Source organism: Nitrospira sp. NS4 (genome assembly GCF_049546785.1).
Classification (GTDB): Bacteria; Nitrospirota; Nitrospiria; order Nitrospirales; family Nitrospiraceae; genus Nitrospira_D.
The window spans coordinates 1-54522 of the sequence record NZ_JBMWAN010000006.1; the positions used below are offsets into that span (position 1 = coordinate 1).

Genomic DNA, 54522 nt, shown 5'->3' on the forward strand with positions numbered 1-54522 from the left:
GGTGGGGGTGGGCAGGTTGATTTTCGGCCAAATCTCTTCGTAGTCGGTGGCGATCTTGATGTCGGTCATAGACGGACGGGCAGGGTCGTGCGGATGGGAATGATAGACGACCTGCAGGTCGAGCCCCCTGGTTCGCATGTCCTTTTTAGCGCCGGAGAAGTCCTGCATGTCCATCACAAAGGCAATCTCCGCGCGCTCGGCTGGCGATAGCCGTTCCAGATGCGCGGCTTTGGAAGGGTCGAACGATGACAGTTTTTCGGCCCCTTCAAGGGCCACGATATTCTTGATTCGATATAGATGGGTGACTGTACCGCCCGTTCCGGCGAGGAGCCCGCAGCATTCGTAGGGGGCGAGTTCCTTCGCATGGGAGACCATGTCGTCGAGAATCGTTTGGGGAATGACGAGATCAGCCACGATAGCTAGATGGTGCAGCTGACTGCATAGTCAAGGTTCAAGTCCTTGATCTTCGGATTCGGGCCGCAGAGCGGGCAGGCCGGATCTTTGGGGCGGCTGACTTTGCGGAACTTCATGTCCAGCGCGTCATAGATCACGAGCTTATCTGCGACGGTCTCGCCGATGCCGAGAATTTCCTTGATCGCTTCGGACGCCTGGAGAATCCCCATGGTGCCGGCGAGGACGCCGAGCACGCCGGCTTCCTGGCAATTCGGGACGAGCCCGGCAGGCGGCGGTTCCGGATAGAGGCAGCGATAGCAGGGATAGCCGGCGTGGGGCTTGATGGTCGTGAGCTGCCCCTCGAACCGGAACATGCTGGCGGACACGAGCGTCTTCTTGGCGAAGAAGCAGGCGTCGTTGACCAGAAACCGGGTTGAGAAGTTGTCCGATCCGTCGAGCACGATGTCGTACTGGGAGATGAGCGGAAGAATATTCTCGGCATCCACCAGCTGGTGATAGGTGTTGATCGTGATCTCCGGATTGATGGCGGCCAAGGTCTTGCGGCCGGATTCCACCTTCGGCTGTCCGATGGTCGCGGTCGAATGCATGATCTGGCGCTGGAGGTTCGACAGATCCACGACATCGCCGTCCACGAGGCCGATCGTGCCGACTCCGGCGGCGGCCAGGTAGAGGGCCGCGGGCGAGCCGAGGCCGCCTGCGCCGATGAGCAGCACCTTGGCGCGCTTCAGTTTGAGCTGCCCTTTACCGCCGACGTCCTGGAGGATGATATGGCGGCTGTAGCGTTGGATTTCTTCTTCGGATAAGTTCATCGTTATTCGACCACGTTCAGTTCGATCGGATCGACGACGCAACCCTTCTTGCGAAGGCCTTCGAGCGCCCGCTCGATTTCCGCCGTCTCCCCCGAGAGTTCCACATCCACCCAGCCGGTGGTTTCGCGCACGTCGGCGCGGCGGACGTTGGTGACGACGTTGTACTCGCGGCCGATCTGGTAAATGATCGGTTCCTTGACCTTGTCTTCCGGAAAGCGGACATGAAAGCGTAAGTGTGATTGTGACATGGTTAGCCTCCCGCGATCGCCGGGACAATGGAGACTTCGTCGCCGGCTTTCAAGGCGGTGTCTTTGCCCTTGAGAAAGCGGATGTCCTCCTCGTTGACATAAATGTTCACGAACCGGCGCAACTCACCGCTGTCATCGCAGAGGCGCGCCTTGATGCCGGGATACGAGGTCTCCAGCGTGTTGACCATATCGGCGATGGAGCCGGCCGCGATATCCACTTCGCCCTGGTTCTTGGTCAGAGGTCTGAGAGGAGTCGGAATACGGACTTTAATCATGCGTCACCACCACCGTTCTTTCCGAGTTTAAAGGTTTTTTCAAATGCCACCAGGCTCGGTTGAATGCGGGTCGGCCGTCCGACGGCGTCGATGACCGCTTCCTGCGTCTTCAATCCGTTGCCCGTGATATAGGCGACTGTCACTTCGTTCTTCTTGATCACGCCCTGCTTGACCAGCTTTTTCAGCACGCCGATGGTCACTCCGCCGGCGGTTTCGGCGAAGATGCCTTCGGTCTGCGCGAGCAGCTTGATGCCGTCCACCACTTCCTCGTCGGTCACCATGTCCATTGAGCCCTTGCTCTCCGCGGTGGCTTTGAGCGCGTAATAGCCGTCCGCCGGGTTGCCGATGGCCAGGGATTTGGCGATGGTCTTCGGCTTCACGGGCTTGAAGAAGTCGCGTCCTGCCTTGAAGGCGGTAGAGATCGGCGAGCACCCTTCCGCCTGGGCGCCGTTGATCTTCGTGTGCACCTCGTCGATGAGCCCCACATATTTCATTTCGTGCAGGCCCTTCCAGATTTTGGTGAGGAGCGAGCCCGAGGCCATGGGAATGACGACCTGATCCGGCGTCTTCCAGCCCAGTTGTTCCACCGTTTCGAAGGCGAGGGTCTTGGAGCCTTCCGCGTAGTAGGGGCGGATGTTGATGTTCACGAAGGCCCACCCATGTTCGCCGGCGATTTCGCTACAGAGCCGGTTCACATCGTCGTAGTTGCCTTCGACTTCCACCACATGGGGCTTGTAGATAAGGTTGCCCAGCACCTTCGCGGCTTCCAAATCGCCGGGAATGAAGACATAGCAATGGAGATTGGCGGCAGCGGCGTGCGCGGACACCGAATTGGCCAAATTCCCGGTCGAGGCGCAGGCGACCGTCTCAAATCCCAGTTCGCGGGCCCGCGTCAGCGCGACGGCGACGACGCGATCCTTGAAGGAGAGCGTGGGATGATTGACCGTATCGTTCTTGATGTACAGCTCGTCAAGGCCGAGATAGGCGCCGAGATTCCTGGCGCGGACCAGCGGCGTCAGCCCGGCATGCGGCCCCACGAAATTGGTGCCTTCGACCGGCAATAGATCGACGTAGCGCCACATGCTGTGGGGGCCTTCCTCGATCTTCTTACGCGAAATCGCCTTCTTGATCTCCTCGTAGTTGTACTTCACTTCGAGGGGACCGAAGCACATTTCGCAGACGTGGATGGCTTTGGTGGGATATTCCTTCCCGCATTCCCGGCAGACCAGCGCTTTCATCTTTGACATAGCGATACCACCCTTACAAGTTAAACACTACGGACGCACGGCACAGCCTGCGTAGGGATCTCCGTCGTCGAACAGTTCGGTGATCGTCGGATGTTCGCCGCAGAGCGCGCAGTTCGGATTGCGCTTCACTTTGATTTCACGGAATTGCGTCTTCTTGGCATCGAAATCCAGCAGCCGGTCCGTCAAGGGGCGGCCGATGCCCAGGATGAGCTTGAGAGCTTCGGTCGCCTGGATCGTCCCGATGATTCCCGCCAAGACGCCGATGACGCCCGCCTCCTGGCAGGAGGCCACCAGGCCCGGCGGCGGCGGTGTCTTGAAGACGCAACGATAGCAGGCGGACTTCCCCGGCACAATGGTGGTCACGCGGCCGTCGAACCGCAGGATGCCGCCGTGAATAAGCGGTTTGTCGGCGAAGAAGCAGGCATCGTTGATCAGGAACTTGGCGGTGAAGTTATCGACGCCGTCGATGATGACATCGTACTCGCTGAAGATCTTGAGCGCGTTCCCGGCGGTCAGGCGCTCCTCATACATCTTCACGTCCACGTCGGGATTCAACGCCTGAATCTTTTCTTTGCCGGAGACCACTTTCGGCCGACCTACGTCGGACGTGTGGTGGAGGATCTGCCGCTGTAAGTTTGTCAGGTCCACGACGTCGCTGTCGATCAGGCCGATTGTGCCGACTCCGGCGGCGGCCAGATACAATGCGGCTGGCGAACCCAGGCCTCCGGCGCCGACCAGGAGAATCCTCGCCTTGGCGATCTTCTTCTGGCCCTTCCCGCCGACTTCGGGCAGGAGGATGTGCCGGCTGTAGCGGTTGATTTGTTCTTCAGTAAATTCCATATGAGACTGTGACGTGTGATCAGTGATGTGTGATGAGGGTATGCTTCAGTCGTTCATCTGACGGAGGTGACTCATCACCGATCACTCATCACCCTTCACCTCACTAAATATTAAAATACTTTTCAATGCTGATGTAGCGTTCGCCGGTGTCGCAGAGGATGGTGACCACGTTTTTCCCTGGCCCCAGTTCGTCGGCGACCTTTTGTGCGGCAAACACGTTGGCGCCGGCCGAGATGCCGACCAGCAATCCTTCCTTCTTCGAGAGCTGCTTCGCGGTCTGATAGGCCTCATCGTCCGTTACGGTGATCACGCGGTCCAGAATCTTGCGGTTCAGCACTTTCGGAACAAAGCCGGCTCCGATGCCTTGAATCTTGTGGGGACCTGGGTCGCCACCTGATAAAACCGGTGAGCCGGCCGGCTCCACCGCGATGACTTTCACATCCGGGTTCTTTTCCTTGAACAGTTCCCCGCATCCGGTAATCGTGCCGCCGGTGCCGACCGCGGCCACGAAGGCGTCGATCTTGCCGTCGAGCGCATCCAGAATTTCCGGCGCCGTCGTCATGCGATGCATCGCCGGATTGGCCGGATTCGAAAACTGATCCGGCATGAAATAGGTCGGGTTCTGGGCCAGGATGCTTTCGGCTTCCTTGATCGAACCCTTCATGCCTTCCCAGGCGGGCGTCAACACCAGTTGCGCGCCATAGGAGGAGAGCAGGCTGGCCCGCTCCATGCTCATGCTTTCCGGCATCACGAGGATCAGCTTGTACCCGCGCACCGCGGCGACCAGCGCCAGACCGATGCCGGTATTCCCGCTGGTGGGCTCAACGATCGTGCCCCCCGGCGTGAGCTTGCCCTGCCGTTCGGCCTCGTTGATCATGTTGAGGCAGATACGGTCCTTGACGCTACCGCCAGGGTTGAAAAACTCCACTTTGCCGTAGATCGTCGCGGAGCCGGGCTTCGACAGCCGGTTCAACCGGACGAGCGGGGTCTTCCCGATCAGTTCGGTGATCTCCTTGTGCATGATCATCGTCACCGGCCACCTCCCATATAGAAGAGGAATTCCACCTGATCGCCCTCATTGAGTTGGGTGGTGGCGAGGTGATCCCGGTCGATCATCTTGTCGTTGACTTCCACGGCAACCATCTGCGGTTCAATCTTTTTCAGTTTGAGCAAATCGAGGACATTTCCGCCCTGAATTTCCTCTGCTTTTCCATTGACCTTGACCTGCATGGATTCTCCCAAGTTGGCCCAGAGATTAATGAATTCAAGAAGTTAACAAAGAGCCTTCGTTATTGTCAAGGTGACGCCGGGCAGGGGAGTTGCTTGACTTTCTTTCCGGCCAGCCTACAGTATGCCGCCTTCTCGGAGGAGCGATCTCATGTGGAAGCAGAATTTCATGTTTCGGGCGCTCGAAGCCACCCCCTTGAAGGAGTCGGAGCAGGAACTGTTTCATGACACCGATCCGGCGATGGATAGCGCGGGACTCCAGTTGGAAAAGTTCTTGTCGGTGTGGATTCAGGGCGACGGCGACGAGGAGAAACCCTCGGCCTACACCAACTGCTATGTCCGCACCGCGACGCTGGACTTTCAAAAACGCGTGGGTTTTCTCCAGCCCTTGCAGGGGCGCTCGCACCAGATCAAGCAACAGCTGACGGCCGGACAAAAGGAATTTCTCCGCGGCTGGTTGAGCCGTCATGCGCCCCGGGCCTGGGAAGCGTCCGACGATCATTTTCGCGACCTGTTCGAAGCCGAATGACGAGGCCGTCGTTGCCGATGCGGCATCGTGGATGGAGCCGGCTCAGCGCGGCGTTGCTCGTCGTGGTGGGTGTTGTCGCCTGTGCGGGCGGCCCGACCGCCGCCGCCACGATCGACGTCTACTACGCGCCTGAAGATGAACCGCTGACCAGGCTGTCGAAACTCTACGATCGCGCAACGCGCTACATCTATGTGGCGGTGTACGGACTGACCTCTCCGATCGCGGTCAAAGGGCTGGTGGAGGCCAAGAAGCGGGGCATCGACGTGCGGGTCATCACGGACCGGGAGCGGCTCGAGGATCAGAAACAAAAGACCGCGGTCGAGACGCTGCATCTGGCCGGTATTCCGATCCTCGTCAATCAGCACGACGGCCTCATGCATTTGAAACAGGTGGTGATCGACGACGAAATCAACGCCTCCGGGTCGATGAACCACACCGGCAGCGGCAATCGGTACAACGACGAACGGTTGGATGTGATCCATGATCGCGCGATCTCGCTGAAGGCGCGCGACAAATTCCTGGCGATGTGGAAGGACGGGCAGCGCTATCGCCCGTGGAAAGAATAACTGATCGTACGATGGCCGGCACGATGATCGAAACCGACATTGCGGTCGTGGGAGCGGGCGGCGGCGGGGCCGTGCTGGCCCTCGCCCTGGCACAGAAGGGCATCAAGACCCTCATCATCGAGCAGGCCCCGGGGCCGCCGCAGGGGTTGCGCGGCGAAATCCTCCAGCCGAACGGCCAGCACGTATTGGATCGGCTCGGTCTGCTGAACAAGCTGCCGGGTGAGTCGACCAGGACGGTCAGAAAATTCCACTTCTGCCGCGTCGGCGGCGAACGGCTCTGCACGGTGGATTACGGAGATTTGCCCGCGCCCTACAATCGGGCCGTCGTGACCTTGCCGAACGTGGCCCACCATGCGATTCTCGACGCCATTCAAGCCGAGCCCTCCGTCGCGCTCTGGTATGGCGCCAGCTTTGTCCGCCTCGTGAAGGAGGGGACTCAGGTCACCGGTTTAGTGGCGAAGCGCGGCGACGATGAGGTGACGATCCGGGCGAAGGTCGTGGTGGGAGCGGACGGAGCATTTTCTAAAGTGCGGGCGGCGCTCGGCATTCCCGCCGATCTCCATCTCTATCCTCAAGGCTATCTCATCGCGATGCTGGACTCGCCGCTCCCGGTGACCGAAGCGAAGTACTTTGTCGGGAAGAAGACTATCCTCGGTCTCTTTCCCGCCGCCGGGGACAAGGTCTATTGTTTCTATATGATTCCCGCCGGATCGTATGATCAGGTGAAGGCTCAGGGGCTGCCTGCCTTGCAGCAGGCCTGGACGGCGATTGATCCCATGCTGAAGCCGCTCTTTCGGCGATTGACCGACTGGAATCAGACGGCCTTCATGCCGACCGGCCGGGTGCGCACGCCGACCTGGGTGGCGGACGGCGCGCTTCTGATCGGCGATGCGGCCCATGCCATGAATCCGCACGCGTCACAAGGGCGCATGCAGGCGATGGTCGATGCCATGACCGTGGCCGACTTGCTGCCGGAGTGTTTAGCGAAGCAGGACTTTTCCGCCGCGACCCTCAAGCACTATGAAGTTGCGCGACGGCCGCAGGTCACAATGTTGCAGCGGCTCGCGGACGAACAGGTGTTGTTCTGGAATACCGCGAATCCGGTCCTCGGGTTTCTGCGCGACCGGGTGTTTCGCACCCTCGATCGGAATCCGCGGCTACGGTATCGCGTCTTGACCACCACGGCGGGTATGAGACAGACGGCTCCCTTTTCATTGGTCGATCGAGTAATGGCGGCGGGGTTCCTGCCAGATCCCTTCGCCGGGAATCCCGAAACGGGAGCAGTTCGGTAAGAGAAGGGGTTTATCAATCGCATGAGGCCGCCGAGGGCCTGCCGGATCATCGTGCCTTCTCATGCGGCAGCAGGAAGATGAGGTAAGCACATGGCGCCGAGCGAGTGGGTAATCGAAGGATTGCCGGAGGAGTCTCAACAACAGCTGCGCGGGTACGTCAAAGACGTGCGCGCGACCTATGGGGATCAGCTCGACGGGATTCTCCTCTACGGCAGCGCCGTCCGCGGGGAATTTGTGACGGGCCGGTCGAACTTCAACATCGTGCTGGTGCTGAAATCCTACGCGGGCGAGTCGCTGAAGAAATACGGCGCGTTGCATCGCCGGTGGGCGAAGGAACAGGTCGTGGTCCCGTTGTTTCTGACGCGGGACGACCTGCAGGCGGCCTCGCTTGTGTTTCCGCTCGAATATCTGGAGATTCTGGAACATCATCGCGTGCTCTGGGGGCAGGATCCTTTCGTCGGGTTCAAGGTGGATCAACGGTATCTGGCGGGAGAAGTGTTGCAGAGTCTGCGCGGAAATCTGCTCCGTCTGCGACAGCGCTATGTCGAGGGCGGCGGCACCGAAGAGGCCATCACCATTCTTCTACCGCTGTCAGTGACGACGCTGTGTCCTCCATTGCGCGGCCTGCAACGGCTGCTGGGCCGTCCGGTGCTGTCACAGAGCGAGGCGCTGTTAAACGATATCGAAAGCCATCTTGCGGTCGATGGTTCCGGACTGCGCGATGCCCTGCTGCTGAAACGCGGACAGATCTCACCGGGGCAGAAAGAAATCCCGCGGTTGTTCGACCGCTATGTGGAAGGCCTGAGCCAGCTCGTCGCCAAAGTTGAATCTCACATCGGACAGAGAGCCTCATGATCCACTCCTGGCGAATCGTCCCTCTGGCGTTCCTGTTGGTGCTGTATCAGGGGCTGGTCTGCTTCGAGATCGGCCATGCGGCGCTCTACGACCGGCCCAAGGAACGGCCGAAGCTGCCGAGCCCGATGGGCTATGTCAGCGACCATGCGCAGGTGCTGGATGAGGATTGGAAAGCGCGCATCCGGTCTGTGTGTCAGGATCTCGAGCGGAAGACCGGCGTGGAGATGGTGGTCGTGACAGTGCCGACACTGAAGCCCTACGAAACCGCCATCGAATATGCGACTGTGCTGTATGAAAAGTGGGGCATCGGATCCGCCCAGCAGGAGCATGGGGTGTTGGTGCTCGTGGCGGTGCAGGAACGGCAGGCGGCGATCACGCTGGGCCGCCAGATGCTGCCGGTCATTACGCCTCCGGTCATGAGCGAAGTGGGCGGCGGCACGCTTCACCCGGCGATTCAGCTCGGGCACTTCGGCGAAGGTCTCTATCGCACCGTCGTGGCTCTGGCGACACCGGCGCAGGAAGTGCGGGTCGGCACGCTGGCCAAGCACCATTTCAAAGGTGTCGGTTTCTGGATCACCCTCTTCACCAGCATCGGGGCGCTCTCCTTTTTCTGGTGGATCAGCCGCCCGGACCTCCGCCATCCCTATCGCCGCATCCAGCAAGGCGAGTATTGGGGCACCGGCCAGGGAGGTTTCGGCGGCAACTGGGGCGGCTTCGGCGGCGGCACGAGCGGGGAGGGATATAAATAGGCTTGCGACTGGCGCGGAGTCAATGTCGAAGGGCTCTGGCGGGTATTCACATCCTACGGACTTCGTCTCGGCACCGGCCTTCCTTCTTCTAGATCTTGCAGGTCCGACCAAGCTGTCAGGTCGGTTCGCGAGGGATCGACGGCATCCCGGCACTTATTGAAATAGGCCTGCTTCTCCGGTGTGCTCGGGCCACGCCTCAACATCGTTTCGTTCCACTCATCCAGTTCAGCCTGCTGGTGAGGTTTCGCGGCACCGCGGAACCATTTGGCCACACCTTCGTCGGTGGGATTCGTCTCGACTGCCGCTGTGAACTGCTCATGCGTAATGCCCGCGAATTCCATGAGCCGGAAGTCCATCGGGCAGGGGTAGATGTATTCCCCTTCGGTGCCGGCCAGCACCGCGCGGCATTTGTCGATCATGCGCGCGAGATGGACGTAGCCTTCCAGCTTGAATCGCATGCTGCGGGGGAATGATGTCCGAAGATCCATGCTGGATGTTGAAAAAGCCTGCCAGCTTCGTTCTCGGCTCATCGAAATCCTCAACGTACCCCTGAGGGTACGCCTCCGGGTTCGATTCGCCTGCGGCCTCGCTGGACGGCCTTTTTGACCATCCAGCGGGCAGCGATCTCATGGCACGGGCTCTCGCCGCTCCTTTGTTACACCAGCTTATGATTGGTGAAGGTAAGGCTCTTCACGACGACTTCGCCGTTTTCGTAGGTGATGATGCGGCGGGTAGCCGGCAAATCGGACGATCCCACGCGGACGTGGGTGTCGGTGAAGCTTTCGACGTTGTTCAGCTTCCCGTCGGTCGGGGAGTAGTAATACACCGTGTAGCGGGTTGTCAGGTTTTTCTGATCCTGCGTGACGGCGCTTTCTTCGACATTGATTGTAAAGGCAAACGGGGTCATCCCCGGGTGCGCCATCTTCCGGTTGATCTGGGTGATCCGGTTGTCCTTGATGCGATAGAACGAGTTTGATCCGTGGATATCGAGTCTGGTGCCGAATGGGTGACCGTCCTCTGACATCGTGAGGGAATACTTTCCGTCTGATTCCTCAAAGCTCCGTGGTCCCCGGTGCACGGCGATCATGCCGAGCTGCTCCTGGGCCCACTTCTGCACCTCGGCATCGCCGAGTTGAACGGAGACTTCCCGCGGGCCCTTGACCATGACGGGGCCTTTGGTTTCCTTCCCGTTGATGTTCACGGTGAGGTCGGCGGTAAAGCCTTTGAAGTCCGCTTGCCAGCGGGCGGTCTTCTCAAACGCCTGGCGGAGGAGTTCGCGGGCCTTGGGATCGTCGACAACGGTCGATTGCGGGGCTGCATGCATGGACATGGTCGGTTCTCCAGTTGATAAGGTGCTGGGATTATACCTACCCGCTTCGATGGGGCTCAATGGGGACCGGTGATGATGGCGGGATTTCTGTCCGGTGAGCCTCTCTGCCGGTCGTTTTGAGGCGCCGTCCATGTTTCTTTTCAATATGTTTTAAAATTCCTGTGTTTTCTGATATAGTTCGGCAATTTTTTGCGCTGGACCAGGTGAGGACTAGCGCCCGACGTTGAGGCGTGCCAGAAAAGGATGGAGTGGAATGGAACGACGCGCGGCTTCCCACACTGAAGAAGAAGAGATGAATCAACGCCGCAAGCTGTTGAATGCGGCGAAGAGGGGCGATCAAAAAGCGGTTGCCAAGCTCTTTGAACTCTATCAGGTGCGGGTGATGAACCCCGATCAATTGACCAAGATCAACAAGGTCTATGCGGCGATGCCGTTGCCGGTGAAAGCCTCGAAGTCCGGCAAGTCGTCGGCGAAAGGCGCCAAACAGGCTCCGGCCAAGCCCGCGGCTCCGGCGAAGGCCGTGAAAACGGCCAAATCAGCGAAGCCGGAGAAAGCCGCCAAGCCCGCCCCCAAGAAAACGGCGAAGCAACCGGCGAAACGCAAGGCCAAGTAGTCGCTGGTTCTCACTGCTCGCGTGATGCTCTCTTACTGGACGGCGACATTGAGTCCTCCGCCGGCCAGGCCCGCCGCGATCTGCTCCGCCTTCTCCTCGTCCCCTTCGAAGACCATCGCTTCCCCCTCATGATCGATCCGATAGGCCAGCTCAAACGCATGCGATGACGACATGCCCGGTACGTACCGGCACAGCAGGGTAATGACCTGCTGGTAGGTGTGGCAGTCGCAATTGTAGACGATCACGCGGGCTTCAAGCCCATGACCGGACCAGGTTCCCGTTTCTTCGGTGACATCGGGTGTGGCAAATGGGATGGACTGTTTGGGCATGGAAAAATCTTAGCAGAGTCCGGTGTGGAGGTTAATACCCTGTCCTGATCACCAGATGATTGGAGAGGGTGAGGCCTTCCCGTGCGAGCGTTCTGGAGAGCAGGTGACAATGGGCGGACGAGTCTGTCGTGGCCGCGAGGTGATGCGTATTCGTCAAGGCGATTGTGTAGCGCAACGCGGCGGCCGTCTTGATGAGCGCCAGGCCGTACTCAAAACGATAGGCTGTCTCTCCCGCTAGCCTTTTCTCACTCAGTTCCCGGACCTCCTGGACGGTAAAGGGATGCTGTCGGAACTCCGGGCTCATCAGTCGCAGCAGGGCCGCGGGACCAGGCACAAGATCACGGCCGATGCTCATGGCGTGCGTCGGATCGAAGAGCCCCCGCTGAACCCGCCGGTCTTCCTTGAAAGCCTGATGGAAGAGGGTGCGCCAGTCTCGATCGGCAAGGTCCCGGTCGATGGCGTTGCGGGTTTCGTCCATCAGCGGTCCGCTGACGTTGTACCCTTGGATGATGCGGCCGCCGGTCACGAGTTCCGGAAAGAATCCACCCATGCGATCTTCGTAGGCGGTGGTTCCTGAAAAGGGGGTCAATCGGAGCGCCATGTAGTCGCGAAAGTGGACACGCTGAAAGCGGGACAGCAAACGCCGGAGTGTCTCCGCATGGCAGAGGTGAAACGGATAGAACAACGCGTCGGTGTGGAGGGCGGGTTTCATCGACAATCGCGCAATCTCATGTTAGGTTTCGCCCATGAAAAAGATTTTCACGTCCTGGCTCGATGTGCTGCTCGTGTGTATTCCGTTGGCACTTGCGCTGGAATGGCTTCAGGTCGATCCGCTGTATGTGTTTATGGCCTCCGCCCTGGCCATTGTTCCTCTCGCCGGCATGCTCGGGCGCGCCACCGAACATCTCACCTCCCATGTGGGGGCCGGTGTCGGCAGCCTGCTGAACGCCTCCCTCGGGAACGCCGCGGAGTTGATCATCGCGCTGGCCGCGTTGCGCGAAGGCCTCCATGATGTCGTGAAAGCCTCGCTGACCGGGTCCATTCTCGGCAACATTCTCCTGGTCCTCGGCGCTTCGATGGTGGCCGGCGGTCTCAAGTTTGAACGGCAGAAGTTCAACCAGACGGCGGCGGGCATGGGCTCCAGCCTGCTCCTGTTGGCGGCGGTCGGCTTGATCATTCCCGCGCTGTTCCATTTCACGGCCGCCGACCGCGGGGTGACGATCGAACGGGAACTGAGTCTGGAAATCGCGGTCGTGCTCTTCGTCATGTACGGCCTGAGCCTGCTGTTTTCACTGAGAACGCATCGCCACCTGTACGCAGGGGAATCGCATGACGCGGAGGATCTCGGGGAACAGCCCTGGAGCTACAGGATGTCGGTGGCCGTGTTGACCGTGGTCACAGCCTTGATTGCCGTCATGAGCGAACTGCTGGTCGGCGCCATCGAACCGACGGCGCACAAGCTGGGTCTGACGCAGGTGTTCGTCGGCGTGATTCTGGTGGCGTTGGTCGGTAACGCGGCTGAACATTCGACTGCGGTCCTGGTCGCCATGAAGAACAAGATGGACTTGGCCTATGGAATTGCCGTGGGGTCGAGTCTTCAAATTGCTCTCTTGGTCGCACCCGTCCTGGTCTTTGCGAGCTACCTCTTCGGGACTCCGCTGGACTTGATCTTTACGCCATTTGAAGTGGCGGCCGTCACGATTTCGGTGTTTGTTGTGGGCTTCGTCGCGATCGATGGGGAGTCGAACTGGATGGAGGGCGCCATGTTGGTGGGCGTCTATGCGATGCTGGCGATCGCCTTCTATTTCCTGCCCGCCTGATGTTGGGGCGATTACACCTTGTCCATATCGATCACTTCGGTCGCGTCCCACAGATTCTTCCATTCGGCATCCGCCAGATCCTTTTCCCGATCGATATGCGTTTCCTCCCCGAAGGCTGGGGGGCCGGTTTCGGCTGCCGTGGCGGGCTGGTGTTCGGACGAGCTTGCTTCGACCTGATCTTTTCGTCGCTTCTTGGCTGGGTCCATATTAACGGGCATGAGTCACCTCGATTGACTGTGAGATAGTCTCGCCTTCCCGGATGCTGCTTGTCAATGACCGGTTCGATGCTGATTGACCGGGGTGGGGGTGGCTGGTAGAGTTTCGGGCCTATGCTGGATGGACGTGTCTGGTGGCCGCTGTTTCCGCTGCTCTTGCTGCTCGTGGTCGTCTGTCTCACCTGGGCGCTCGTGGCGGCGGCGCGCGGAGGCTTGAAGGGCAAAGCGCTGTGGCTGCAGATCGGGGCGTTTTCCTGCTACATCCTTGCAGCCCTGTCTGCCATTGCGAGTGAACGGGGCGCTGTTTCCGTCCATCTCCATCGGCCCTTCTCTCTCTTAACGCAGGCCTGCCTCCTTTTCCTTGTGCTGAACCATTGGAGGGGAGGGAAGCGGATCCTGCTGTGGGTCAATGTGCTGGCCTGGGCCGGCATCCTCTGTGACGCCGCGCTGCATTACCTTGTCGTTCGCCGGTAGCGGAATCGTTTCAAATCCATTTCAGAAGAGTTCTTCCGCCACGCTGTCGGCGTAGCGCCGGCCGAGGGCGGTGAGTCGAATCCGTTCGTCTTCTACGATGATCAGGCCCTTGGCCGTGAGTTGCTCGATGGCGGGTTGTTGAGCGGGATGATCCAGGGCCGTCTCACGCGGCACGCCTGCGAGCAGCCGCAGACCGAAGATCAAGGCATCCCGTCGTTGTTCCTCTGGAGAGAGGCTGGTGCGATCCGAGACGGGCAGGCGGCCTGCCCGTAGATGATGGGTGTAGGTTTCGAGATCCGCCACGTTTCCGAAACGCACCCCATCGACATAGGATTGCGCGCTCGGGCCCAGCCCGAGATAGTCCTGGTTGGTCCAGTACAATTGGTTATGCCGGCAGGCGAAGCCGGGCCTGGCGTAGTTGGAAATTTCATATCGGGCCAGCCCCGCCATGCCGAGGGTGGATTCGGCGGCGGCCTCCATGTCGATTTGGAGCGAATCGTCCGGCGCCGGCGCGAGTCCCTTGGCAACGTCCAGGGCCAGCTTGGTTCCTTCCTCGATGGTCAGGGCGTAACAGGAGACATGGGGTAGATCCAGCTTGAGGAGTGATTGCAGGTTGTCGCTCCAGGACTCCAGGGTCTGTCCCGGCAAGCCGTACATCAGGTCAAGATTGATGTTCGTGAATCCGGCGGCTCTGGCGTTGGCAACGGCTTGTTCGGTCTCAGCCACTGAGCCTGGCCGGCCGATGGCTATGAAATCCTTCTGGTTCATCGATTCGGCGCCGAAGCTGATCCGGGTGACTCCCGCGTCCGCCAGGATGCGCAGATCGTCTCTGCCGACCGTCGATGGGTGGGCCTCCACGGTGACTTCAGCCTGTGGGCTCACGGGGAAGGTGCGCCGGATGCGGTCGAGCAGAGTGGCCAATCGTCTGGCGGGGATCACGGTCGGCGTGCCGCCCCCAAGATAGACGGTTTGTAAAGGCCGATCGCCAGGTAGGCCCTGCGCACGATACAGGTCCAGTTCGCGTTCGAGTGCGAAGAGGAACGAATCGAGCCGGTCGCCCTTGGGGATTTCCAGATAGAAGGCGCAGAAGTGGCAACGTTGCCGGCAGAAAGGGATGTGCAGATAGAGTCCGATGTCCGTTCGTTGTTCCATCAGCTAAATTCTGAACGGTTGAGGCGTTGTGAAGTCTCGTTCAAGTGCTACTTCAATTTCATCCTGAGCGGACTTTCCTCGATTTCGAACATGCGCGCTCCATCCGGGGTGGCGCCGCAAGGACTCAAAGACCACCTTGATGATGTCCGGCTTCATGCGCGTTTCCCACTCACGCGTCCAGGCCTGGTGATCGTCATCCCCTTCATAGTCGTCGGGGAAGCTGGCTTCGAGACTGAATTGCAGCGTGAAGGTTTTTTCTTCTCGGTACATGGGGCCTTTCATTGCGATCCGGGCGCGGCGATTTTATAATGGGGCCAACAAAAGGAGTCGTATCCATGCCTATCTTCGAATATGTCTGTAGCGAATGTAAACACCGCTTCGAGCTGCTCGTTCAGGGCTCCGTCGAAGCCTCCTGTCCCAAATGCAAGGCCACCAGGCTTGAAAAGCAATTTTCGGCATTCGGAGTCGGCGCCACGGGCGGCTGGGCGTCTCCAGGCTCGGGCGGGGGCGGTTCCTGCGGCAGCTGCGGCGATCCGCGCGGCCCCGGCGCCTGCTCGATGAACTGAGTGGCGGCCGATGGAGTCTGAGGCCGTACTTCAACGAGCAATCGGGACCATTTCCCAATCGGATCCGATCATCAAGCTGCTGCAGCAAGTGAAATTGGGGAAGATGAAGCCGGCGGATGCCGGCTTGCGCGCGATCGTCGAGGCCTGGTTGGGGACCTACCAGAAAGTCCTTGCCACTCCCGGTTTGACGAAAGCCGCCCTCAACCGGATCAACCCCTCTCCGCGGGTCGCCGTGCTGATCGAGGCGGGTGTGCTGCAAGCCACCCAGCCTTCGGTCCAATCGCTGGAGTCGGCGTTTTCCCACGCTCTGGCTCAGGCCCCAACCGAATAAGCGTGCCTGCAATGCGGTGTCTGTCTTTTCTCTTATCGGCGGTCATGCTGGCGGCTGGGCCGGCGCTTGCGGCTGAAGAGGTATCGGGGGTTGGTCCGCTCCAGATCAGGTCTGTGAGGGAGTTCGCCAAGACGCTCGCGAACGATATCCGCTTCTTGGACGATCCTGCCTCCATCGAATCTTTCTTGGCCGCCCTGGATGGCGAGCCTCCCGATTGGCCGACGGTGTACGGCCAGGGCCATCATGATCCGGGGCACGATGAACGGCTGTTCAATCTGAATCGCGCGCGTGATGCCAAGCGGGAGGGGAACCCGGCGCTTCAGACGCGGATTGCATTCGTCTGGTCGGGCGAATTGTCGCGATTCGATCCCGAGACCGGCGGCTATTCGATTGCACTCGGCCCTGTGTTCACCGCGACGCGCTGGGGGGTGGTCCGGTTCAAGCCGGAGGATCTTCCCGGTGAGTTGCGCGCCGTGCCGGACCCTGAGCAGGCGGTTCGAGTGAAGGGGTTGATGGATCGTGGGGAACCGGTGGAGCCAGCCGTACTGTTCATCGGGCGGCTGATCCCCGGGGAGTCTCTTGTCTACGACTTCTCACACGATGAGGGAGGGCTGGGCCTCATCATGCCCTTCGTCCGCATCGAACAGGTGCATTATGTGTGGGACCGCTGATCTGCTCGGATCTTCGGTCGCGATGCGGCGAGGGCCTAGCTTTCCCAGGTTCTTCAAATATCAGAACGCATCCCTGGCGCAGCGGAATCCTGTGCCGCTCGGACGGCTGTCCATCGGGCCCCAATCCCGGTCGGTCGTTCGAAGACTGACTGCCGGTTTCAACCAGGACCCCCCGCGCATCGCCTTGATCGCACCCCGCCCGGGGCCGGGCGGATCGTTCAGCGGCGCAGATCGATAGTAGTTGGGATCGTACCAATCCTGCACCCACTCCGCTGCGTTGCCGGCAAGATCGTGGATGCCGTAGGGGCTGATTCCTGAGGGAAAACTGCCGACCGGCAGGGTCAAAATCTCACCCTTCACCCCCTTCTCTTTCGCAAGACGGGCGCCGTCTCCCTTCACCCAAAAAGCGTCCCAATCGGCGCCGCTATGAAAGTCGATTGTGCGGCCAGCCCAATAACTGGCGCTGTTCGCTTTGGTGAAGTCCCAGTCGTTTCCCCAGGGATATCGACGGCCGTCCGTTCCCCTGGCGGCTTTTTCCCACTCGGCTTCGGTGGGGAGCCTTTTCCCGGCCCAGCGGCAATAGGCGACGGCGTCCTCCCAGCTGACATTCACGACCGGGTGAGCCTTGACCTGGGGCAACGGGACTCCATGGGCCCACAACGTCGCCGAGGGTTGCGCATTCTCCGGCATGCGATGGCCTGTGGCCTGAACAAAGCGCAGGTAGGCCTCATTCGTGACTTCGAAGCGGTCGAGAAAGAAACCGCCGACGAACACGCGGCGCTCAGGGTGTTCATCGGTCAACCCGTCACTGCCCTCCGGCGTCCCCATCGTGAACTCTCCGGCGGGGATCAGGGCCATGGCTGCGGGAAGTTCGGAGCTGATGGCTGATGGCGAACGGCCGATGGCAAGCAGCAGGATGAGGAGAAAGACCTGCGCCGCCATCAGGGTTTCTTCAAACCGCAGGCCTTGGCGACTGCGTCCCGGTACGCGAGCCAGAGGCGCAGGCTCTTTTTGAGACTGGTCAGAACGGATTGCTGCTGGGCGGCGGAGGGAGTGTATTCGATCACCATCTTATAGGCGTCGTGCCGGTGACCGGCCTCCACGAGCTGGTGTGCGCGGATGAGATTCATCGAGTCCGGATGGGCTCCATGAAAGCGCACCAGGGGATGATTCTTGATCGTGGTCTCGATCTCTTCCACGGTCTTTGGCTTGGAAGGTTCCCGTAACTCCTTCCGATCCTTGATGCTGCCTTCGACGAAGACGGTGAGTGTGGCGGCTCCGAGCACCCATTGCTTATGGGTGGACATGCGGTCGAGCCAGGCGCGATAGGCGCGGCTGGCCGGCAAAGGCCGGACACGCTCAAAGTCTTTGGCGGAAAATCCCAGCCCCTCCATCATCGCGAGGAAGAGTTCCGGATGGGATTGGCCGAGCGAGAGCCCGCCCGTGTCTTCTTCATAGATGTTTTCGGCGAGCATGCGGCGCACTTCTTGCGGGGGATTCTGGCCGTGGATGCGCGAAAGGAAGACGGGAAAGTCGCGCACGTAGACGAAGTATTCCTGCTGGAAGTGAATTTTCAGCTGGTCCTTGGTGAGCTTGCCGCTCGCAAAGTGGTCCCAGGCCCAATGGTGTTTGCCGTCCATGATTTTCAGGAGAGCTTCAAGGAACCGGGGTTGTGTCAGTCGTGCTGTCATCGTACCTTGCCTTCCTGAAGGCCGCCTCGTTAGAATCCGGCGGCCAGATGAGGAGCTGTGATGAATCCCATTACCATTCAAAATCCGGACGACATTTTGACCCTGCTGGCCGACGTCGCGCTGCGCGGGCCGGGGTTTTCCACCGAGTGCCTGCTGGATTATGTGCTTGAAGAAGGGTTCACCGAACCGATCTTCTTGAACGCCAGCGGCGAAGATCCTGCCGCCTTCTACAAGGGCCAGCCGAATGCCTGGGCCGTGTATCAAGTGCGCGAATGGAAACGGGTGTTGACCGTTTCAGGCGGCCCCGGGCAGGAGCGCCGTGCTCGCATTACCGAAACCCCGTAGCTAAGGGCGAGTGTAGAGGGGACTCGGGAAAAGTGCAAATGCCGGCCTGATTTGTCCGGCCATCCGTGTCGGGGGAACCGGGGGACCCATGGCGATGCGCTATCTGACCACAGCTCAGGACATGGGCGAACTTGCGATCATCAAGAGCCTGTGCGAGGCGAACGCCATTTCCTGCTTCTTTCAGCACGAACACATCAGCAGTCTTTATCCCGGATGTTCCGCCCTGCTCTGCCGGGTGTTGGTCGACGAGTCCGATTGGGTTCGGGCCGATATCTTGTTGCGCCGCCTTCGGATCCCTCTTCGCGAGATCGAGCCGTCGCCGTAGCGGGCATGTGTCCGTGATGGGAAAAGAATGTCCGCCGTCGGGCTCGAATGAGTCTATGGTGTTGCCCGGCTCTGAGCCCGTCGCCTCTTTGTAGCCTGCGTATTCACAACCGAGAGACAATCCGCGTTCAGCCCTCAGGCTTCATAACCGAGCACAGTTCACGATGTCATCCAGGCCCGCTCTTTCCGCGAAACGGTACACGGTGGATCGATTGCTCTCGAAGCTGGGCATCGCGTCCCGTGGCAGTAGCCAGGAATGGGTCCGCGCCGGGCGGGTGCAGATCAACGGGCGCGTCGTCCGCGATCCGGCGACCTGGGTCTTGTGGCCCAAAGACGCCATCTCGGTCGATGACCGGCCGATTCACGATACGGCCAAACGATTTCTGCTCTTCCATAAACCCAAAGGGGTCATTACGACGCATAGCGATGAAAAGGCCCGGAAGACCATCTTTGATGTGTTACCGGCGGACCTGGGCTATCTGCATGCCGTCGGGCGGCTCGATCAGGCGACCAGCGGGCTTCTCCTGCTCACTAACGATTCAACCTTGTCGAGCTATCTCACCGATCCCGCCAATAAAGTGATGCGGACGTACCTGGTGTCCGTGCGCGGCGAATTCTCCGAGGCGCAAGCCAAAGAAGCCATTGTGGGGGTCCTCGATGCCGGCGAGCGCCTTCAGTGCCACAGCGTGAAGATTCAAAAGAGTTCCGGCCGCGAGTCACATCTGGAAGTGGTTTTGATCCAGGGAAAGAACCGGGAAATCCGCAGGCTGTTCCTGGTGCTGGGACATGAAGTGACCAGGCTTAGGCGTATTCAATACGGCCCATTCAAGCTGGGAGATCTTCCGCCCGGCGCCTGGCGCGAGATCCCGATCGAGGACGCAAGGAAATCGCTCAGACTGTGAGTGCCCGTTGCGCTCGGTGAATAGCTGGACGCTGAACAATCTTGCGGCCATCCGGATGGGAGCGCAAGATTGTCCGGTCGTCGAGCATAGTGATCTCTACACAGTCATGTCTATTTCACGGGAATGCTGATCACAATAGCGCCCATGACATCATTGATCTTGAAGTCCCGTTTGGGGCTGTCCGGATGCGCATTGTGACAGCCGATGCAAGCCTGGGTGACAGCAAGATCCGCATAGACAGCCTGGAAGTAACGGGCTCCTCCTTCCTTCACAAAACCGGTATGGGGTGTGGTCGGATGAGTGAGCACCGTACCCAGACCTGTCTTCTCGAACTCGCTGGTAGCCACGTTCCGCTTGTTGATCGGCCAGAGGCTGATCAATTTATACTGTATGCCGTGGCCTTTTCTCGCCATGACGCGGCCAGACTCGATCAGGAATTGAGCCGGTAGCGGCAGCGTATTCTTCTGCTCCCAGTTCTCCGAGGCCACGACCACCCCTTTGATCTGCATCCGCTCAACCACGTGCTTCGTGTACACCTCGCGGTCCGCTTCGATCACGGCGTGCACATAGTCCGCCACCATTTCGACCGGCAGACTCACCGATGTCCCTTCCGTCGTGGCGCTGCCCGGCGCGACAAAGCCGACGACGCCCAATCCGAAGACCGAGATGAGAACTCCCCTGAGTACTGTGCTGGAGGATGTCATACAAACCTCCTTGGTTGTTTTCATGGACCGGTCGGTGTGTGCCACCGCCCTTCCATGAAACGATGAGGGGCTGTGCGAAAAACCGGTGTCGTGTTTCGTCGTTCTCTGCTGTATACGCAGAGCGAGTTCTGTGCCGTACGTACCGGTGATGAATTGCCAGCAAATGCTAAGATAAACCAGAAAAGCCTGTCGGAGGATGGTTAAATACGTACCGAAAGAGATTCAGTGATGTATCTTTCTCGATAGCAGGGCAAGAGATCGTGCTCTCATAGAAAGACTGAGAAAGGGGGGCGCTGGGATAGTTCAGCCAGGAAGGAAACGTCCGCTATCGCTGCGGTTCGTAACGGGAGGGGAGGAGGGTGCGGTGGTTGGAATGATGTAGACGCATGTCAGCTGTTCGTGATGGGCGGCGGCATATCATCACTGCCCTGTCTGACACCGAATTGACACTGCGACATTCATCTTATTCCGTTGTCGTCCGCTTGGGCGATAGCAGCCGATGTGCCTGGGTCATCGCAATCAGAAGCGCGGGCAGTTCCTTGTTCCTATTCTTCGAGGCCGGCAGGCTGTCTACGAAGCGTTCAGCCGATCTCATCAGCATCTGCAGCGCCTCTCTCATCCCGTCCTGCGCAGTGGCCCGTGCCGACGACGCCGTGCGAGGGCGTGTTCGGCTTCTCCTCGGGCTCACATAGGGTTGCGGGGCCGCCGGATTATCTTTGATCAGCTCTGGTCGTATTCTGTTCATGGTTCTTCCTTCAAGTCGTCAGAGAAAGATGTTCGTCACACTGTACTCGATCTCAGGCCGCATTTGCATCGAGTCTTTGTGCAGAGGAAAATAGGAGAGAGGGAAGGATCGAAGGACCTTCCTAAAGTAAGCCAGGCCCTGCAAACACGCATTTCTCAGGACTATCCGGGCTGCATTCCTGTCAGCGATACCCGTAACAGGATTCTTCTCCTCTTAAAAATTCCCCGCCTGCACCACATCCTCGAGACTGTTGATGTCGAGCCAGTGGCCGACGGTGTAGAGGACGCGGATGGGGTGCTGCCGCTTTAATAGTTCCTGGAGCAGCTGAGCGATGCCGGCTTTGCGGTTGCCCGGCTTGGCCAGCAGTTCGGTGATGATGCCGGTGATGAGAGGGACGGCGGTGGGGGAGACTTTGAGGAAGCCCATCCAGATTCCGTGGACGGAGTCTTTGGGAATGTTGTCGCCCAATTGCTTCAGGTAGATCTTGGCGTTGAAGGCCTTGCGCGAATTGGGAATGGTGCATTCGGTGAACCCGCCGAGGCGGCGGTAGCTGGTCTGGTCCTGCCAATTGCTGTCCACAAAGACGACCAGGTCATCCTGCTCCTGGCAGAGGGACTGAGGAATGTATTTGTTGAAGAGCAGATCGCCGTAAGAAATGATGGTGCTCTGCGCCGGGCCTTTTCTGGACTTGAGGGCTTTCAAGAGCGAATCCAACTCGCCGGTATCGGCATACTCGCTGTTATCGACATAGGTCAGGTTGGGCAGGGTGATGGCTTCCTTCTTGTACCCGCGCACGACGACGATATCCTTGATTCCGACGGCATTGTAGGCGTCCACGATGTGGGAAAGAATGGGGGCGCCCTGGATTTTCACCATCGTTTTCGGCTGGTGCTCGGTGAGCTCACCCAATTCGTCCCCGCGTGAGGCGGCCAGCACGATCGCGCAGGTGTCTTCGGCGCCTTTGGGCAGATAGCGGTCTTCGGCCTCCTGCAGTTCCGCCGCGTTTTGCAGGCGGAAGATTTCGGAGACCGGCGCGACTTTGTCTTCGATGGAGAGCAGGTGTTCCTGTTCCTTGAGGGTGCGCGCGGTCTTCTGCATGGCGGTCACGGAGGACCGGAGCATGTGGTTGGCCCAGATAACGATGGAGAAGCCGTGTTGGCGAAACACATCCGTGGGCGTCGCGTAGTACTTTGTCGGCACGATCACCACGGGGCAGCGATTCCCCCATTCCTGTTTGAAGGCCAGGATTTCGTCGGGCACCGAGAGGGCGCTGTGGATGAGGATGCCGTCGGCTCCCGCCTGATGATAGGCCTCGGCGCGACGGAGGGCTTCCGCCAGGCCCCAGCCGCAGATGAAGGCTTCCACGCGGGCGATGATCGAGAAATCCGGGTCGGTCTGCGCATCTTTGCCGGCTTTGATCTTGCCGCAAAACTCATGCATGTCCGCCATGGGCTGGGCGCCGCCCTTGATGAAACTGTTGGTCTTGGGGAAGAGTTTGTCTTCAATGCAGACCGCGGCGATCCTGCGCTGCTCCAGTTTGCGGACAAGCCGCTGCATGTTGTTGAAGTTGCCGTAGCCTGTGTCGCCGTCGAGGAGAATCGGAATCGTGGCGGCGTCGGACATGAATTCCAGGTCTTCGAGCACCTGCGTCCAGCTGGCTTCGTTGTTGTCGCGCACGCCGAATTGGGCTGAGATCGACAGGCCGCTGGCCCAGATGCCTTTAAAGCCGGCTTCCTGCACGATCTTGGCGCTGAGGCCGTTGTGGGCTTCGCAGATGAACTCCACCTGATCCGACAGGAGGAGATTCCGGAACTGCCTGGTGGTGCTGATGCCTGGTGTCGAACTCATGGAATGTGTTCCTTCGGGGAGGAGCCGGGTTGCCGGGGCTCACATCAGGTTGGTGCGGAGAGGTTATCGCTATCGCCCCATCTTCGGATGCGGGGAGTCTACGGGAGCGCTCACGGGATTCCGTTCCTCTGAGCCTTCGAACCATCCCCCGATGAGCACGCCTTCTTCGAAATAGAGATAGCGGTGCTTCACATCCGAGGTGCTGATCCAATCCTCGAAAATCCATTCCTCCCGGCGGAGCCCGTCGGCGGTAAAGGTCGTGTTGATCGTCTGTGGCCCCCCCCAGGATTTGAGGACCTGGTCTTTCGTCATGCCGGCCATGACCCGTCGCTGCTCGATATGTTTGGAGAAGTCGGGATCCTGGAAATGGACGATCATCGGCCAGACGACCATCAAGAGAAAGGAGATGGCGAGGCAGGCGTAAATGATTTTGCGCACGTGGGGGCGGCGGATAAACGACGGTTCTTCATTGTCCGCGGGCAGCGTATCGATCGTTGTGGGGGTCTGTTCCATAGTCGTAATTGCTTCCTCTTTCAATGGTCGCATGCTAACAAGGGGTGTGTGGTGAGTCAAGCAAGGCCTGGCCGCTTCTTATGATATTTCAGCGAGATAGGCCGATCGGGCCGGCCGGGCGCGCATGGGTGAATCAGCCAAGCGAGGTGGACGATGGGACCACGAGTGTTGAGGGATCTCCCGACCGGCGTGCCGGCGGGCTGGACGGTGCTTATGATCTGCTGGTTGCTCGGTCTTGCGACGTTACCGGCTCACGCGGTGACGATCTACTCCTATATCGACGAGCAAGGCAATCCGCGTTATACCGATTCCCCCGACACCATTCCGGAGAGATACCGGGCCAGGGTTCAGATGCATGAACAGGCGAATCCGAGGGTTACCCCGCCGTCGAAATTCGAGTCAGTGAAACGGGCTGTGGTCGAGAAATCCCAGGGTGTCGGCGTGATTCAATTTTCCGGCCTCAGTCCCGGTCAGTCTCAGATTCTTACCTATGCGGGCGGGGCAGCCATCGCGTTGTTGATCATCATGTACCTCACCAAGAGCCCTATGATGCGCCTGCTGGCGCTGGGCCTGCTCATCGTCCTCGGGATCGGGACGCCGCTCTTCATGTACGTGAGCGGTGACGGTCCGGCGGACATCATGAAGCGGAAAGCCCTTGCTGCAAGCGAAGCCCAGCAGGATCGTCTCAAGCCGGCCGGCCAATAGCGGGATCAGCACAAATCCACCAGCACGGTAGAGGCTGGGTTAAGGATAAGGTTGAGGCCCTGAGGGGGAAGAGTAGGAATCACAATACTCTTGTCTCAGTCTTAGACTTGGCCTTGACCTCGGGTGACCGCCCCTATTCCGCGTATTTGGGCGTGGGGATCGGCTTGCGCTGAACAGGGGGTGGTGCGGATTGCGTGGCAAACTCGGGTGAGTAAGGATTCATGATCGGTTCATGGGTATGGCGCTGCCGCTGCTTCACAAGTTGCAGGCTCTGGGTGCCGATCTCCATGCGATCGACGGTGGCGCTGGTGGTCAGCCGGTCGGGAAGCCCTTGAAGGGAAAAGAGCTGAAAGGTCAGGGTCCAGTCGAGCTGCTCCTTGCCTTTTTCTCTGATCAGAAAGCGAGCCGCGGGAGAGGGGGCGCCCTGAAAGAGCAGGACCCAGATATTCGAGCGGAAGGCCGGAGAATCGGGTTCGGAAGACGGTTTGAATTCCGGCACCAGCGAGGGAACTTGCGCGATCGGCACAGGCGGTGAAAATTCGATGTCCACCAGACGCACAAACAACGGCCGGTTTTCGCTGGTGTCGTTGGGATCGACCGCGTAGCTGAACGAATAGCGGACGTCGATGTTATTCCGCTTGAAGGTGTAGACGTCTTCGCCGTTTTCCGGCGACACCAACTTGCTGAAATATTTCTGCCAGTCGGTGATGGGATAGTAGGTGAAGACCCGCAGGGCCGATTTCCTGTCCCGCACGGCTTGCGGCATGCCCATTCGCTCGTGCAGCTCTTTCTGCGTCAAGCCGAGGAAGCCGTCTTCAAAGTAGGGGGCGGCGGCGAGTCCATGGGGGAGGGCGAGAGCCGAGAGCAGCAGTCCCAGGCTGTACCAGAGTTGTCGGGTACGCAACGCCGTCCTCCTTGTCGTGCGGCCATCGTATCGGCGTGAGAGAAGGTCTGTCAAGAAAACGGGCTGTCGCCTTGCCGGTGGGAGGCCCATCCAGTATCATGGCCGCTCGGCAGGATGCTGAAAAAGTCCGCCAGCTTCGTTCTCGCCGCGCGTAGTGGCTCAACGTACCGAATCGTACGCCTCGCCTCTACGCTTGCGGCGGCCTCGCTGAACGGCCTTTCTGAGCGTCCTGCTTGCTTCATCTCATCAACATAATAGGGAAAGCATACGCCGTGACGAATTCTGTCTCTTCGGATATTGAACGTCTTCTCAAGGAACGAATCCTGGTCCTCGACGGCGCGATGGGCACCATGATCCAGCAGCGGAAGTTGGATGAGGCTGCCTTTCGTGGTGAGCGTTTCAAAGACTGGACAAAGGATCTGAAGGGGCATAACGACCTGCTGAATATCACCCGGCCCGGCATCATTGAAGACATTCACCGCCAGTATCTCGGAGCCGGCGCCGACATCGTCGAGACCAACACGTTCAACTCGCAAGCGATCTCGCTGGCGGACTACCAGATGGACTCGCTGGGTTATGAACTGTCGAAGGCCGGGGCGGAGTGCGCCAAGCGCGCCGTCGAGAAGGTCCAGGCGGCTCAGCCGGGCCGGCGCTGCTTCGTGGCCGGCGCGATCGGTCCGACGACGAAGACGTCGTCCATCTCAACGGACGTCAACAATCCGGCGGCGCGGGGGGCGACCTACGAAGAGCTGGTGGCGGCCTACCGCGACCAGGTGCGCGGGCTGTTGGATGGAGGCGTTGACCTGCTGCTGGTCGAGACGATCTTCGATACGTTGAACGCGAAGGCCGCGTTTTTTGCAATTCAGGAGTTGTTCGACGACGGGGCGCGCCGCGTGCCGATCATGGCCTCGGTCACCTTCATTCAAGCGGGGAGCAATCGAGGCGTGACGGGGCAGACCGTCGAGGCGTTCTGGAATTCCATTTCGCATGTGCCTCTCCTCAGCGTGGGGATGAATTGCGCGCTCGGGCCGAAAGAAATGCGCCCGTTGATCGATGAACTCTCCCGGATCGCGCCGGTCTATCTGAGCGCCCATCCGAATGCGGGACTGCCCAATCCGCTCCTGCCGACCGGATTCCCTGAAACGCCGGATACGCTTGCGCCCCAGTTGCGCGAGTGGGCCGACAACGGCTGGTTGAATATCGTGGGGGGCTGCTGCGGGACGACGCCGGCTCACATCAAGCTGATTGCCGAGGCCGTGCGCGGGTTGAAGCCTCGCGCGATTCCCACAGTCGAACCCTACACACGGTTGAGCGGTTTGGAAGCGGTGACGATCCGTCCTGATTCCAACTTTGTGAATGTCGGTGAACGGACGAACGTGACCGGTTCTCCCGCTTTTGCGAAACTGATCCTGGCCGGCGATTATGACGCCGCGCTGTCGGTGGCACGCCAGCAAGTGGAGGGGGGCGCCCAGATCATCGATATCAACATGGACGAGGGCATGCTGGACTCGAAGGCGGCGATGGAGAAGTTTCTCCGTCTCATCGCGTCGGAGCCGGATATTTGCAAAGTGCCCATCATGGTCGACAGTTCCAAATGGGAGGTGCTGGAGACGGGCCTCAGGAACATTCAAGGGAAGGCGATCGTCAACAGCATCAGCCTCAAGGAGGGCGAGGAGAAGTTTATCGCTCAGGCGAAGCTGGTCCGGCGTTACGGCGCCGCGGTGGTAGTCATGGCCTTCGACGAACAGGGGCAGGCCGACACGCTCGAGCGGAAGAAGGAGATCTGCGCGCGCTCCTACAGAATTCTGACGCAGCAGGTGGGCTTTCCACCGACCGATATTATCTTCGACCCCAATATCCTGACCGTGGCCACGGGGATCGAGGAGCATAATAACTACGCGGTGAACTTCATCGAGGCGACGCGCTGGATCAAGCAGAACCTGCCCGGCGCCAAAGTGAGCGGCGGCATCAGTAACATCTCCTTCTCGTTCCGCGGGAACAACGTGGTCCGAGAAGCGATGCACGCGGCGTTTCTGTATCACGCCATCAGGGCCGGGCTCGACATGGGCATCGTCAATGCCGGTCAGCTGGCGGTGTATGAGGAAATCCCTAAGGCCCTTCTGGAACTCGTGGAGGACGTGCTGCTGAATCGTCGCCCGGATGCCACGGAGCGTCTGGTGAACTTTGCCGAGACGGTCAAGCAGAAGGGCAAAGCGGCCGTGAAGGACGATGAGTGGCGGCAGGGGACGGTTGAAGAACGGCTTTCCCATGCGCTGGTGAAGGGCATCACGGACTATATCGATCAGGATACGGAAGAGGCGCGGCAAAAATACCCGAAGCCGCTCTCGGTGATCGAAGGGCCCTTAATGGCCGGAATGAACGTGGTCGGGGATCTGTTCGGCTCGGGCAAGATGTTTCTCCCGCAAGTCGTGAAAAGTGCGCGCGTCATGAAGAAGGCCGTGGCGTACCTGATGCCGTTCATGGAAGAAGAGAAAAAACGGACTGGCAGCTATCAGGCCCAGGGGAAAGTGTTGCTCGCGACCGTCAAAGGCGATGTCCACGATATCGGGAAGAACATCGTCGGCGTCGTGCTGGGCTGCAACAACTACGAGGTGATCGACCTGGGTGTGATGGTCCCCTGCGAAAAGATTCTCGCTACGGCGAAGGAGCAGAAGGTCGATATTGTCGGGCTGAGCGGCCTGATTACCCCCTCGCTGGATGAGATGGTGCATGTGGCCAGGGAGATGACGAGGGAAGGTTTCACGGTTCCGTTGTTGATCGGCGGCGCGACCACAAGCAAGGCGCACACGGCGGTGAAGATTGCGCCTTCCTATCATCCGTCCGTGATCCATGTGCTGGATGCCTCGCGGGCCGTGGGGGTGGTGGGCAGTCTTATCAGTTCCGACCAGAAGCCTGCGTTCGTGCAACAGGTCCGTGAGGACTATGAGCGGATGCGGCAGGCGCATCAGGACAAGGGTGCCAAAGCACTTCTGCCGATTGCCCAGGCGAGAGCTCACTGCTTGAAGACCGATTGGGCGACGGTGGATATTCCTACGCCCTCGTTTCTCGGTGTGCGAACGATCGGCGATCAACCGTTGAGCGACCTCGTGCCCTATATCGATTGGTCGCCGTTCTTTCATACCTGGGAGTTGAGGGGGCGCTATCCGGCGATCCTCGAGGATGCGACGGTCGGACCGAAAGCGCAGGAGCTGTTCGACGATGCGCGCCGGTTGCTGGACGAGATCATTCACGAGAAACTCCTGACCGCCAAAGGGGTCTATGGATTCTTCCCGGCGGCGAGCGTCGGTGACGATGTTGTGTTGTACACAGACGCCGCCCGGATGAAGGTGCTCACGACGATTCACACGCTGCGGCAACAATCGGAGAAGCCGCAGGGGCAGCCGAATCTGGCCCTGGCGGATTTTGTCGCGCCGAGAGAGTCGGGCCGGCAGGATCATCTCGGAGCCTTTGCGGTGACGGCGGGGATCGGTCTGGATGAGCTGTGCCGGCGGTTTGACCGGGATCACGATGACTACAATTCCATCATGGCGAAAGCCCTGGCCGACCGGTTGGCCGAAGCGTTCGCGGAATTTCTCCATAAGCAGGTGCGTGACGCCTGGGGATATGGCAAGCACGAAGCCTTGTCCACCGAAGATCTGATTCACGAAAAATATCGCGGCATCCGGCCCGCACCGGGGTACCCGGCCTGCCCCGATCATACCGAGAAGCGGTTGCTGTTCGATCTCTTGCATGTAGAGCGAGAGGCCGGCATCACGCTGACGGAAAGCTTTGCCATGTTGCCGGCCGCTGCGGTGAGCGGCTTCTATTTCGCCCACCCGGAAGCCAAGTATTTTGCGGTCGGGAAAATCGGGAAGGATCAAGTCGAGGACTACGCCCGCCGGAAGAACCTGCCTCTTGCCGCCATGGAGCGGTGGTTGTCGCCCAACTTGAATTACGAGCCGGCCGGCTGAGCCTGGCTGTTCCTGTCTGGTTCGGACGAGGGAAGGCCTGCCTGTGCTAGACGGCGGTGCTCAATGCCTCGTCGGTGACGGCGACATTCTGTAAGGCCTGGAGCATGGACCGATACCGCTTTTCCGCCCAACTGTTAAATGACTCGGCATCGACAAACACCAAATCCCAGGCTTTTACCGCGTCCAGCAACAGCAGATGCTGAGGATGATGCGGTCCGGGAAAGTAGATCACGAGTACAGCGGAGTTGCCGGTCAGGCTGATGTCGGTGAAGACATGGAGCTTGGCGGCTGCGGGCAGGCCGATTTCCCGTGAGGCGGCCTCGGCGATCGGCTGATAGAGGCGTTGCAGCAACTGGGAGGTGGCTTCATGGGGGGTTGACGGTATCAAGAGCCTCGGATTGGGTTTCTCGCCGAAGAGATTCTCGGTGAGGTAGGTCGCGGCTTCCCACGTCGGCATGACGCCGGAGGTGACCAGGGCCTCACATAAGTAGGCAATCCAGTTTCTGGCGGTGGAACGCGTGCGGACCGGGGCGGTGTTCTTTGCCATGAGAGGCAACCCTTTCTTCAACCTGGAGCGGGGGATGGGCCGCTGAAGGCGCTGAGACGAGTCTGCCGACAGCTGAAAAAAGTATATCGGTGAGGGGAGAGACGGTCAATGAATTGCGAAGATCCGGCTAGGCTGCCTCGGGCAGGTTCTGATTCGCGGTATCAGCGTAGTGATCATGGATGCGCCGCAGGTCCTCTTCAAGTGAGAGGAAGAGGTCGAGCAGTTCGGGGTCGAAGTGTGTGCCCCGCTCCTTCACCATCAGTTCCCGGGCATGTTCAAAGTCGAACGCCGGCTTATAGACGCGGGCGGTGGTGAGGGCGTCGAAATTGTCGGCGATCGCGGCGATACGGCCTTCGACGGGAATCTCCTCGCCCTTGAGCTTGCGAGGATAGCCGGTTCCGTCGTAGCGCTCATGATGGGTCCAGGCGATGGTCGCCGCGACTTTAAGCAGGTCGGAATCGGAGCCGGAGAGAATCTTGTAGCCGATCTCGGCATGCTGCGCGATCACATCGAACTCTTCGGCGGTGAACTTTCCCGGTTTGAGCAGCACATGGTCGGGGGTGCCGATTTTGCCGATGTCGTGCATGGGGCTGGCTGTGCGGATGAGATCGCACCGTTCGGGGGAAAGTCCGTGTCTTTTTGCGAGCAGCTCGCAGTAGTGGCTCATGCGGTGAATGTGCCTGGCGGTCGAGCTGTCCCGGAATTCGGCGGCGATGGCCAGCCGCTGGATGGTTTCTTCGCGGGACAGGCGCAGCTCTTTCTCGCGGCATTCGAGCCATTCAAGCGCCTGCTGGAGCGCCATCGTCCTGGTGTGTACGATGTCCTCAAGGTGTTCACGGTGGAGGCGATTCTCAATTTCCAGTTTGCGGCGTCGCAGGGCGTTGGCCACATCGATGAGGACTTCGTTCGATTCAAACGGCTTCACGATGTATCCGAAGGCGCCCATATCGAGCGCGGCGTTGGCCAGAACGGAACTGTCGAGCCCGGTGACCATGATGGCCGCGGTATGCGGACGTTCTTCCAGAATATTGCGAACCAGATCCATGCCGGATTCACCCGGCATGTTTACGTCGCACAGCATGAGGGCATAGGGTTCCTGGTCCAGCAACTGCCGGGCTTCACGCGCATCCGCCGCCAGGGTGACGGTGTATCCGTGTGTCTGGAGGAGGTAGCCGATGAGCCGTCGGATGGGTTCTTCGTCATCGACGACCAGAATCTTCCGGTTTTCAAGAAGGGCGTGCTGTGTGTTCCGTTCAAGTGATGTGGTCATGTTGATTCGGGGATTGTGTTCCGGGTGGAAATGGTTCTCGATCTGGGTACCTTATCGGTTTTCCCCGGCCACTCTTTAGCTTTGAATGAACAAAGAAGGCGGCTGCACCTTTTGTGCCATTTGATCTTTCTGTGCCCGTCATTGAGGGGCTGTAGATCTCCCGACAAGGCGCACGGCGTGCGTGCGAATTCACTGAAATGAAGCAGCGTTTCGTTGCGTGCTATAAGCGGAGATCTGGGTAGGTTTATTTCTGCGGTAAGCGATGCCGCCGTGCCCCGGCAGAAACTGCACGGAAATGGGGTCAGCGCCTGCCGTATTTGTACAGGAAACGAGGAGCGGAATCGCGATCTGTCGGGGGAGGAGAGAGAAAGGAACCCGAGCGTGCATCCGGAGACACCATGCCGGTTGGTTTGCGCTTTCCCGGATGCTCCACTATAATCGCACCCTCACTTTCTGCTGATGGGAGTCTGAGATGAGCGCAGTGGCTGGATTAGTCCGTTTTGACGGTCGGCGAAAAGACCAACATCGACCGGTAAAAGTCACCCGGAATTTTATTAAACATGCCGAGGGATCGGTCCTGATCGAAATGGGTGATACCAAGGTCATTTGCACCGCTTCGATCGAGGAGAAAGTGCCCCCGTTTCTGAAGGGAAAAGGGAGCGGATGGGTTACCGCAGAGTATTCGATGTTACCGCGCGCGACGCATGACCGTTCCCCGCGGGAAGCGGTGAAGGGGAAGCAGGGCGGGCGAACGCTGGAGATTCAGCGTCTCGTGGGGCGTGCGTTGCGCGCCGTTACGGACATGACTCAGATGGGGGAACGCAGTATCTGGGTCGATTGCGACGTGATTCAAGCCGATGGCGGGACCCGGACGGCCTCGATCACCGGGGCATTCATCGCCCTCGCCGACGCGTTTGCGGTTCTGAAGAAGAAAGACCTCATCAAGCGCATTCCCCTGACCGATTATCTGGCTGCGATCAGCGTCGGAAAAGTCGGGGGAGAGGTCATGGTCGATCTCGCCTACACCGAAGACTCGATGGCCGAAGTCGATATGAATCTGGTCATGACCGGCCGGGGCCGCTATGTGGAGGTGCAGGGCACCGCTGAGCGGACTCCCTTTGCCAAACAAGACATGGATGAATTCCTGGCCCTTGGCTGGCAGGCGATTCAGCGGCTGACCGCGATTCAAAAAGAATTGGTCGGCTCGCTGGACTAACGGGGTACCGGTGATCAAGGAATTGGTGCTCGCCACCAGAAATCGGCATAAGGGGGAAGAACTGGATGCCTTGCTCGGCGACCTGGGCATCCGCATTCGCACGCTGGCTGATTTCCCGGATGCGCCGGAAGTCGAAGAAGACGGGGAGACCTGCGAGGCCAACGCGATCAAGAAGGCCAGGGTGATTGCCAACGCCACAGGCCTTCCGGCGGTGGCTGATGATACAGGCCTGGAGGTCGACGCCCTGGGCGGCAGGCCCGGCGTGCATGCCGCGCGTTATGCCGGTGAGAATGCGACCTACGAGGACAACTGCCGGAAGCTGCTTCAGGAACTTGCCGGGGTGCCGCGCGACAAACGGACGGCCCGGTTCATCACAGTGGCGGCTATCGCGGTCCCGGGTGAGACGGTACAGGTCACTCGCGGAGTGCTGGATGGATCCATCACCGAGCAGGCCGCCGGGTCGCGCGGATTCGGATATGATCCGGTCTTCTACGTGCCGGAGGCCGGCGCGACGCTCGCGGAAATTACGCCTGAGCAGAAGAACCGGATCAGCCATCGAGCGAAGGCCTTTGTGCAAGCCAAGGCCATCTTGCGGTCGTTACAATCAGCGCCGATCGTCGGGGCGTAGCGCAGCCCGGTAGCGCGCCTGCTTTGGGAGCAGGATGTCGTAGGTTCAAATCCTATCGCCCCGACCAAATCCGGCTAGACTCGAGTGGGAGTTTCATAGTTTGTGGCAACGGGATATACACCGCCAGCGAGTGCGCCCGTAGCTCAGTCGGATAGAGCATCAGCCTTCTAAGCTGAGGGTCGCTGGTTCGATTCCAGCCGGGCGCACCACACGACGAATCGAGCATGGGTTGAATGCTGCGTCCTCGGGTTCTTGCCATCATTGCAGGTGCTCTTCTCCTTCTCTATAGCCTCATCGGGTTTCTTGCGGTCCCCTACATCATCACACAGTATGTGGTTCCCGCCCTGGCGGAGACGATTCACCACCCCATCCTGGTGAAGGACGTCGCGCTCAATCCGTTTACCTTATCGCTGACCATCGACGGGCTGGAGATTCGCGAGCCGGACCAGACGCCTCTCCTCGGGTTTGAGCAGCTCTTTGTCAATGTCCGGGCGAAGACGCTCTTCTTAGGATCACATGCCTTCGAGGAGATCCGCCTGGTGATGCCGTTTGTCTCGATGAAGGTGCTGCCTGACGGCAGGATGAATCTCCTCGCCCTTGTGCCGCCGCCGGACCAAGACGCCGCTGCGGCGAGCGGGAACAGTGAGCCTCCGAATGGAAAGGAATCAGTCCCGCTGGAAATCGGGTTACTGACGATCGAGCGGGGTATTGTCGACTTTCGAGACGAGTCCAAGCGGAAGCCCTTCGAAATGAGTATCGTGCCGGTTCAGATCTCGCTCCGCAATTTCACGACGGTGCAGGGGGGCGAAAATGCCTATGCTTTCACGGCTGAAATCGGGAAAGGGGAATCACTTGCCTGGGAAGGGCGCGTGTCTCTGGAGCCGCTGGAGTCGGACGGGAAGCTCAGTCTTAGCGGCGTGAATCTGAAGGCGCTGTATGAATATGTGCGGGACCGTGTCGGGTTCGAGGTGAATCGGGGGCAGCTGTCGGTGGGGGGGCAGTACCATTTCGATCTGAAGGGTGCGGCTCCGAACGTCGTCGTCAAGGACGGGACCCTGTCGATCCTCGATCTGGCCATTGGAGAGAAGGGCTCTGAGGCGCCGGTCATCACGATTCCGTCCTTCTCAATCGACGGGATCAATGTGGATCTGCTCAAGAGGCAGGCCGCAGCCGCCCATGTGCATTCAGCCGGTGGGCGGTTTGAGGCCTGGATTAATCCCGGCGGTGTCTTGAATTACCAGCAGTTGTTCACACCACCGGGAGAACCGGAGGCGCCGGTCGGGAAGCGGAAGGCGGACGCGGCCGTGGCGGCTCAGCCGGACAGGCCATGGGCTGTCGAGGTCAAAGAGGTGACGCTGAATAATTACCGGGCGATGTTCGAGGATCGAACTCTGGAGCGACCCAGCCATCTGGAGATCGAAGGGCTCGACCTGACGGTGAGGGGGGTGAGGCTCCCTTTGCGGGAAGCGCTCGGAGTGGAGGTGGCCTTCAAGCTGAATCAAACGGGCCAGGTAGGAGCGAAGGGCTCCGTTCTCGTCGAACCATTGACGGCCGATCTCGATCTCAGCTTGAAGGAGATCGGGTTGCGTCACTTCCAGCCCTATCTCGACCCCTTCGTTGAGGTCGATATCCGGGACGGGGTTTTGGATCTTGGCGGAAAGCTGCATGTTGCGAAGGAGCATGGCCGCAGTCCGCTCCTGAGTTTTCAGGGCAATATTGCGGTCAACCGTGTATCAATCACGGATCGGAAGGATTTCGATGAGGTCGTCTCGTGGAGACGGTTGGCCTTGAACCGTGTGGCGCTGGAAGTCGAGCCGACTTCGGTGAAGGTCGGAGAAGTCGTGCTGCAGGAGCCGGCCGTTTCGTTGGTGGTGCAACGGGACGGTACGTTGAATCTGGCTCAACTTACCAGGCAGCCTCCTGCGGGGGGGCCTCCACAGCCGGTTAAGAAATCTCCGGAGAAGCCGGCCAAGCCGGCGACGGCCAACATCGAGATCGTGAAGTTGCTCAAAGGGTCGGCGAGATTCCGGGATCTGTCCATCGAGCCGATGGGGAAGGCCGACATCACGGAGCTGACCGGAACGATCAAGGGACTCTCGTCGCGCGAGTTGGCAAAGGCCGATGTCGCATTGACCGGGAAGGTGGACCGGGTGGCGCCGCTCCGTATCTCAGGGCAAATCAACCCGCTCAGCGAAGAGGTCTATACCGACCTGTCGCTCAAGTTCGAGAACGTCGATCTCTCAGTGGCTTCGCCCTATGTCCGGAAATATACCGGTCACCCGATTACGAAAGGAAAATTGTTTCTCGATCTCGTCTATCGGGTTGGAAAACAAGAGTTGGCGGGGGAGAACAAGGTTGTAATCGATCAACTGACCCTGGGCGACAAGACCGATAGTCCCGATGCGCTCTCATTACCGGTGGCCTTCGCGGTAGCGCTTCTCAAGGACCGGACCGGGAAGATCGACCTCGATCTCCCGGTGCGCGGCAACCTGGACGATCCGGATTTCAAATACGGTCGTGTGCTGTTGAACGTGCTCCTCAACCTTTTGGGAAAAGCGGCAACGTCTCCGCTGTCCCTGGTCGGGGCCTTAATCGGGGGGAGCGGGGAGGAACTCAGTTTTGTGGAGTTTCCGGCGGGACGCAGTGAACTGGCAGAGGCGGAGGTCAAGAAACTCACCCTGTTGGCCACCGTGCTGACGGAACGGCCGGGGCTGTCGCTGGATGTCGGCGGAGTGGCCGACAGGAAGCTGGATGCCCGTGCCATCGCGGAAGAGAAGTTTCGTGAGAAATTGCGCCGGCTCAAACAGGAAGAGTCCGGCAAGCCCGCTCGACAAGACACGCTTGATGGACCGCTCTCAGTCGAAGAGGAAACACGGTTGATCGCGATATGGTTTGCCAGGGAGGTTCTTACGGGGAACTCATCCGAGAAGCCGGCGCTGTCGGCGGCGGATATGAAAGACCGCTTGCTGGGAACCATAGTCGTTGAAGAGGCAGCCTTGCGCCTGCTGGCCCAGGAACGAGCCCAACGGATTCGAGAATGGCTGACTCAGCAAGGCCAAATTGAGGAAACGCGAATTTATCTCGTCGAAGCCGCTGTCGCAGAGGGGACCGGGGCCACAGTGCCGACCGACCTCAAAATAACCGCGCATTAGTGTCGCCGTGCAGAGGTTGGTGCCTGAGCCTGCCACGAGGAGGATCCGGATAAAACTACAGTGCTTCAGGATTTCCTGTGGGTCTGTGAGCAGGGTGCCCGTTTGGATTGACGCGAGTATGCCCGGGCGGCCCCTCCTTTGTCAGGAGGGGGGAGGGGCGGTCGGTGGTCTGGATCCTTGCCGGGAGTTCATCCCGACATGGGAAGAGGGAGGGCTTGCACTCCAAGGCGGGAAGTCAGTAAGTTAGGAATCATTTTTGCGACGATCAAGTGGGGGAAGACCCCGTGGTTATCATCGAAAGGAGTTCAACATGGCACTGCGTTTGGGGGATGAGGCGCCGAACTTTACGGCGGAGACGACAGAAGGCACGATCAATTTTCACGAGTGGCTCGGCGGCGGGTGGGGCATTCTCTTCTCCCATCCGAAGGACTATACGCCGGTCTGTACGACTGAACTCGGGACGGTGGCCAAGATTACCCCGGAGTTCAAGAAGCGGGGTGTCAAAGTCATTGCGGTCAGCGTGGATCCGCTGGATTCCCATAAGGGCTGGATCAACGATATCAATGAGACGCAGCACACGACGATGAACTATCCGATCATCGCCGATCCGGATAAGACCGTTGCGACGCTCTATGACATGATCCATCCGAACGCGATCGATAACATGACAGTCCGGTCGGTTTTCATTATCGGACCGGACAAAAAGATCAAGTTGACCTTGACGTATCCTGCCTCATGTGGCCGGAACTTTGATGAATTGCTCAGGGTCATCGATTCGTTGCAATTGACCTCGAAGTTCAAAGTCGCCACACCGGCCAACTGGAAAGACGGCGAGGATTGCATCATTACACCGGCCGTGAACGATGCCGAAGCCAAGACGCTGTTCCCCAAGGGCTTCAAGACGGTGAAGCCCTATCTCCGGTACACGCCGCAGCCGAATAAGTAGTTCAACAGCAAGAGTGCGTTGAGGGCGGGAGGGGCTGAGGCCTCTTCCGCCCTCGTCGTTTGGAGAGGGGATTAGACAAGCAGCAAGCCGGTGGCGCGAACCTTTTTCCAGGCGGGAGAACGGAGGAATTGCTCAAACTCCTTCGGGGGGCCTGGAAATGCGGCGCCCGCCTCCCTGAGGAGGGGGTAGGGATGCGACCGGTCGGCGCGGGGGGTGGACTGCAGAATGAGATCGTTCAGCCACTGAGCCTGCTGCGGAGTCACGGTAATCGCCCGGTCGCTGGCGTGTGCCGGCAGAATGAGCCTGATTCTTTTCCCGGCAGGTTCGCAGACCGGTTGACCGCCGAGCCATACGACTCGGCGTTCCGCCTGAGGATGATCTTTCACCAGCCGGTCTTTGAGGAGACGCCGGATCCAGGCGGCGGAGACGCGTGGTTTTGGCACAGGTTGGTCGAACCATCGGCGGACATCGAGGGTGAGCCCTCGTCCTTCGAGATAATTGAGCATCGACCGCCGGAGTCCTTCGCCGACCCACTCCGGTGTGTTGCTGCGGCGATCCCGGTGCAGGAGATCGTTTTCTGCAAATCCCTCAAACGCCGGACCAACGATGCGTAATCCATGGGCCGCCGGATCCAGTCCGATCGGACTGTGAGCGGTGGCGGTGAAGCGGTGCCAGAAAGCCGATTGAATGAGATCCGCCGCCACCAATTGCCGGACCCGCTCCAACGAGTCCACCGTTTCCTGGACCGTCTCGGAGGGGCAGCCGTACATCAGGTAGGCATGGATGAGAATGCCTGCGTCTTTGAAGGCCGCGGCCACGAGCGCGGTCTGATCGACGGTAATCCCTTTCTTGATCTTCTCCAGCAGGCGATCCGAAGCCGCTTCAAGACCTGCCGTGACGGCGATGCAACCGGATGCGGCCAGCAGGCGGCACAAGTCTGGGGAGAAGGCCTCCTCAAAGCGGATATTGCCCCACCATGAAATCGTCAGTCCCCGTTCCAGCAGCGCCAGGGCCAGCGCTTTCAGGGCGGCGGGAGGCGCGGCCTCATCGACAAAGTGAAACCCCCGGCAGCCCGTTTCGGCGATCAATTGCTCGATCTGCCGGATGAGCCGGTCGGTCGGCGTCATCTCATAGCGGCTGATGTAGTTCAACCCCACGTCGCAAAACGTGCATTGTTTCCAGTAGCAGCCGTGGGCCACCGTCAATTTGTTCCAATGGCCTTCCGACCAGAGCCGATGCATGGGGTTGATGCTGTCCAGGATCGAAAGATACCGGTCCAGCGCCAACCCGCTGTAAGTCGGGCAGCCGGTCTCTCCCATGCGGAAATCCAGGCCGGATGCGTCATCCGCAAAGACCACCTGTCCCTTCTCGCGATAGAAGGTCCGGCAAAGTTGCCTGCGCGGTCTCTTTCCCGCCAGATGTTCGACCAACGACAGCAGCGGCAGCTCGCCATCGTCGAGGGTGATGTAGTCGACATAGTCGAACACGCGGGGATCGGAAACCCGCCGCAGCTCGGTGTTGGCATAGCCCCCGCCGAGGGTGACGGCAATATCCGGCCGATGAGCCTTGATTGCCTGCGCGACCCGAAAGGCCCCGTAGACGTTCCCCGGAAACGGTACGGTCAGACCGATCAGTGACGGCTTGATGCGCTCGACGTGGCTCCAGAGGGCATCAAGCATGAACTGGTCGGTCAGGCTGGGTGAGGCGGACAGCGCATCGATGATCGTGTCGAATGATGAGGCGGACCGGGCGATGTGCTCCGCATAACGGCTCAAGGCGAATTGCGGAGAGACGGTTGCCTGAACGAGGTCGGCAAGGTCTTCGAGAAAAAACGTGGCGAACTGTTTGGCGCGATCCAGCTCCGACAGGCCCCGGGACAGCGAGGCTGTTCCGGTTCGGCCGGCAAACCGGGGACCTTGCGGCAGGACACCGGGACGGGCGAGGAGCGGGCCAAGTGAGGGGTTCCGCCCTTGCAAGAATTCAATGACCGGGTCGACGGCCGTCACGTAGGCCTGCTCAAGGGCCAGCATCTGTTGCGCTTCTCCGGGGAGGTCGCTCCTCTGCCGGCGGATGGCGTCGAAAACCCGGGTAAGACCTGCCCGGCTGAAGAGCCTGAGGACCATCTCAATGCCCAGATCGGCCTGCTCGCAGGGGATCTGACGCGACCGCAGAAAACCCGTCAGATAGGCGGTGGCAGGATAGGGCGTATTCAGTTGCGTGAGCGGGGGAGTCAGGAGCAGAACCTGCGGCTGAGTCATGGATGTCACATAGCATAGTGGCGAAAGGGATTGCTATGTAGGCTCTCCGGAAGAAGAGGGCTTCTCCCGGCCCGACGACCTCCGGGCGTCTCAGATGCCGCCGGGGCTGTCACCGGCTGTGTTCAGCCTGAGCGGTTCGCTTCGAAGCCGCGTCGGACGACGCTCCGGCCGACCGGTCAGGGATGGAGCAGAATGAGAAATACCGGACTAGCGGGCGAGGTGTTCGAGAGTGGTCAGAAATCGTTCGCAGGCAGCGGTGACGCCGGCGGGATCGAGGCGGACCCGGCTCCCGAGCACAAAGACGACGTCACGTCCGAAGATGTCCAGCATCTCCGCGATCCGGCCTTCGTTCATCCGCCCCGCGGCAGTAGGAAAAATCGGCTCCAACGTGCTCCATGGTTCGCGGCAGGCCGAGGCGATGTCCCGACAGTCCGCCCGCGAGACCGGAAACCCTGATCCACAGGCGGGGAAGATGCTGATATCGGCTCCGATGAGGCGCGGGAGTTGGCCGTACAGGACGCGCGGCGAAAGCCCGCTGTCGGGATGAGCCGCATAGGTGCCGAGAAAGGCGGGGTGCGCCAGAATCGGGCCGGCACGTTCCGCCCTGTTGGTCCATTCATGGACGGTTGCGTACCCGATCAGTCCGGGAGAGAGGAGAAAACCGTCGACTCCCGCCTGCCCGGCGAACCGTATCTGCGCCGAGACCTCATGCGGCGATCCGGCGACATGAGGCACATATAAACAGCGGCGCCCCGTTGAGCGCGTCGCGGACCGGACGGCCTCGAGGCAGCGTGACACCCGTTCTTCAAAGGGACAAAAGGAATGGTCGCCAAGTCCCTGGTCTTCCTTGATGAGATCCACGCCGGCTCGTGCGAACTCGGAGGCGAGGGCGGCCAGGGCCTGCGGCGAGAGTCCGAGCGGTTTCAGCACTGCACAGACGAGGGGGCGGCGCGCGATTGCCAGCAGACGACGAATTCCGGCGATGCCGTAGCGTGGACCGGGCCAGCCCTCGGGAAGGCGGGATGGCAGGTGGAGATCCATGACCCGGATGCCCGGTGTCAGGCTGGCGGTCCCGAAGAGGGTGTGGAGAAGTTGCGGGATCGAGCGGCCGAAGAGGTCCATGGAGAAACTGATGCGGGCGGTGGCGGTGTCATGGCCGTGATCGGAGTAATCTTCAAGCCGTCCAAGCAGGTCTGCCGGAATAGGACAGGATGCAAGGAGTGCGGCGGGCGCTTCAATGGTCTGGTCCGCGCAGAGACGCTCAGCGGTGATCCGGGTCTGGCCGCCTGCACCATGCAGCCGGTAGGTGACCGAAAAACGGCTGCCTGACAAATCGGTGGGCATGGCTCAACGTGACGGGTGATGTTGTATCGAGGCCGGCGGCAGCCCGGTACACGAATGCCGCAGATCCTAACCGAGATCACGTGAAAGAACCAGCCGGCCGCCACCTTTTTCTCCATCACGGTCTTATCGCGGCCACAGGAAGAGACCTAAAGTGGTTCGGAGGAAGGAGAACATGCCGGATAGAGCGCTCAGCGCGCCAGTGCGTCGCGCGCTCCGGTTGACGATGACAAGGAAATCAAGAATGACGAAGATTCACAAGTCATGGATGGACGTTCCGCTCCCTCTTCCGCTAGGGTACGCGGGACAGAGCGACGATCCTCGTTGGAGAGGCAGATGAGTGAGGCACAGGCACAGCGGGTGGTGCTCTACAGCGATTTCAATTGTCCCTTCTGCTATGCGATGCACGAGCAGCTGCGGGAATCGGGGTTAGGCGAGCGCGTGGAGTGGCGGGGGGGGGCAACATGCCCCGCATTTGCCGGTCCCGATGGCCGCATGGAATGGCGCGCTGGCCGCTGAACTCCGCCATGAAGTGGCCATGGTCGGACGGCTGGCGCCGGCCCTGCCTATTGCGGTGCCTCGCGGGAAACCGAATACCCGGGCGGCGATTTTCACGGCGGCTCGTGTCCTCTCCCGCGATCCACGGCAGGGGGAAGAGCTGGTGCGCGCGTTGTATGTCGCCTTCTGGAGAGACGGGGTTGATCTTTCTGATCCTGCCCTGCTCGGGAATTTCGCCGGCGTGACCGAAGAGGATGTGCTGAGCGCGCCTGAGGAGATGGCGCAGTCCGTCGAGCAATGGGATGATGAGTGGCGGCAGACGGGGCAGTGCGGCGTTCCGTTGCTGGTCGGCCCGGAGGGCGAGCAGCTCGTCGGCTTCGTCCGGGCGCCGGAGGTGGTGCGATTTATCCGGCAAACCTGATTCAAGACTATCCGGTAGCCGTTGTCGTGAGGTCATGTTGGTACTCGCGGCTCTGTCGATCAGAACCGGAAGCCGGTCTGTCGTCGACGGGCTGTCCCCGCAATCGGAACATGGTAGGGTAGGTCCATGGCGCGCAGGTCTCCTCATGACAGTGAAGTGTCCGACGACGATCCGGAACGGCAGGCGTTGCGGTCGGCGGCTGAACTGTTGGCCAGGGTGCTGGATTCGGCGATTGCGATCCCGGGGACACAGATCCGGATCGGGCTGGATCCGCTCTTCGGTCTGGTTCCCGGGATCGGGGATGCGTTTGCCAGCGCCGTGGGGTCGGTCATTCTGCTCATCGCCGCCCGCCTCCGGGTGCCGAAAATCGTCCTGGTGCGCATGGGGATGAACCTGCTCATCAACGGGGTCGTGGGCATGATTCCGTTCGCGGGGGATGCCTTCTCCGTCTGGTTCCAGAGCAACCGTCTGAATGCGCGGCTTCTGGCGGAATGTGCCGGGCCCGCGACGGCCCGATCGACCGCGGGGGATTGGCTGGCAGTGGGGGCTGTCCTGCTCGTCTGTCTCAGTACGGTGATCGGAGCGATGGTCTTGGTCTTGTGGCTCGCAGGCCGGATCGGGCAGCTCATTCAGTAGGTCTGTGGCGGTCGGTCTGCAGGAGTCTGTCTGAAGCCCGCGGCCCGACCGGTCGGTGTTCCGGAGAAGGCAGGATGAAGACGGATCCTTATCCCGCCCGGCGATCCTTAAACGTCAGTTCCGCAATCGCCGATTTATCCAGCTCGCCTTTTCCGCTTGCGACCAACCGTTGATACTGCTGTAACGTTGCTTCCGCCAGGGGCAGGCGGAGGCCGGCGGCCCGGCCCAGGGCCACCGCGATGCCGGAGTCTTTCGCGGCGTGGGCGGCGGAAAAGTAACAGTCGTGCGCGCGCTGCTGCATATCCTCCCCATCCGTTTCCAGGACTCGCGAGGCCGCTCCTGTCTGGCTGAACACCTCGCGCAGCATGGTGAGGTCGAGTCCCAGCGCCGCGCCCAGCCCGAGCCCTTCGGCCAGGGCCGCCGTGTTGCAGTTCATGACCATATTCACGAGCGCTTTCACTTGCGCCGCGGTTCCGGCCGGACCGATGTAGCGCACGGTCTTGCTCATTGCATCGAGAATCGGCCGCGCCCGCGAAAAAACCTCGGGTTTTCCCCCGCACATGAGGTAGAGCGTTCCCTGGCGCGCCTGAGGAATGCTGCCGGCCATGCAGGCTTCCAATGAAACCCCGCCGCGTGCCTCCACCAATTCCTCAATCTCTCGATGAATGGCCGGGGAGAGGGTGGCGCAGTTGATGAAGAGACGGCCCTGGGCGTGCGCGAGCAGGCCGGCCTGGTCGTCGATCTCATAGATCTGTTCCATGGCCGCATCGTCCGTCACGACCGTGACGACGATCTTCGACGCTTCGGCCACGGCCGCCGGATGCGGGGCTGCCTTGCAGGAAAGTTCGGCCGCCAGCGCGGTCGCCGCGGGAACGTGGCGATCGTAGACGGCCTACAGGACGAAACCGAGTTCGTGGAGGCGCCGCGCCATATTGGCGCCCATCCGTCCCGCGCCGATAAATCCGATGGGTTCGGAAGTCTGAGTCATGACATGCGTCTCCGTCTGACAGGCATGAGCCAAAGAATGTCCTGATGATTACAGTTGCGGGGATCGCGACTGTGGAGAGAGAACCTTTGTCCAGCGGACATTCGTCTTCCCGTCGCTGGTGGTGAATTCGCCTTCATGGAATGTCACGATGTCGAGAGTCCGCTGCTCCTTCTGCTCCGGTTGAAGCCGGGGGATGCCGGCTTTAGTCTCGATGGTTCCGCCCATCGTGTCCAGGATCAGGAGATCCGCCGCCGCGGAGGGCTTAATCGACCAGACAAACGCCGCCGTGCCTCCGGCGTAGGTGCCGGTCCCTTCCCAGCGACCGACGAGCGTGGGATCGACGGTCTTCAGTTGAAAGACGGGTACGCTGGTCGCCTCGTGCCGGAGTTTCCAGAGTTCTGCGGGAATCTGTGCAGGATTCTGCTTTGGTTTCAGCCTGGTCCAGGTAGCGTGGAGGCTGCCTGTGCTGGAAAACGATTGCGGGCTGTCCGTGAGATAGGTGCCTTTCCAGGCCAGGCCCTTGAACGTATTCGACCGTTCGAGCGACCAGCGTCCGGCTTCGGCATTCACGACGCCGTCGAATTGCATCATCGAGGACAGCGACCAGGCGCGATCCGGTTGAATGACGAGAAGCAGTTCCTGCTTGATCGTGCCCTGCGACGAGTGCGCGTGCCAGGTGCCCGCCAGCTCGCTCAGGTTGACCGGGGCGGATCTGGTCGGTCCGGTGGAGGTACCCGGCGGGGCGGGACCCGTCCGGGTCATCGTCACCGGGCTCGCGTGCGAAGCAGCGGCCGGGGGCATGGAGGAATCAGTCGAGGCGGAACGTGAGGGATCGGACGACGGAGCGGGTGGTTCCGCAGCCAGCAGAACCGGAGTTCCATAGCGGGATGCGGCGGTCTTGCCCAGCAGCGTGACAGAGTCCGGGAGATCCTTCTGAGTCATGGAAGAGACCATCACCGTCACCAGCGCCTGTCCACGGATAAAACTCAGACGAGCCAGGGCGGGCGGGGAATAGACCCTCACCGCTCCGTCGGCCAGGCCGGGAATGAGGTCGCTGTCCCGCCGGAGCCGTTCCTTGTTGAACCAGGTGCGCCGGTCCTTCCCCGGCCTTTCATCGACCTGCACCGTGACGGCGTTTGAATTGTTGCGGCGGGCTTTAAAGACGCAGGTGTTCGGATCAGCGAGAGTTCCCGCCTGGACCCGCTCGCCCAGTGCCCGTTCCGCTTCTGCCGCGGTAATCAATGAACAGGGATCGGTCTGGGCAGAGGGCATGGTAGACCCCTCGCCGCAGGAAAGCAGCATGGCAGTCAAGGGAGCAAGCGCCCACAGACGGAGAGCTCGACAGGGCATTGATATAACTCCAGAATGAATCAAAAGCGATTGTACAGAGATCGAGAGGGCAGTGCTACCCATCATTCAGGGGAGCGGACTCATACCACGAACGGGTGAAGATGAATTCGGACGCAGAGCGTCGAGTCGTCGTGATGCAATCAGCTTGCGACGAACTTAAGCGACACGCCGTTGATGCAATAGCGGAGGCCGGTCGGTTTGGGGCCGTCCTCGAAGACGTGGCCCTGGTGGCCGCCGCAACGGGCACAGTGGACCTCGGTACGGGTCATGAAGAATTTCGAGTCGGTGCGCGTCTCAATGACTTTCGGATCGATCGGCTGCCAGAAGCTGGGCCAGCCTGTGCCGCTGTCGAATTTGTGCTCGGACGAAAACAACGGCAGGTCGCATCCGGCACAGTGGTAGATGCCGGCCAGGTGATTCTCATGGAGCGGGCTGGTAAACGCGCGCTCCGTATCTTCGTGCCGCAACACCCGATAGGCGAGGGGGGATAGCTGCTTCTTCCATTCCTCGTCCGTCTTCGTGATCTTCACAATCGCGCCGATATCGATTTGAGGAGGCATGGCGTATCTCCTTCAGAGTGCGGGGGGTGAATGACTGCTCAGTCGGATCGCACGGCCAATCCTTACATAAGCCCTTACGGAAGGGCAAGGCGAGAAGGGGAGGAAGGGTGGGAGTAGATAGCTGAACGGGATCCTGTGATGAAAAGAAGGGACCGCGAGTCGTATCCCGCAAGCCGGGAACAATCATTGTTCGCGAACGCCGAACGCTGGACCATCACGCATAGTAAAACAGTGAGTAGAAAAATCCCGCGCCCCTTATCCTGATCAACAAAACAGGGGGTGTGAGCCAGGTTGGATGCAACCCTTCGCTCGAAGAGATGATGGGTGGAGTCTTCGAGCTACGCTCACAGCCCCTAGTTATCCAATAGCCATCAACTATCCGTCGTCAAGAATGAGTTCGGGAGAGGATAATCGTGCGGGGCCCGTTGACGGTGTGACCATAAAAAACGGCCCGCCCTTATGTGGATCACCGGGTCTGTCGACCAGCCGGGATCAGGTTCGGCAACCCTTCAGTCGCTTAAGGCGATGTTGCCCCGCGCCGTGGTCATCGGGCTCGCATCGACGGCCGTGCCTACTGGCACCGAGCGACACTAGCGCGTACCTTGAACCATAACCCCGCCACTGAAACAGAAACGGTGCCCTTGTGCACGCTGGCAGCATAAGGGCGAGTCAAACACTTTAAAAGGCTGCTGACCTTCAGCAAGCGACCAACACCTCCTCTCACTTTGTAGTTAGTCACGATGCCCGGCAAATCAAGTACGCTTCATATGGGTTGCAAAAACACCACTACCAGCGGTTGAGGAGCCGTAAATGAATAGGGATTCAAAAAAACCGGAGCGGAAGCAGGTTCAGAGAGATTTGTGTTGTTTGTGGAGATCTCGGAGGGGTTTTAGGCTTCCCACCCGTCGGTGGGCCTGCTCACCGCCCCTACACCCGACCTCGATATCATTGAGTGTTCCTCTCACCAACCTCCGCTCAGTTATTAGATAACGTTCTTTTGTCCCGGATCAAGGAGGGTAGCCGGGAGGGACCAATCGTGACGGTTGTGGTTGGGCGGCCGAACGGCGCATCGCAAGCCGGTAAGTCCAACGTCCCTCATAAGAGCAGCGGGCTTCCAGGTTGCAGGAGGAACAGCGCAGAAGCAACCGGGCCAGACCGTACTCTGTCGAATTGGTGCCAGGACCAAAACAGCGGCAGATACCGGCCAGGTGATTCTCATGCAGTGGACTGTAAACGCATCCTCCGTATCTTCATGCCGCGACACCCGATAGGCCAGAGGGTCTGGCTGCTTCTTCCCTTCCTCATCCATCTTCGTGACGTTCACCATCGCTCCCATATCAATGTGAGGACGCCTGAAGTATCTCCTGGAGAGTGCAGGGGGGAATGACTGATCAGTCGAATCGCACGCGCAATCGTTACGTAAGCCCTGTCGGAATGGCAAGGCGAGGGGATGGGGGACGATTGAGGAAAATGTGAGCTGATGACTGCCGGCGAATGGCAGGAGTCTGTGGCGCATCTCCCCAGTCGGGATGAACGCTGATTGCCCGATATAAATGAGGATGTGCAGGCCGTCCTGAAAGGCGTTAGCGTTACTGTTGTTCCAGCAGTTCGTATGGCGTGGTGCGATCTTGGTTCCTGGAAGGCCGATCGGGAGCGGTCTCATAGGCTGCTTTATTCGAATAGTGAATGAAGCGCGGCACGTCGGGAATGGAAATGCGAGAGGGGTTCCGGATGATCAAGGTTTCTGTTTCGATTTCGGTCATCGCCCGGCTGATCGACTCCGGGGCGGCGCCGACGATATCGGCCAGCAGTTGGCGAGTGATAGGAGATTCGAAGTGGGCTTCCCGTGACTGATGCTGCCCCGTGGCTTCCAGTAATTCACGGAAGGCGCTCACGAGGCGTGATTTGACGTTGGTGGTCAAGTGCGCGATGTGACGTCGCCGGATCACCTCCATCCTGCGGGCCAGGTGTGCGGTCATGAGCCTGGAGATTGCCGGATCTTCCGTGAAGAGGCGGCGGAGATCGTCTTTTCCTATGAAGATAATGGTGCTCTCGGTCAAGGTTCTGGCTGAGAGGGAGTAGGTCGGACGGGCGAGAACCCAATCCTCCAGATTCATGATGACGCCCCGCCCCTCCAGATAGAGGACGGTCTCCCGGTGATCCGCCCGCTCGGCCGAGATCGCGACACACCCGTCGCGGATAATGTGAATGCCGACCTGAGGCTCGTGTTGTCTGATGACCCATGTGGCGGTCGAATAGGCGCTGACCCGAATGTCCAATGATCGTTGATCCTGGAGATGCTGAAATAGCGGTCGCGTGAGACACCGGTCCGGGGAAGGGCAGGTATCGCAGAGGGCCGTCGTAGGTGCTTGTCCCAAATCTTGTACGCGCACGATTCACCTCGGTAGATATTGAGAGGGCATGGTAACAGAACGGCATTAGCACTCCAAATAGAATTAGGTCGTATTCCGTACTGTCCGTTTGGCCCTGCGCGTAAGTGTACATCGTGCCAAAATATGGCGTATGCATGCGGTTGATAGCGCACTGGAGAATGCTTCCGCTCATGCGCTTGCGTGACTTAGGTCACGGCATGGTGTGAGCAGAGTCGAGTCCTTGAATGATTCTTTCCTTCTGAAATCTCCTCCATCAATCTCCTCCGTTTCATCAGACACGGAAACCGCTGAAGTTCCATCACCTTAGGGTTTTACCTTACTGATGGAAAAGAACTGTCCAGTCGTCTGTACATGCATCGGGTTGCATCATGGCATGTGGCGTGCAGAGTCAATGACCAGTCGGCACGTTAGGAAGGCGACGTTTCTGAGCAAGCCGGCTCGCTTCATGAGGTTGTCGGATTGGCTGCAACACAACGCAGGGAGAGGACTGACAGTATGGACCGGTGGCAATGGAAGAGGTTGGTGTAATGGAATCACTTTATATTGCAACTGAGGGAGTGGCCGAGTCGGAAGTGATGCTGCTTTCGATGATTCTGTCCTTCGGCAGTGATCAACTGACGCGAAACTGGAGGGTCAATACCGGCGGAGACGCTGCGGCTGCGGTTATCTATGATGTGACAAACCCCCGTGCCAGGCTGGCCTGGGAGCGGAATCAGGCTCTCACGCATCCTGTGCCCGTTGCTCTCTCAGAAGAGCCGATTCCCGGTGCGCAATGGGTCCTTGAGAGGCCCATCAGGACTCACAAGGTCATTCCCTTTCTCAATGACTTGTCGGTGCGCATGGCGCAGGCGCCGCCTCCTGCTGCGGCAGAACCTGTCGTCCATCGTCCTCAGAGCGACCCGTTCAGCAATTTGAAAACCCGGCTGAGGAGTGTGGCCTCTCAGCGGCTTGCCGGGACCCCCGATCTCCGGGAGGTGAAAGTGATCATTGCCGGCAGTGTGGCGGCAGGAAAAACCACGGCGATCAACACGATCAGCGACATTGTCCCGATCCGCACCGACGTCAAGGCATCCGACTACGTCGGGCGCCTGAAAAGCCATACGACGGTGGCGATGGATTACGGGGAGCTCTCTCTCTCCGGCGGGCAGAAACTGCGCCTCTATGGGACTCCGGGCCAGCGCCGCTACGACTTTATGAGCACCATCCTCTGCCGTGGTGCGTTGGGGCTGGTGGTCTTAATCGATAACCGGGTGAAGGATCCCTTAGCCGAGCTCGATTATTACAGCTATGTGTATGCGGACCTGATCAACGAATCGGCGATGGTGATCGGGGTCACCCATCGGGATGAAGCCGGCGAGCCGGGCCTCGAGAAATATGAACATTATTTGCAGGTGTGCCAGAAGCCGTGGCCGGTGTTCACCGTCGATCCGCGCAGTACGGTCGATGTGGTCACGTTGCTCGACGCCCTTGTCACCATGCTGGAACATGGAGGGAGGCATCATGCCATCGGTACCGGAAGATCTTGACCCCCGTGTGCTCGAACAGGAGTTGGATACGTATCTCTCAAACTGCGATGTCGTGGACGCCGCGATTATCGCGACGCTCGACGGCCGTTTGCGCGCGCAGCAGCAGCGGGGCGCCTTTGAGGTCGAACGGGCGGCGGTGATGGGCAGCTCGTTGATGGCCCTCGGTGACACGATCACGGCTGAGTTGGGGATTGGCGCTTGTGAGGTCGTGATCGCGGAGAGTCAATACGGATTGGTGCTGTTCAATCATGTCCAGGGAGTGTGTGTCTTGATCAGTGTGACGAAGTCCAAGAACGGGCTGGGTGCGTTGTTGAGCTGGGCGCGCAGAACTGCCGAGGATATTGCGCGGAAACATTTCACCAGCCACCGCGTGACGGCGTGAGGGAGTAAGTGGTCGCGGGCGGACAGGGGACGAACCGGCGGGCCGGCTTTGTCGGCACTGCCGGCCGGTCCTATTCATCAACCAACGTGAGGGAGGGGATCATGGCTTCGATTAATGACGTATGTAAGGACATCATCGGATCGGTGGATGGCTCGTTGGGCTGCGGCGTTATCGACCTGGGATCGGGCTTGCTGCTGGGGGTGGCGCATAACGTGCCGTACTTTACCCAGTCCTACCTGGATGCGGTGGCGGCCGCAGCGGTGGACATGTTGCGCGGCAAAACGGTCAAGGCGGTCGAAAGCCTGCTCTCCAACACGCGTGGCAAGAAGGTCGAGAATTCCATCAAGGAAGTGCAAATGACGACGGATTCGACCTATCACTTTATTGCCACGATTCCTGAGAAGCCCAATGCCGCAGTGGTGTTGATTACCAGTAAAAAGACCAACCTTGGAATGGGCTGGGCCGGGGTCAAGGGCAATCTTCCCAAGCTTACCCCGTTGTGCCCGTAAGGACAGTGAGGCTATGAGACGGTTCATGTCGATCCATCGGCGCCGGCGGTCGGATCGGCATAACCGGGTGTGGACGACCTCACGATGTGTCGCCTGACGGGTAGGTGACGGGACAAACGGGGAAATGTGGGACACAGGATGCATCGGCATACGACAGTCGAAGTGATCGGATCACTCGCCGACGTCGCAGCCTACGACTCGGCTGCGGTGGAAGCGGTGATGCAGGTCGATGCGACCCGTCTGGCGCATGGGAGTGAATACACCGGACGTCCGGCCACTCATATCTTCGCGGGGGAGCGGGATGTCGTCAAGCTCCGGTCCGAAGTCCGCCTGGACCGGACGACCGGTCTCCAGTGGATCCGGCAGGCGCTCGACCGGGAACGCGCCATTCAAGTGCATCATCCGCTGAAGACGTGGTTCCTGTTTCAAGAGACCGTCGACAGTCCGCCCCTCATCGGGAGCATCTGTCCCAAGCTGACGCCCCTCCATACCATTCTTCGCGGGGAGCCGGCCGATTCCGGCGAGGCTCTCCGGTGGCTGCGCTGGCTAGAGCAGCTGTTTGCGATGAACTTTCGTGTCGCGAAGGCGTCCGGCCTGGCGCTGGACGAAGGCCTGTCCAACTTCGGTCTGGATGAAGTCGGAACGCTCTACTATCTCGATGACGATACCTATTCCTGGGACCGGTTCGCCACGACCGCACAAATGATCGGGACCTGCGTGCGTTCGCTGAATTGGCTGACGGTCCCTTTCGGGGGCGAGTTGGGGAAATATCTCCGCCAGGGGATTCTCACTCAGTTCGGCGATTCCGATGGAGCCTTGTCGCTGGCCGAACAGCTGCGGGATGTCTTTATTCCCGCTCCGGCGCGACGGGAGGTTTTGGAAGCGATCCAGGAGGGCCTTGTCGAGCGTCGGCGGGGAGGCCCTTGCCTGGTCGACAGAGCCGGGGGGAAACCGCTGGCGGTGCTGGCTGACATCCATGGCAATCTTCCTGCGCTGGAGGCAGTCCTGTCCTATCTCACGACCGTCGGCGTGCGGGAGGGCATCGTGCTCGGCGATGTGGTCGGGTATGGGCCTCATCCCCGGCAATGTATTGAGCGGCTGCGGCAGACGAATTTCGTGATGCTCAAAGGCAATCACGATGATGCGGCAGTGACGGGGCAGATCAAGAGCGGGATGACGCAGCATGCCCGATGGAGCCTGGAATGGACCTGCGCCCAGTTGCAGGAGGAGGATCGGAAATGGCTCCAGGCCCTGCCGCCGGTTCTGCATGGCGACCGGTGGATCGCCGTGCACGGCTCGCCGCTGGATCCGTCCTTCTTCAATGCCTATGTCTATCACATGACCTATGAAGACAACTTAAATTTGCTCCAGCGGCGCGGACTGCCCATCTGCTTTCATGGCCACACGCACATGCCGGGCGTCTATGCCAGACAAGCGAAACGCGGCGATCGGCGCTGCGAGGAAGCGAGCCAGTCCCTGGGGGAGTATGACCATTGCCTGATCTGTCCCGGATCGGTGGGGCAGCCGCGGAACGGGCGTACGGCGGCGCAGTTCGGAATTTATGACCCGGAGGAGCGCCAACTCGTGTTGCATGCGCTCAACTACGATGTGGCGCAGACGGTGAGCGACATGCGGGCAGCCGACTTTCCCGGGACGCTCATCGCCCGCTTGAACGAAGGCACGTAACTGTTCGGGGCGTGCCTTCGCACGCGAGGAAGGAGCCGGTGAGATGATGGATAGCAGGGCGATGGTCTGGATGGGCATCCTGGCAGTCTTGACCGGCGCGTATGTCTCGGCGATCCGGGGAGTGCGGTCTGCGCGAGCCGGTCATGTCGAGGCCCATGCGCATTGGATGTTCACCACCTGCACCGTGGGAGGGGTGTGGTTGGTCGTCTATGTGTGCAAGCAGGTGGTGCTGGGGCCGGAGCGATTCGGCGGGTCGGCCACCCAATACTGGACATGGTATGTCCCGATTCTAGTGATCCACACAGTCCTGGCCCTGACGACAGTGGGCTTGGCCGGCTACAACTTGTATATCGGGATGACGAAGCTGCGGAACGGGACGGGGATGGGGGCGATGATTGCTTCCGTGTCGTCCCATCGGCGGCTCGGGCGATTGATGGTCGGGAGTTTCACCGGCACCATGGCATCGGCCTATCTGATCTATCTCCTGCTGTATGCGCGGGCCTGAAATCGGGTTAGGGTGCGTCAGGATTTCGTGCGGGTCTGTGAGCAGGGTGCCCGTTTGGATTGACGCCGGTATGCCCGGGCGGCCCCTCTTTTACTCCACCTTACCCTCCCCTGACAAAAGGGGAGGGCGAGAAAAAGGCACCAGCTGGAAGAGGCTGATCAACGGGATGCCTGACCCGCAGGATGTCCGGAGGCACCCGGTTTATGAAGGGCACATAGCGAGCGCTGTTCCGGGGGAGTAGCGGTCTGGACACATATGCTCGAACGGTCCGGTGAAGGAATGGGGGGCTATGAGCACCCTTATTGCGGACGCTAGGCGTGACCATCGAGTGTTGATCGAGCGGCTGTGAAACAACGCAGGATACAAGCCTACGGGCAGGGCAGCTTCTGCCGGGGCGGCATCAGCAGCGTGTCAACCATAGTTCTCTGATGATGGCAGGATCTACGGGAGGTTCCGGTGAGGAGGAATGTCGGAGTCGAAAATCAGCAGCAGATTGTCAGCGGGATGAAGCAGGGGGAGCGACCACTCCTGAGCACGCGTGAGGAGCGACTCCTAGTGGGCCAATGTGTCGAACAGGTTGAAGGGCGACTTCCTGAAATAAGCCGACGGTTCTTTGCGCGCCTCTTTGTGCTGGCGCCAGCCGCGCAGGCTGCATTCAAAGGCAGCGAGTCGTTCCGTCAGCGGAAATTCGTTAACCTCTTCCTCACGTTCCGGAATGTGAAAAGTCTCGAGACGCTTGCCCCCTTGCTGCAGGTCATGGGCGAACGGCATCGGGGATACCATCGGCACTTTCACCTGTTTTTGCGGTCGATCGAGGATGCGCTGTGCGAGACGTTGAAGACGACGTTGGGAGAAGACTGGTCTGCCGACATGGAGCGGGCGTGGCGCACTGTCTATGCCGATGTCGCCGACCTGATGGCCCTGGCCGCCATGCCGACAGAGCGCGAGCGCCGCAGCGGGGAGCGTGAGTCTTGGAAGGGCATAGAACGCCGGGCCGGGTGGCTCCTGCGGATCGATGAGGGGTTGTTGACGGCCATCGGCGGGGAGCCAGTTGTGAGGCGCGTCCACGAGGTATTTTATGAGGCGCTGTTTGCCGATGCCTGGCTGGGGCAATTCTTTTACGGCAAGAGCCGGCAGATGCTCATCGACAAGCAAACCGAATTCATGGTGAGCGCGTTCGGCGGAACCCATGAGTATCGCGGCGGGACTCCCGCTCTGGTCCATATGCACATGTATATCACCGAAGAGCAGGCCGATCTGCGGGAGCGCTACTTGCGCTGGGCGATTCTCTCTCAGGGGCTGGCTGAAGATCTGGCCGACCGGTGGCAGGCAGTCGACAGGTTGTTCCGTCCGAGCGTCGTGAAGACCTCTCCGGCCGACTGTGTCCTCACCTGTTTAGGGCAGATGCCCGTACAGGCAAAAAAGCCTGCGGACTATCAGGAACCCGGTTACTTGTTGCGGCCAGCCGCATAGGAATTAGGGCGAACTGACGGAGTATGAACATGAATGTTACGAGTGAGCATCGTGATGGTGTGCGGTACCCCATTCAACTGCTGGCGTCATTTACCGTAGGTAATACGGAAGGGAGGGAAGACGGGTTCACGATGGATCTGTCGCCGCGCGGCTGTTGTCTTTCCGTGAAAGAGCCGTTGCCCTTGTGGCGCAGCTTGAGTCTTGTACTGCGCCCGCCGGACGACGATGCCACGATTGCCATAGAGCGCGCGGAGGTGCGGTGGGCAATGGGGAACCGGTGCGGGATTGAGTTTCTTTCCATGAGTCGCACCAACCAGGACCGGCTTCGCCGTTACCTGGTTGAATACGAAGCCTTACATCGAGACGACCAATTCAGTTCTCCCTCTGATCTGGTGACAGCCAAACGGCCATGAGGCGTTTCGATAATAGGAGCGAGGAGAGGAAAGGGTTTCAGGATCTCGTGTGTAACGTCGCCCGCCTACCTGACCTTCAGGATCGGACCTGACCTCAACCTTGGGAAGCGTTCTCCTTCGGCTCACCCATAAATAGCCGCTCAGTCGAATCTCCTGCGTAATCCATAAGCCATAGGTTCTTTCTTCGGACGAGTGACGAACGACGCTTCACGAACGACGAATTGAGAACTGCCACGTGGCGAGATTGAGATATGGGTGAGTCAAGAAAAGACTCCCGAACCCGATTCTTATCAAAAAAACAGGGGGTGTAAGCCAGGTTGGAGGCAACCATTGGCTCGAAGAGATTCTGGGTGGAGTCTTCGAGCCAGCTCACAGCCCCTATTTATCGGATAATCATCAACTGGCTGTCGTCAAGAATGAGCGTTGGGAGGGGAGAAGCCTTCCGGGCACACTGAGGGAGATACAACATAAAAACGGCCCGCCCTTATGTGGACCACCGGGTCTGTCGACTAGCCGGGATCAGGTTCGGTAACCCTTCAGTCGCGTAAGGCGATGTTACCCCGCGCCGTGGTCATCGGACTCGCATTAACGGTCGTGCCTACTGGCACCGAGCGACACAG

Annotated in this window: 60 protein-coding genes, 2 tRNA genes and 1 pseudogene; 32 read left to right on the forward strand and 31 right to left on the reverse strand. The window is 59.9% G+C overall.

Features of this window, described 5'->3' with window-relative positions; all coding sequences use genetic code 11:
• The 8 genes from ACO9S2_RS15945 to thiS all read right to left on the reverse strand — a co-directional run.
• Positions 1-414 (reverse strand): Mov34/MPN/PAD-1 family protein (locus tag ACO9S2_RS15945; protein WP_423723389.1); only part of this gene is annotated, 414 nt, incomplete at its 3' end.
• Between the two features lie 5 nt (positions 415-419).
• Entirely contained in the window at positions 420-1223 is an 804-nt protein-coding gene (gene moeB / locus ACO9S2_RS15950) for a molybdopterin-synthase adenylyltransferase MoeB (protein ID WP_423723390.1), read from the reverse strand.
• A gap of 2 nt (positions 1224-1225) precedes the next feature.
• Entirely contained in the window at positions 1226-1471 is a 246-nt protein-coding gene (locus ACO9S2_RS15955) for an NIL domain-containing protein (RefSeq protein ID WP_423723391.1), read from the reverse strand.
• Positions 1472-1473: 2 nt separating this feature from the next.
• On the reverse strand, positions 1474-1746 hold the full coding sequence (locus ACO9S2_RS15960; RefSeq protein WP_423723392.1) for a MoaD/ThiS family protein: 273 nt from the start codon (positions 1744-1746) through the stop codon (positions 1474-1476).
• Positions 1743-2993 carry a threonine synthase gene (thrC, locus tag ACO9S2_RS15965; protein ID WP_423723393.1) on the reverse strand — a complete coding sequence of 417 codons (1251 nt, stop codon included), beginning with the start codon at positions 2991-2993 and terminating at the stop codon, positions 1743-1745. Before thrC ends, ACO9S2_RS15960 begins: the two co-directional genes overlap by 4 nt.
• A 27-nt stretch (positions 2994-3020) precedes the next feature.
• A complete protein-coding gene (locus ACO9S2_RS15970) occupies positions 3021-3833 on the reverse strand; it encodes a HesA/MoeB/ThiF family protein (RefSeq protein WP_423723394.1) in 813 nt (270 codons plus the stop codon).
• A gap of 103 nt (positions 3834-3936) precedes the next feature.
• A complete protein-coding gene (gene cysK, locus ACO9S2_RS15975) occupies positions 3937-4860 on the reverse strand; it encodes a cysteine synthase A (RefSeq protein ID WP_423723519.1) in 924 nt (307 codons plus the stop codon).
• Positions 4861-4862: 2 nt separating this feature from the next.
• The gene (gene thiS, locus ACO9S2_RS15980; protein ID WP_423723395.1) at positions 4863-5063 is read right to left on the reverse strand and encodes a sulfur carrier protein ThiS; all 201 of its coding nucleotides are present in this window, start codon (positions 5061-5063) and stop codon (positions 4863-4865) included.
• 148 nt (positions 5064-5211) lie between these two features.
• Here thiS and ACO9S2_RS15985 point away from each other — a divergent pair, with 148 nt between their 5' ends.
• The 5 genes from ACO9S2_RS15985 to ACO9S2_RS16005 all read left to right on the forward strand — a co-directional run bounded on the left by ACO9S2_RS15985 (position 5212) and on the right by ACO9S2_RS16005 (position 9051).
• Complete coding sequence (locus ACO9S2_RS15985) at positions 5212-5589, forward strand: hypothetical protein (RefSeq protein ID WP_423723396.1); 378 nt, start codon at positions 5212-5214, stop codon at positions 5587-5589.
• A complete protein-coding gene (locus ACO9S2_RS15990) occupies positions 5586-6155 on the forward strand; it encodes a phospholipase D-like domain-containing protein (RefSeq protein WP_423723397.1) in 570 nt (189 codons plus the stop codon). The genes ACO9S2_RS15985 and ACO9S2_RS15990 overlap by 4 nt, the downstream gene beginning before the upstream one ends.
• 11 nt (positions 6156-6166) lie before the next feature.
• Positions 6167-7447: an FAD-dependent monooxygenase gene (locus ACO9S2_RS15995; protein WP_423723398.1), complete on the forward strand. Its 1281-nt coding sequence runs from the start codon at positions 6167-6169 to the stop codon at positions 7445-7447.
• 90 nt (positions 7448-7537) lie between these two features.
• On the forward strand, positions 7538-8302 hold the full coding sequence (locus ACO9S2_RS16000; RefSeq protein ID WP_423723399.1) for a hypothetical protein: 765 nt from the start codon (positions 7538-7540) through the stop codon (positions 8300-8302).
• Positions 8299-9051, forward strand: coding sequence for a TPM domain-containing protein (locus ACO9S2_RS16005; protein WP_423723400.1), 753 nt, complete (start codon positions 8299-8301; stop codon positions 9049-9051). Before ACO9S2_RS16000 ends, ACO9S2_RS16005 begins: the two co-directional genes overlap by 4 nt.
• A gap of 53 nt (positions 9052-9104) precedes the next feature.
• On the opposite strand, the gene ACO9S2_RS16010 is transcribed toward ACO9S2_RS16005, so the two are convergent.
• Both ACO9S2_RS16010 and ACO9S2_RS16015 read right to left on the reverse strand, forming a co-directional pair.
• Complete coding sequence (locus ACO9S2_RS16010) at positions 9105-9581, reverse strand: DUF5069 domain-containing protein (RefSeq protein WP_423723401.1); 477 nt, start codon at positions 9579-9581, stop codon at positions 9105-9107.
• A 125-nt stretch (positions 9582-9706) separates the two neighbouring features.
• Positions 9707-10381 (reverse strand): DUF3386 family protein, encoded by a 675-nt coding sequence (locus ACO9S2_RS16015; protein ID WP_423723402.1) that lies wholly within the window; start codon positions 10379-10381, stop codon positions 9707-9709.
• Between the two features lie 253 nt (positions 10382-10634).
• Between ACO9S2_RS16015 and ACO9S2_RS16020 the strand changes: the two genes are divergently transcribed.
• On the forward strand, positions 10635-10994 hold the full coding sequence (locus ACO9S2_RS16020) for a hypothetical protein (RefSeq protein WP_423723403.1): 360 nt from the start codon (positions 10635-10637) through the stop codon (positions 10992-10994).
• Positions 10995-11026: 32 nt separating this feature from the next.
• On the opposite strand, the gene ACO9S2_RS16025 is transcribed toward ACO9S2_RS16020, so the two are convergent.
• Entirely contained in the window at positions 11027-11323 is a 297-nt protein-coding gene (locus ACO9S2_RS16025; protein WP_423723404.1) for an ATP-dependent Clp protease adaptor ClpS, read from the reverse strand.
• Positions 11324-11354: 31 nt separating this feature from the next.
• The gene (locus ACO9S2_RS16030) at positions 11355-12035 is read right to left on the reverse strand and encodes a hypothetical protein (RefSeq protein ID WP_423723405.1); all 681 of its coding nucleotides are present in this window, start codon (positions 12033-12035) and stop codon (positions 11355-11357) included.
• Between the two features lie 34 nt (positions 12036-12069).
• Between ACO9S2_RS16030 and cax the strand changes: the two genes are divergently transcribed.
• A complete protein-coding gene (gene cax / locus ACO9S2_RS16035) occupies positions 12070-13143 on the forward strand; it encodes a calcium/proton exchanger (RefSeq protein ID WP_423723407.1) in 1074 nt (357 codons plus the stop codon).
• Positions 13144-13154: 11 nt separating this feature from the next.
• On the opposite strand, the gene ACO9S2_RS16040 is transcribed toward cax, so the two are convergent.
• On the reverse strand, positions 13155-13361 hold the full coding sequence (locus tag ACO9S2_RS16040) for a hypothetical protein (protein ID WP_423723408.1): 207 nt from the start codon (positions 13359-13361) through the stop codon (positions 13155-13157).
• Between the two features lie 111 nt (positions 13362-13472).
• On the opposite strand from ACO9S2_RS16040, the gene ACO9S2_RS16045 reads away from it, so the two are divergent.
• The gene (locus tag ACO9S2_RS16045) at positions 13473-13832 is read left to right on the forward strand and encodes a hypothetical protein (protein WP_423723409.1); all 360 of its coding nucleotides are present in this window, start codon (positions 13473-13475) and stop codon (positions 13830-13832) included.
• Between the two features lie 21 nt (positions 13833-13853).
• Here the strand turns inward: ACO9S2_RS16045 and hemW are convergent, their stop codons facing one another.
• Both hemW and ACO9S2_RS16055 read right to left on the reverse strand, forming a co-directional pair.
• Positions 13854-14984: a radical SAM family heme chaperone HemW gene (hemW, locus tag ACO9S2_RS16050; protein WP_423723410.1), complete on the reverse strand. Its 1131-nt coding sequence runs from the start codon at positions 14982-14984 to the stop codon at positions 13854-13856.
• A gap of 3 nt (positions 14985-14987) precedes the next feature.
• A complete protein-coding gene (locus ACO9S2_RS16055) occupies positions 14988-15254 on the reverse strand; it encodes a hypothetical protein (protein ID WP_423723411.1) in 267 nt (88 codons plus the stop codon).
• Positions 15255-15319: 65 nt separating this feature from the next.
• Between ACO9S2_RS16055 and ACO9S2_RS16060 the strand changes: the two genes are divergently transcribed.
• Genes ACO9S2_RS16060 through ACO9S2_RS16070 form a run of 3 tightly spaced genes read left to right on the forward strand, consistent with a single transcriptional unit; the run spans position 15320 to position 16552 of the window.
• The gene (locus ACO9S2_RS16060; protein WP_423723412.1) at positions 15320-15550 is read left to right on the forward strand and encodes an FmdB family zinc ribbon protein; all 231 of its coding nucleotides are present in this window, start codon (positions 15320-15322) and stop codon (positions 15548-15550) included.
• A 10-nt stretch (positions 15551-15560) separates the two neighbouring features.
• A complete protein-coding gene (locus tag ACO9S2_RS16065) occupies positions 15561-15881 on the forward strand; it encodes a hypothetical protein (RefSeq protein WP_423723413.1) in 321 nt (106 codons plus the stop codon).
• Positions 15882-15892: 11 nt separating this feature from the next.
• Positions 15893-16552, forward strand: coding sequence for a hypothetical protein (locus ACO9S2_RS16070; RefSeq protein WP_423723415.1), 660 nt, complete (start codon positions 15893-15895; stop codon positions 16550-16552).
• A 60-nt stretch (positions 16553-16612) separates the two neighbouring features.
• Here ACO9S2_RS16070 and ACO9S2_RS16075 read toward each other — a convergent pair whose 3' ends face one another.
• Together ACO9S2_RS16075 and ACO9S2_RS16080 are read right to left on the reverse strand one after the other, a co-directional pair.
• Positions 16613-17494 carry a formylglycine-generating enzyme family protein gene (locus ACO9S2_RS16075; protein ID WP_423723416.1) on the reverse strand — a complete coding sequence of 294 codons (882 nt, stop codon included), beginning with the start codon at positions 17492-17494 and terminating at the stop codon, positions 16613-16615.
• Positions 17494-18243, reverse strand: coding sequence for a TenA family transcriptional regulator (locus tag ACO9S2_RS16080; RefSeq protein ID WP_423723417.1), 750 nt, complete (start codon positions 18241-18243; stop codon positions 17494-17496). The genes ACO9S2_RS16075 and ACO9S2_RS16080 overlap by 1 nt, the downstream gene beginning before the upstream one ends.
• A 60-nt stretch (positions 18244-18303) precedes the next feature.
• Here ACO9S2_RS16080 and ACO9S2_RS16085 point away from each other — a divergent pair, with 60 nt between their 5' ends.
• The 3 genes from ACO9S2_RS16085 to ACO9S2_RS16095 all read left to right on the forward strand — a co-directional run bounded on the left by ACO9S2_RS16085 (position 18304) and on the right by ACO9S2_RS16095 (position 19814).
• Positions 18304-18588, forward strand: coding sequence for a hypothetical protein (locus tag ACO9S2_RS16085; protein WP_423723418.1), 285 nt, complete (start codon positions 18304-18306; stop codon positions 18586-18588).
• Positions 18589-18676: 88 nt separating this feature from the next.
• Positions 18677-18913 carry a putative signal transducing protein gene (locus ACO9S2_RS16090; protein WP_423723419.1) on the forward strand — a complete coding sequence of 79 codons (237 nt, stop codon included), beginning with the start codon at positions 18677-18679 and terminating at the stop codon, positions 18911-18913.
• Between the two features lie 163 nt (positions 18914-19076).
• On the forward strand, positions 19077-19814 hold the full coding sequence (locus tag ACO9S2_RS16095; RefSeq protein WP_423723420.1) for a pseudouridine synthase: 738 nt from the start codon (positions 19077-19079) through the stop codon (positions 19812-19814).
• A gap of 110 nt (positions 19815-19924) precedes the next feature.
• Here ACO9S2_RS16095 and ACO9S2_RS16100 read toward each other — a convergent pair whose 3' ends face one another.
• The 4 genes from ACO9S2_RS16100 to ACO9S2_RS16115 all read right to left on the reverse strand — a co-directional run bounded on the left by ACO9S2_RS16100 (position 19925) and on the right by ACO9S2_RS16115 (position 23624).
• A complete protein-coding gene (locus ACO9S2_RS16100; RefSeq protein ID WP_423723421.1) occupies positions 19925-20518 on the reverse strand; it encodes a Tll0287-like domain-containing protein in 594 nt (197 codons plus the stop codon).
• A gap of 463 nt (positions 20519-20981) precedes the next feature.
• Positions 20982-21263, reverse strand: a complete 282-nt coding sequence (locus ACO9S2_RS16105) for a hypothetical protein (protein ID WP_423723422.1) — start codon at positions 21261-21263, stop codon at positions 20982-20984.
• A gap of 213 nt (positions 21264-21476) precedes the next feature.
• Positions 21477-23111 carry a phosphoenolpyruvate mutase gene (gene aepX / locus ACO9S2_RS16110; RefSeq protein ID WP_423723423.1) on the reverse strand — a complete coding sequence of 545 codons (1635 nt, stop codon included), beginning with the start codon at positions 23109-23111 and terminating at the stop codon, positions 21477-21479.
• A 69-nt stretch (positions 23112-23180) separates the two neighbouring features.
• Complete coding sequence (locus ACO9S2_RS16115) at positions 23181-23624, reverse strand: hypothetical protein (RefSeq protein ID WP_423723424.1); 444 nt, start codon at positions 23622-23624, stop codon at positions 23181-23183.
• A 153-nt stretch (positions 23625-23777) separates the two neighbouring features.
• Here ACO9S2_RS16115 and ACO9S2_RS16120 point away from each other — a divergent pair, with 153 nt between their 5' ends.
• A complete protein-coding gene (locus tag ACO9S2_RS16120; RefSeq protein WP_423723425.1) occupies positions 23778-24329 on the forward strand; it encodes a DUF4124 domain-containing protein in 552 nt (183 codons plus the stop codon).
• Between the two features lie 133 nt (positions 24330-24462).
• On the opposite strand, the gene ACO9S2_RS16125 is transcribed toward ACO9S2_RS16120, so the two are convergent.
• On the reverse strand, positions 24463-25233 hold the full coding sequence (locus ACO9S2_RS16125) for a hypothetical protein (RefSeq protein WP_423723426.1): 771 nt from the start codon (positions 25231-25233) through the stop codon (positions 24463-24465).
• 272 nt (positions 25234-25505) lie between these two features.
• On the opposite strand from ACO9S2_RS16125, the gene metH reads away from it, so the two are divergent.
• Positions 25506-29204 (forward strand): methionine synthase, encoded by a 3699-nt coding sequence (metH, locus tag ACO9S2_RS16130; RefSeq protein WP_423723427.1) that lies wholly within the window; start codon positions 25506-25508, stop codon positions 29202-29204.
• A gap of 46 nt (positions 29205-29250) precedes the next feature.
• On the opposite strand, the gene ACO9S2_RS16135 is transcribed toward metH, so the two are convergent.
• Entirely contained in the window at positions 29251-29751 is a 501-nt protein-coding gene (locus tag ACO9S2_RS16135) for a hypothetical protein (protein WP_423723428.1), read from the reverse strand.
• A gap of 127 nt (positions 29752-29878) precedes the next feature.
• On the reverse strand, positions 29879-31021 hold the full coding sequence (locus ACO9S2_RS16140; protein ID WP_423723429.1) for an HD domain-containing phosphohydrolase: 1143 nt from the start codon (positions 31019-31021) through the stop codon (positions 29879-29881).
• Between the two features lie 472 nt (positions 31022-31493).
• Between ACO9S2_RS16140 and rph the strand changes: the two genes are divergently transcribed.
• From rph to ACO9S2_RS16170, 6 genes are all read left to right on the forward strand, one after another.
• On the forward strand, positions 31494-32237 hold the full coding sequence (gene rph, locus ACO9S2_RS16145; protein WP_423723430.1) for a ribonuclease PH: 744 nt from the start codon (positions 31494-31496) through the stop codon (positions 32235-32237).
• A 13-nt stretch (positions 32238-32250) separates the two neighbouring features.
• Entirely contained in the window at positions 32251-32865 is a 615-nt protein-coding gene (locus tag ACO9S2_RS16150; RefSeq protein ID WP_423723520.1) for an XTP/dITP diphosphatase, read from the forward strand.
• Positions 32856-32932, forward strand: a tRNA-Pro gene (locus ACO9S2_RS16155). The genes ACO9S2_RS16150 and ACO9S2_RS16155 overlap by 10 nt, the downstream gene beginning before the upstream one ends.
• A 65-nt stretch (positions 32933-32997) precedes the next feature.
• A tRNA-Arg gene (locus tag ACO9S2_RS16160) sits at positions 32998-33074 on the forward strand.
• 24 nt (positions 33075-33098) lie between these two features.
• On the forward strand, positions 33099-36017 hold the full coding sequence (locus ACO9S2_RS16165; RefSeq protein WP_423723431.1) for a DUF748 domain-containing protein: 2919 nt from the start codon (positions 33099-33101) through the stop codon (positions 36015-36017).
• Between the two features lie 310 nt (positions 36018-36327).
• On the forward strand, positions 36328-36963 hold the full coding sequence (locus ACO9S2_RS16170) for a peroxiredoxin (RefSeq protein ID WP_423723432.1): 636 nt from the start codon (positions 36328-36330) through the stop codon (positions 36961-36963).
• 71 nt (positions 36964-37034) lie between these two features.
• On the opposite strand, the gene ACO9S2_RS16175 is transcribed toward ACO9S2_RS16170, so the two are convergent.
• Together ACO9S2_RS16175 and ACO9S2_RS16180 are read right to left on the reverse strand one after the other, a co-directional pair.
• The gene (locus ACO9S2_RS16175) at positions 37035-39221 is read right to left on the reverse strand and encodes a B12-binding domain-containing radical SAM protein (protein WP_423723433.1); all 2187 of its coding nucleotides are present in this window, start codon (positions 39219-39221) and stop codon (positions 37035-37037) included.
• A 207-nt stretch (positions 39222-39428) separates the two neighbouring features.
• Positions 39429-40565, reverse strand: a complete 1137-nt coding sequence (locus ACO9S2_RS16180; protein WP_423723434.1) for a RuBisCO large subunit C-terminal-like domain-containing protein — start codon at positions 40563-40565, stop codon at positions 39429-39431.
• A 333-nt stretch (positions 40566-40898) separates the two neighbouring features.
• On the opposite strand from ACO9S2_RS16180, the gene ACO9S2_RS16185 reads away from it, so the two are divergent.
• From ACO9S2_RS16185 to ACO9S2_RS16195, 3 genes are all read left to right on the forward strand, one after another.
• A complete protein-coding gene (locus tag ACO9S2_RS16185; RefSeq protein ID WP_423723435.1) occupies positions 40899-41081 on the forward strand; it encodes a DsbA family protein in 183 nt (60 codons plus the stop codon).
• The gene (locus ACO9S2_RS16190; RefSeq protein WP_423723437.1) at positions 41050-41481 is read left to right on the forward strand and encodes a hypothetical protein; all 432 of its coding nucleotides are present in this window, start codon (positions 41050-41052) and stop codon (positions 41479-41481) included. The genes ACO9S2_RS16185 and ACO9S2_RS16190 overlap by 32 nt, the downstream gene beginning before the upstream one ends.
• Positions 41482-41607: 126 nt before the next feature.
• Positions 41608-42117, forward strand: a complete 510-nt coding sequence (locus ACO9S2_RS16195) for a DUF4112 domain-containing protein (RefSeq protein WP_423723438.1) — start codon at positions 41608-41610, stop codon at positions 42115-42117.
• Positions 42118-42205: 88 nt separating this feature from the next.
• Here the strand turns inward: ACO9S2_RS16195 and ACO9S2_RS16200 are convergent, their stop codons facing one another.
• The 5 genes and pseudogenes from ACO9S2_RS16200 to ACO9S2_RS16220 all read right to left on the reverse strand — a co-directional run bounded on the left by ACO9S2_RS16200 (position 42206) and on the right by ACO9S2_RS16220 (position 47294).
• Positions 42206-42679, reverse strand: a complete 474-nt coding sequence (locus ACO9S2_RS16200) for an NAD(P)-dependent oxidoreductase (protein ID WP_423723521.1) — start codon at positions 42677-42679, stop codon at positions 42206-42208.
• Positions 42659-43105, reverse strand: a pseudogene (locus ACO9S2_RS16205) (NAD(P)-dependent oxidoreductase); the annotation flags it as partial. The pseudogene ACO9S2_RS16205 and the gene ACO9S2_RS16200, both read right to left, overlap by 21 nt.
• A 48-nt stretch (positions 43106-43153) precedes the next feature.
• Positions 43154-44377, reverse strand: coding sequence for a hypothetical protein (locus ACO9S2_RS16210; protein WP_423723439.1), 1224 nt, complete (start codon positions 44375-44377; stop codon positions 43154-43156).
• A 218-nt stretch (positions 44378-44595) separates the two neighbouring features.
• Complete coding sequence (gene msrB / locus ACO9S2_RS16215) at positions 44596-45015, reverse strand: peptide-methionine (R)-S-oxide reductase MsrB (RefSeq protein ID WP_423723440.1); 420 nt, start codon at positions 45013-45015, stop codon at positions 44596-44598.
• 1589 nt (positions 45016-46604) lie between these two features.
• Positions 46605-47294, reverse strand: a complete 690-nt coding sequence (locus ACO9S2_RS16220) for a Crp/Fnr family transcriptional regulator (protein WP_423723441.1) — start codon at positions 47292-47294, stop codon at positions 46605-46607.
• Positions 47295-47935: 641 nt separating this feature from the next.
• Here ACO9S2_RS16220 and ACO9S2_RS16225 point away from each other — a divergent pair.
• From ACO9S2_RS16225 to ACO9S2_RS16255, 7 genes are all read left to right on the forward strand, one after another.
• On the forward strand, positions 47936-48934 hold the full coding sequence (locus ACO9S2_RS16225; RefSeq protein ID WP_423723442.1) for a GTP-binding protein: 999 nt from the start codon (positions 47936-47938) through the stop codon (positions 48932-48934).
• Positions 48909-49316 carry a roadblock/LC7 domain-containing protein gene (locus tag ACO9S2_RS16230; protein WP_423723443.1) on the forward strand — a complete coding sequence of 136 codons (408 nt, stop codon included), beginning with the start codon at positions 48909-48911 and terminating at the stop codon, positions 49314-49316. The genes ACO9S2_RS16225 and ACO9S2_RS16230 overlap by 26 nt, the downstream gene beginning before the upstream one ends.
• 101 nt (positions 49317-49417) lie before the next feature.
• Positions 49418-49825 carry a hypothetical protein gene (locus ACO9S2_RS16235; RefSeq protein ID WP_423723444.1) on the forward strand — a complete coding sequence of 136 codons (408 nt, stop codon included), beginning with the start codon at positions 49418-49420 and terminating at the stop codon, positions 49823-49825.
• Between the two features lie 138 nt (positions 49826-49963).
• Positions 49964-51511 carry a metallophosphoesterase family protein gene (locus ACO9S2_RS16240; RefSeq protein WP_423723445.1) on the forward strand — a complete coding sequence of 516 codons (1548 nt, stop codon included), beginning with the start codon at positions 49964-49966 and terminating at the stop codon, positions 51509-51511.
• Between the two features lie 43 nt (positions 51512-51554).
• Positions 51555-52016, forward strand: a complete 462-nt coding sequence (locus ACO9S2_RS16245; RefSeq protein ID WP_423723446.1) for a DUF420 domain-containing protein — start codon at positions 51555-51557, stop codon at positions 52014-52016.
• Between the two features lie 456 nt (positions 52017-52472).
• Positions 52473-53489 carry a globin domain-containing protein gene (locus ACO9S2_RS16250; RefSeq protein WP_423723447.1) on the forward strand — a complete coding sequence of 339 codons (1017 nt, stop codon included), beginning with the start codon at positions 52473-52475 and terminating at the stop codon, positions 53487-53489.
• A 29-nt stretch (positions 53490-53518) separates the two neighbouring features.
• Positions 53519-53902 carry a PilZ domain-containing protein gene (locus tag ACO9S2_RS16255; RefSeq protein WP_423723448.1) on the forward strand — a complete coding sequence of 128 codons (384 nt, stop codon included), beginning with the start codon at positions 53519-53521 and terminating at the stop codon, positions 53900-53902.
• Positions 53903-54522 lie beyond the last annotated feature (620 nt).

Coding starts and splice junctions, on each gene's coding strand:
- ACO9S2_RS16090 (WP_423723419.1), top strand. CDS start 18,677: ATGGCGATGCGCTATCTGACCACAGCTCAGGACATGGGCGAACTTGCG.
- ACO9S2_RS16010 (WP_423723401.1), bottom strand. CDS start 9,581: ATGAGCCGAGAACGAAGCTGGCAGGCTTTTTCAACATCCAGCATGGAT.
- ACO9S2_RS16065 (WP_423723413.1), top strand. CDS start 15,561: ATGGAGTCTGAGGCCGTACTTCAACGAGCAATCGGGACCATTTCCCAA.
- ACO9S2_RS16255 (WP_423723448.1), top strand. CDS start 53,519: ATGAATGTTACGAGTGAGCATCGTGATGGTGTGCGGTACCCCATTCAA.
- rph (WP_423723430.1), top strand. CDS start 31,494: ATGAGCGCAGTGGCTGGATTAGTCCGTTTTGACGGTCGGCGAAAAGAC.
- ACO9S2_RS16040 (WP_423723408.1), bottom strand. CDS start 13,361: ATGCCCGTTAATATGGACCCAGCCAAGAAGCGACGAAAAGATCAGGTC.
- ACO9S2_RS16225 (WP_423723442.1), top strand. CDS start 47,936: ATGGAATCACTTTATATTGCAACTGAGGGAGTGGCCGAGTCGGAAGTG.
- ACO9S2_RS16060 (WP_423723412.1), top strand. CDS start 15,320: ATGCCTATCTTCGAATATGTCTGTAGCGAATGTAAACACCGCTTCGAG.
- ACO9S2_RS16140 (WP_423723429.1), bottom strand. CDS start 31,021: ATGACCACATCACTTGAACGGAACACACAGCACGCCCTTCTTGAAAAC.
- cax (WP_423723407.1), top strand. CDS start 12,070: ATGAAAAAGATTTTCACGTCCTGGCTCGATGTGCTGCTCGTGTGTATT.
- moeB (WP_423723390.1), bottom strand. CDS start 1,223: ATGAACTTATCCGAAGAAGAAATCCAACGCTACAGCCGCCATATCATC.
- ACO9S2_RS16025 (WP_423723404.1), bottom strand. CDS start 11,323: ATGCCCAAACAGTCCATCCCATTTGCCACACCCGATGTCACCGAAGAA.
- ACO9S2_RS16085 (WP_423723418.1), top strand. CDS start 18,304: ATGAATCCCATTACCATTCAAAATCCGGACGACATTTTGACCCTGCTG.
- ACO9S2_RS15985 (WP_423723396.1), top strand. CDS start 5,212: ATGTGGAAGCAGAATTTCATGTTTCGGGCGCTCGAAGCCACCCCCTTG.
- ACO9S2_RS16185 (WP_423723435.1), top strand. CDS start 40,899: ATGAGTGAGGCACAGGCACAGCGGGTGGTGCTCTACAGCGATTTCAAT.
- ACO9S2_RS16240 (WP_423723445.1), top strand. CDS start 49,964: ATGCATCGGCATACGACAGTCGAAGTGATCGGATCACTCGCCGACGTC.
- ACO9S2_RS16100 (WP_423723421.1), bottom strand. CDS start 20,518: ATGACATCCTCCAGCACAGTACTCAGGGGAGTTCTCATCTCGGTCTTC.
- ACO9S2_RS16045 (WP_423723409.1), top strand. CDS start 13,473: ATGCTGGATGGACGTGTCTGGTGGCCGCTGTTTCCGCTGCTCTTGCTG.
- ACO9S2_RS16015 (WP_423723402.1), bottom strand. CDS start 10,381: ATGTCCATGCATGCAGCCCCGCAATCGACCGTTGTCGACGATCCCAAG.
- ACO9S2_RS15995 (WP_423723398.1), top strand. CDS start 6,167: ATGGCCGGCACGATGATCGAAACCGACATTGCGGTCGTGGGAGCGGGC.
- ACO9S2_RS16195 (WP_423723438.1), top strand. CDS start 41,608: ATGGCGCGCAGGTCTCCTCATGACAGTGAAGTGTCCGACGACGATCCG.
- ACO9S2_RS15990 (WP_423723397.1), top strand. CDS start 5,586: ATGACGAGGCCGTCGTTGCCGATGCGGCATCGTGGATGGAGCCGGCTC.
- ACO9S2_RS16175 (WP_423723433.1), bottom strand. CDS start 39,221: ATGACTCAGCCGCAGGTTCTGCTCCTGACTCCCCCGCTCACGCAACTG.
- ACO9S2_RS16210 (WP_423723439.1), bottom strand. CDS start 44,377: ATGCCCTCTGCCCAGACCGATCCCTGTTCATTGATTACCGCGGCAGAA.
- ACO9S2_RS16000 (WP_423723399.1), top strand. CDS start 7,538: ATGGCGCCGAGCGAGTGGGTAATCGAAGGATTGCCGGAGGAGTCTCAA.
- ACO9S2_RS16180 (WP_423723434.1), bottom strand. CDS start 40,565: ATGCCCACCGATTTGTCAGGCAGCCGTTTTTCGGTCACCTACCGGCTG.
- ACO9S2_RS16230 (WP_423723443.1), top strand. CDS start 48,909: ATGCCATCGGTACCGGAAGATCTTGACCCCCGTGTGCTCGAACAGGAG.
- ACO9S2_RS16120 (WP_423723425.1), top strand. CDS start 23,778: ATGGGACCACGAGTGTTGAGGGATCTCCCGACCGGCGTGCCGGCGGGC.
- ACO9S2_RS16075 (WP_423723416.1), bottom strand. CDS start 17,494: ATGGCGGCGCAGGTCTTTCTCCTCATCCTGCTGCTTGCCATCGGCCGT.
- ACO9S2_RS16030 (WP_423723405.1), bottom strand. CDS start 12,035: ATGAAACCCGCCCTCCACACCGACGCGTTGTTCTATCCGTTTCACCTC.
- ACO9S2_RS15970 (WP_423723394.1), bottom strand. CDS start 3,833: ATGGAATTTACTGAAGAACAAATCAACCGCTACAGCCGGCACATCCTC.
- ACO9S2_RS16115 (WP_423723424.1), bottom strand. CDS start 23,624: ATGGAACAGACCCCCACAACGATCGATACGCTGCCCGCGGACAATGAA.
- hemW (WP_423723410.1), bottom strand. CDS start 14,984: ATGGAACAACGAACGGACATCGGACTCTATCTGCACATCCCTTTCTGC.
- ACO9S2_RS16170 (WP_423723432.1), top strand. CDS start 36,328: ATGGCACTGCGTTTGGGGGATGAGGCGCCGAACTTTACGGCGGAGACG.
- ACO9S2_RS16070 (WP_423723415.1), top strand. CDS start 15,893: ATGCGGTGTCTGTCTTTTCTCTTATCGGCGGTCATGCTGGCGGCTGGG.
- ACO9S2_RS16235 (WP_423723444.1), top strand. CDS start 49,418: ATGGCTTCGATTAATGACGTATGTAAGGACATCATCGGATCGGTGGAT.
- ACO9S2_RS16200 (WP_423723521.1), bottom strand. CDS start 42,679: ATGTGCGGGGGAAAACCCGAGGTTTTTTCGCGGGCGCGGCCGATTCTC.
- ACO9S2_RS16005 (WP_423723400.1), top strand. CDS start 8,299: ATGATCCACTCCTGGCGAATCGTCCCTCTGGCGTTCCTGTTGGTGCTG.
- ACO9S2_RS16095 (WP_423723420.1), top strand. CDS start 19,077: ATGTCATCCAGGCCCGCTCTTTCCGCGAAACGGTACACGGTGGATCGA.
- ACO9S2_RS15960 (WP_423723392.1), bottom strand. CDS start 1,746: ATGATTAAAGTCCGTATTCCGACTCCTCTCAGACCTCTGACCAAGAAC.
- ACO9S2_RS16055 (WP_423723411.1), bottom strand. CDS start 15,254: ATGTACCGAGAAGAAAAAACCTTCACGCTGCAATTCAGTCTCGAAGCC.
- aepX (WP_423723423.1), bottom strand. CDS start 23,111: ATGAGTTCGACACCAGGCATCAGCACCACCAGGCAGTTCCGGAATCTC.
- ACO9S2_RS16135 (WP_423723428.1), bottom strand. CDS start 29,751: ATGGCAAAGAACACCGCCCCGGTCCGCACGCGTTCCACCGCCAGAAAC.
- ACO9S2_RS16165 (WP_423723431.1), top strand. CDS start 33,099: ATGCTGCGTCCTCGGGTTCTTGCCATCATTGCAGGTGCTCTTCTCCTT.
- cysK (WP_423723519.1), bottom strand. CDS start 4,860: ATGATCATGCACAAGGAGATCACCGAACTGATCGGGAAGACCCCGCTC.
- ACO9S2_RS16245 (WP_423723446.1), top strand. CDS start 51,555: ATGATGGATAGCAGGGCGATGGTCTGGATGGGCATCCTGGCAGTCTTG.
- ACO9S2_RS15955 (WP_423723391.1), bottom strand. CDS start 1,471: ATGTCACAATCACACTTACGCTTTCATGTCCGCTTTCCGGAAGACAAG.
- ACO9S2_RS16080 (WP_423723417.1), bottom strand. CDS start 18,243: ATGACAGCACGACTGACACAACCCCGGTTCCTTGAAGCTCTCCTGAAA.
- msrB (WP_423723440.1), bottom strand. CDS start 45,015: ATGCCTCCTCAAATCGATATCGGCGCGATTGTGAAGATCACGAAGACG.
- thrC (WP_423723393.1), bottom strand. CDS start 2,993: ATGTCAAAGATGAAAGCGCTGGTCTGCCGGGAATGCGGGAAGGAATAT.
- ACO9S2_RS16105 (WP_423723422.1), bottom strand. CDS start 21,263: ATGAACAGAATACGACCAGAGCTGATCAAAGATAATCCGGCGGCCCCG.
- ACO9S2_RS16020 (WP_423723403.1), top strand. CDS start 10,635: ATGGAACGACGCGCGGCTTCCCACACTGAAGAAGAAGAGATGAATCAA.
- thiS (WP_423723395.1), bottom strand. CDS start 5,063: ATGCAGGTCAAGGTCAATGGAAAAGCAGAGGAAATTCAGGGCGGAAAT.
- ACO9S2_RS16190 (WP_423723437.1), top strand. CDS start 41,050: ATGGCCGCATGGAATGGCGCGCTGGCCGCTGAACTCCGCCATGAAGTG.